51 protein-coding genes and 2 pseudogenes (2 of these 53 cut by a window edge) are annotated in these 56426 nt (G+C 71.7%); 24 read left to right on the plus strand and 29 right to left on the minus strand.

The annotated features are described in order from the left end of the window. On the minus strand, positions 1-2500 hold the 5' portion of the coding sequence (locus tag AB0M59_RS26905) for a hypothetical protein (protein WP_364620020.1). Its footprint begins 107 nt before the window's first position; only the first 2500 of its 2607 coding nucleotides appear in the window; its start codon is at positions 2498-2500; its stop codon lies off the left edge, out of view. A gap of 245 nt (positions 2501-2745) precedes the next feature. Here AB0M59_RS26905 and AB0M59_RS26910 point away from each other — a divergent pair, with 245 nt between their 5' ends. Further along, positions 2746-4365, plus strand: coding sequence for an FAD-dependent monooxygenase (locus tag AB0M59_RS26910; protein WP_364620022.1), 1620 nt, complete (start codon positions 2746-2748; stop codon positions 4363-4365). 42 nt (positions 4366-4407) lie between these two features. On the opposite strand, the gene AB0M59_RS26915 is transcribed toward AB0M59_RS26910, so the two are convergent. Both AB0M59_RS26915 and AB0M59_RS26920 read right to left on the minus strand, forming a co-directional pair. Continuing rightward, positions 4408-4956 carry a LysR family transcriptional regulator substrate-binding protein gene (locus AB0M59_RS26915; protein ID WP_364620025.1) on the minus strand — a complete coding sequence of 183 codons (549 nt, stop codon included), beginning with the start codon at positions 4954-4956 and terminating at the stop codon, positions 4408-4410. A 197-nt stretch (positions 4957-5153) separates the two neighbouring features. After that, a pseudogene (locus tag AB0M59_RS26920) lies at positions 5154-5285 on the minus strand (LysR family transcriptional regulator); the annotation flags it as partial. A gap of 71 nt (positions 5286-5356) precedes the next feature. On the opposite strand from AB0M59_RS26920, the gene AB0M59_RS26925 reads away from it, so the two are divergent. Next, positions 5357-6157 carry an LLM class flavin-dependent oxidoreductase gene (locus AB0M59_RS26925; protein ID WP_364620028.1) on the plus strand — a complete coding sequence of 267 codons (801 nt, stop codon included), beginning with the start codon at positions 5357-5359 and terminating at the stop codon, positions 6155-6157. 41 nt (positions 6158-6198) lie between these two features. Here the strand turns inward: AB0M59_RS26925 and AB0M59_RS26930 are convergent, their stop codons facing one another. Next, complete coding sequence (locus AB0M59_RS26930) at positions 6199-7065, minus strand: alpha/beta hydrolase (RefSeq protein WP_364620031.1); 867 nt, start codon at positions 7063-7065, stop codon at positions 6199-6201. A 133-nt stretch (positions 7066-7198) separates the two neighbouring features. Here AB0M59_RS26930 and AB0M59_RS26935 point away from each other — a divergent pair, with 133 nt between their 5' ends. From AB0M59_RS26935 to AB0M59_RS26945, 3 genes are all read left to right on the plus strand, one after another. Next, positions 7199-8107, plus strand: coding sequence for a sigma-70 family RNA polymerase sigma factor (locus tag AB0M59_RS26935; protein WP_364620033.1), 909 nt, complete (start codon positions 7199-7201; stop codon positions 8105-8107). Then, positions 8107-8856, plus strand: a complete 750-nt coding sequence (locus tag AB0M59_RS26940; protein WP_364620036.1) for a helix-turn-helix transcriptional regulator — start codon at positions 8107-8109, stop codon at positions 8854-8856. The genes AB0M59_RS26935 and AB0M59_RS26940 overlap by 1 nt, the downstream gene beginning before the upstream one ends. Positions 8857-8964: 108 nt before the next feature. Further along, positions 8965-10116, plus strand: a complete 1152-nt coding sequence (locus tag AB0M59_RS26945) for a 4-hydroxybenzoate 3-monooxygenase (protein WP_364620039.1) — start codon at positions 8965-8967, stop codon at positions 10114-10116. A gap of 252 nt (positions 10117-10368) precedes the next feature. Here AB0M59_RS26945 and AB0M59_RS26950 read toward each other — a convergent pair whose 3' ends face one another. Genes AB0M59_RS26950 through AB0M59_RS26965 form a run of 4 tightly spaced genes read right to left on the minus strand, consistent with a single transcriptional unit; the run spans position 10369 to position 13528 of the window. Next, complete coding sequence (locus tag AB0M59_RS26950; RefSeq protein WP_364620042.1) at positions 10369-11232, minus strand: LysR family transcriptional regulator; 864 nt, start codon at positions 11230-11232, stop codon at positions 10369-10371. 20 nt (positions 11233-11252) lie between these two features. Next, on the minus strand, positions 11253-12086 hold the full coding sequence (locus AB0M59_RS26955; RefSeq protein WP_364620045.1) for a fumarylacetoacetate hydrolase family protein: 834 nt from the start codon (positions 12084-12086) through the stop codon (positions 11253-11255). A gap of 3 nt (positions 12087-12089) precedes the next feature. Then, a complete protein-coding gene (locus AB0M59_RS26960) occupies positions 12090-12962 on the minus strand; it encodes a fumarylacetoacetate hydrolase family protein (protein WP_364620048.1) in 873 nt (290 codons plus the stop codon). Beyond that, positions 12959-13528 (minus strand): carboxymuconolactone decarboxylase family protein, encoded by a 570-nt coding sequence (locus tag AB0M59_RS26965; protein WP_364620051.1) that lies wholly within the window; start codon positions 13526-13528, stop codon positions 12959-12961. Before AB0M59_RS26965 ends, AB0M59_RS26960 begins: the two co-directional genes overlap by 4 nt. Positions 13529-13648: 120 nt before the next feature. Here AB0M59_RS26965 and AB0M59_RS26970 point away from each other — a divergent pair, with 120 nt between their 5' ends. From AB0M59_RS26970 to AB0M59_RS26985, 4 genes are read left to right on the plus strand one after another with little or no spacing between them, the layout of a single operon-like run. Beyond that, a complete protein-coding gene (locus tag AB0M59_RS26970) occupies positions 13649-14386 on the plus strand; it encodes an SDR family oxidoreductase (protein ID WP_364620054.1) in 738 nt (245 codons plus the stop codon). Positions 14387-14398: 12 nt separating this feature from the next. Further along, entirely contained in the window at positions 14399-15163 is a 765-nt protein-coding gene (locus tag AB0M59_RS26975; RefSeq protein ID WP_364620057.1) for an SDR family oxidoreductase, read from the plus strand. A 21-nt stretch (positions 15164-15184) separates the two neighbouring features. Continuing rightward, positions 15185-16444: an amidohydrolase family protein gene (locus AB0M59_RS26980; protein ID WP_364620060.1), complete on the plus strand. Its 1260-nt coding sequence runs from the start codon at positions 15185-15187 to the stop codon at positions 16442-16444. Next, positions 16441-17139: an alpha/beta hydrolase gene (locus tag AB0M59_RS26985; RefSeq protein ID WP_364620062.1), complete on the plus strand. Its 699-nt coding sequence runs from the start codon at positions 16441-16443 to the stop codon at positions 17137-17139. Before AB0M59_RS26980 ends, AB0M59_RS26985 begins: the two co-directional genes overlap by 4 nt. An 88-nt stretch (positions 17140-17227) precedes the next feature. Here AB0M59_RS26985 and AB0M59_RS26990 read toward each other — a convergent pair whose 3' ends face one another. Together AB0M59_RS26990 and AB0M59_RS26995 are read right to left on the minus strand one after the other, a co-directional pair. Further along, a complete protein-coding gene (locus AB0M59_RS26990) occupies positions 17228-19024 on the minus strand; it encodes a glycoside hydrolase family 3 N-terminal domain-containing protein (protein ID WP_364620065.1) in 1797 nt (598 codons plus the stop codon). A gap of 59 nt (positions 19025-19083) precedes the next feature. Then, a complete protein-coding gene (locus AB0M59_RS26995) occupies positions 19084-19869 on the minus strand; it encodes an IclR family transcriptional regulator (RefSeq protein ID WP_364620067.1) in 786 nt (261 codons plus the stop codon). 66 nt (positions 19870-19935) lie between these two features. Between AB0M59_RS26995 and AB0M59_RS27000 the strand changes: the two genes are divergently transcribed. After that, positions 19936-21201, plus strand: coding sequence for an MFS transporter (locus AB0M59_RS27000; RefSeq protein WP_364620069.1), 1266 nt, complete (start codon positions 19936-19938; stop codon positions 21199-21201). Positions 21202-21259: 58 nt separating this feature from the next. Here AB0M59_RS27000 and AB0M59_RS27005 read toward each other — a convergent pair whose 3' ends face one another. From AB0M59_RS27005 to AB0M59_RS27030, 6 genes are all read right to left on the minus strand, one after another. Further along, on the minus strand, positions 21260-23134 hold the full coding sequence (locus tag AB0M59_RS27005) for a Calx-beta domain-containing protein (protein ID WP_364620071.1): 1875 nt from the start codon (positions 23132-23134) through the stop codon (positions 21260-21262). Positions 23135-23473: 339 nt separating this feature from the next. Further along, a complete protein-coding gene (locus AB0M59_RS27010; protein ID WP_364620073.1) occupies positions 23474-26377 on the minus strand; it encodes a CBM35 domain-containing protein in 2904 nt (967 codons plus the stop codon). Between the two features lie 56 nt (positions 26378-26433). After that, positions 26434-27312, minus strand: coding sequence for a carbohydrate ABC transporter permease (locus AB0M59_RS27015; RefSeq protein WP_364620076.1), 879 nt, complete (start codon positions 27310-27312; stop codon positions 26434-26436). Beyond that, the gene (locus tag AB0M59_RS27020) at positions 27309-28274 is read right to left on the minus strand and encodes a sugar ABC transporter permease (protein ID WP_364620078.1); all 966 of its coding nucleotides are present in this window, start codon (positions 28272-28274) and stop codon (positions 27309-27311) included. Before AB0M59_RS27020 ends, AB0M59_RS27015 begins: the two co-directional genes overlap by 4 nt. Further along, positions 28271-29632, minus strand: a complete 1362-nt coding sequence (locus tag AB0M59_RS27025; RefSeq protein ID WP_364620081.1) for an extracellular solute-binding protein — start codon at positions 29630-29632, stop codon at positions 28271-28273. The genes AB0M59_RS27020 and AB0M59_RS27025 overlap by 4 nt, the downstream gene beginning before the upstream one ends. After that, a complete protein-coding gene (locus tag AB0M59_RS27030) occupies positions 29632-31296 on the minus strand; it encodes a glycoside hydrolase family 13 protein (protein WP_364620083.1) in 1665 nt (554 codons plus the stop codon). Before AB0M59_RS27030 ends, AB0M59_RS27025 begins: the two co-directional genes overlap by 1 nt. A gap of 96 nt (positions 31297-31392) precedes the next feature. On the opposite strand from AB0M59_RS27030, the gene AB0M59_RS27035 reads away from it, so the two are divergent. Then, positions 31393-32424, plus strand: coding sequence for a LacI family DNA-binding transcriptional regulator (locus tag AB0M59_RS27035; RefSeq protein ID WP_364620086.1), 1032 nt, complete (start codon positions 31393-31395; stop codon positions 32422-32424). A gap of 27 nt (positions 32425-32451) precedes the next feature. Here AB0M59_RS27035 and AB0M59_RS27040 read toward each other — a convergent pair whose 3' ends face one another. Both AB0M59_RS27040 and AB0M59_RS27045 read right to left on the minus strand, forming a co-directional pair. After that, entirely contained in the window at positions 32452-32799 is a 348-nt protein-coding gene (locus AB0M59_RS27040) for a TraR/DksA C4-type zinc finger protein (protein WP_364620089.1), read from the minus strand. Positions 32800-32894: 95 nt separating this feature from the next. Beyond that, positions 32895-33467 (minus strand): TetR/AcrR family transcriptional regulator, encoded by a 573-nt coding sequence (locus AB0M59_RS27045; protein WP_364620092.1) that lies wholly within the window; start codon positions 33465-33467, stop codon positions 32895-32897. Positions 33468-33551: 84 nt separating this feature from the next. On the opposite strand from AB0M59_RS27045, the gene AB0M59_RS27050 reads away from it, so the two are divergent. The 3 genes and pseudogenes from AB0M59_RS27050 to AB0M59_RS27060 all read left to right on the plus strand — a co-directional run bounded on the left by AB0M59_RS27050 (position 33552) and on the right by AB0M59_RS27060 (position 36869). After that, positions 33552-34448 carry an alpha/beta fold hydrolase gene (locus AB0M59_RS27050; protein WP_364620095.1) on the plus strand — a complete coding sequence of 299 codons (897 nt, stop codon included), beginning with the start codon at positions 33552-33554 and terminating at the stop codon, positions 34446-34448. A 650-nt stretch (positions 34449-35098) separates the two neighbouring features. Beyond that, positions 35099-35938 (plus strand): annotated as a pseudogene (locus tag AB0M59_RS27055) (FMN-binding glutamate synthase family protein); the annotation flags it as partial. A 343-nt stretch (positions 35939-36281) separates the two neighbouring features. After that, entirely contained in the window at positions 36282-36869 is a 588-nt protein-coding gene (locus AB0M59_RS27060; protein WP_364620097.1) for a PhoU domain-containing protein, read from the plus strand. A 35-nt stretch (positions 36870-36904) separates the two neighbouring features. On the opposite strand, the gene AB0M59_RS27065 is transcribed toward AB0M59_RS27060, so the two are convergent. After that, a complete protein-coding gene (locus tag AB0M59_RS27065) occupies positions 36905-37843 on the minus strand; it encodes a LysR family transcriptional regulator (protein ID WP_364620100.1) in 939 nt (312 codons plus the stop codon). A 66-nt stretch (positions 37844-37909) separates the two neighbouring features. Between AB0M59_RS27065 and AB0M59_RS27070 the strand changes: the two genes are divergently transcribed. Genes AB0M59_RS27070 through AB0M59_RS27095 form a run of 6 tightly spaced genes read left to right on the plus strand, consistent with a single transcriptional unit; the run spans position 37910 to position 43754 of the window. Further along, the gene (locus AB0M59_RS27070; protein WP_364620102.1) at positions 37910-38869 is read left to right on the plus strand and encodes a cyclase family protein; all 960 of its coding nucleotides are present in this window, start codon (positions 37910-37912) and stop codon (positions 38867-38869) included. 9 nt (positions 38870-38878) lie between these two features. Continuing rightward, entirely contained in the window at positions 38879-40000 is a 1122-nt protein-coding gene (locus tag AB0M59_RS27075; protein WP_364620105.1) for an FAD-dependent monooxygenase, read from the plus strand. A 9-nt stretch (positions 40001-40009) separates the two neighbouring features. Then, positions 40010-40936: a VOC family protein gene (locus AB0M59_RS27080; RefSeq protein WP_364620107.1), complete on the plus strand. Its 927-nt coding sequence runs from the start codon at positions 40010-40012 to the stop codon at positions 40934-40936. 3 nt (positions 40937-40939) lie between these two features. Continuing rightward, positions 40940-41878: a fumarylacetoacetate hydrolase family protein gene (locus AB0M59_RS27085; RefSeq protein WP_364620110.1), complete on the plus strand. Its 939-nt coding sequence runs from the start codon at positions 40940-40942 to the stop codon at positions 41876-41878. Next, positions 41875-42612, plus strand: coding sequence for an SDR family NAD(P)-dependent oxidoreductase (locus AB0M59_RS27090; protein ID WP_364620112.1), 738 nt, complete (start codon positions 41875-41877; stop codon positions 42610-42612). The genes AB0M59_RS27085 and AB0M59_RS27090 overlap by 4 nt, the downstream gene beginning before the upstream one ends. An 11-nt stretch (positions 42613-42623) precedes the next feature. After that, the gene (locus tag AB0M59_RS27095; protein ID WP_364620115.1) at positions 42624-43754 is read left to right on the plus strand and encodes an alpha/beta fold hydrolase; all 1131 of its coding nucleotides are present in this window, start codon (positions 42624-42626) and stop codon (positions 43752-43754) included. Positions 43755-43992: 238 nt separating this feature from the next. On the opposite strand, the gene AB0M59_RS27100 is transcribed toward AB0M59_RS27095, so the two are convergent. The 3 genes from AB0M59_RS27100 to AB0M59_RS27110 all read right to left on the minus strand — a co-directional run bounded on the left by AB0M59_RS27100 (position 43993) and on the right by AB0M59_RS27110 (position 46348). Further along, entirely contained in the window at positions 43993-45228 is a 1236-nt protein-coding gene (locus AB0M59_RS27100; RefSeq protein ID WP_364620118.1) for a DUF6596 domain-containing protein, read from the minus strand. Then, positions 45225-45548: a YciI family protein gene (locus AB0M59_RS27105; RefSeq protein WP_364620121.1), complete on the minus strand. Its 324-nt coding sequence runs from the start codon at positions 45546-45548 to the stop codon at positions 45225-45227. The genes AB0M59_RS27100 and AB0M59_RS27105 overlap by 4 nt, the downstream gene beginning before the upstream one ends. A gap of 152 nt (positions 45549-45700) precedes the next feature. Beyond that, positions 45701-46348 (minus strand): class I SAM-dependent methyltransferase, encoded by a 648-nt coding sequence (locus AB0M59_RS27110; protein WP_364620124.1) that lies wholly within the window; start codon positions 46346-46348, stop codon positions 45701-45703. A gap of 133 nt (positions 46349-46481) precedes the next feature. On the opposite strand from AB0M59_RS27110, the gene AB0M59_RS27115 reads away from it, so the two are divergent. After that, positions 46482-47516 (plus strand): alpha/beta fold hydrolase, encoded by a 1035-nt coding sequence (locus AB0M59_RS27115; RefSeq protein ID WP_364620126.1) that lies wholly within the window; start codon positions 46482-46484, stop codon positions 47514-47516. A 36-nt stretch (positions 47517-47552) separates the two neighbouring features. On the opposite strand, the gene AB0M59_RS27120 is transcribed toward AB0M59_RS27115, so the two are convergent. From AB0M59_RS27120 to AB0M59_RS27135, 4 genes are read right to left on the minus strand one after another with little or no spacing between them, the layout of a single operon-like run. Further along, a complete protein-coding gene (locus tag AB0M59_RS27120; RefSeq protein WP_364620129.1) occupies positions 47553-48719 on the minus strand; it encodes an FAD-binding oxidoreductase in 1167 nt (388 codons plus the stop codon). A gap of 1 nt (position 48720) precedes the next feature. Continuing rightward, positions 48721-49497 carry an amino acid ABC transporter ATP-binding protein gene (locus tag AB0M59_RS27125; protein WP_364620132.1) on the minus strand — a complete coding sequence of 259 codons (777 nt, stop codon included), beginning with the start codon at positions 49495-49497 and terminating at the stop codon, positions 48721-48723. Then, entirely contained in the window at positions 49494-50411 is a 918-nt protein-coding gene (locus AB0M59_RS27130; protein ID WP_364620135.1) for an amino acid ABC transporter permease, read from the minus strand. The genes AB0M59_RS27125 and AB0M59_RS27130 overlap by 4 nt, the downstream gene beginning before the upstream one ends. A 1-nt stretch (position 50412) precedes the next feature. Beyond that, positions 50413-51309, minus strand: a complete 897-nt coding sequence (locus tag AB0M59_RS27135) for a transporter substrate-binding domain-containing protein (protein WP_364620138.1) — start codon at positions 51307-51309, stop codon at positions 50413-50415. A gap of 88 nt (positions 51310-51397) precedes the next feature. Here AB0M59_RS27135 and AB0M59_RS27140 point away from each other — a divergent pair, with 88 nt between their 5' ends. Next, a complete protein-coding gene (locus AB0M59_RS27140; RefSeq protein ID WP_364620141.1) occupies positions 51398-52336 on the plus strand; it encodes a MurR/RpiR family transcriptional regulator in 939 nt (312 codons plus the stop codon). Between the two features lie 18 nt (positions 52337-52354). Here AB0M59_RS27140 and AB0M59_RS27145 read toward each other — a convergent pair whose 3' ends face one another. Next, a complete protein-coding gene (locus tag AB0M59_RS27145) occupies positions 52355-53518 on the minus strand; it encodes a TetR/AcrR family transcriptional regulator (RefSeq protein ID WP_364620269.1) in 1164 nt (387 codons plus the stop codon). Positions 53519-53752: 234 nt separating this feature from the next. Between AB0M59_RS27145 and AB0M59_RS27150 the strand changes: the two genes are divergently transcribed. Further along, positions 53753-54946: an oxygenase MpaB family protein gene (locus tag AB0M59_RS27150; protein WP_364620144.1), complete on the plus strand. Its 1194-nt coding sequence runs from the start codon at positions 53753-53755 to the stop codon at positions 54944-54946. 33 nt (positions 54947-54979) lie between these two features. Here the strand turns inward: AB0M59_RS27150 and AB0M59_RS27155 are convergent, their stop codons facing one another. Continuing rightward, entirely contained in the window at positions 54980-55678 is a 699-nt protein-coding gene (locus tag AB0M59_RS27155; RefSeq protein WP_364620147.1) for a hypothetical protein, read from the minus strand. Between the two features lie 46 nt (positions 55679-55724). Between AB0M59_RS27155 and AB0M59_RS27160 the strand changes: the two genes are divergently transcribed. Beyond that, positions 55725-56225: an HPF/RaiA family ribosome-associated protein gene (locus tag AB0M59_RS27160; protein ID WP_364620149.1), complete on the plus strand. Its 501-nt coding sequence runs from the start codon at positions 55725-55727 to the stop codon at positions 56223-56225. Here the strand turns inward: AB0M59_RS27160 and AB0M59_RS27165 are convergent, their stop codons facing one another. Next, on the minus strand, positions 56226-56426 hold the end of the coding sequence (locus tag AB0M59_RS27165) for an isochorismatase family cysteine hydrolase (RefSeq protein WP_364620152.1). It continues 372 nt past the right edge of the window; only the last 201 of its 573 coding nucleotides appear in the window; its start codon lies off the right edge, out of view — the gene reads right to left on this strand; it ends in the stop codon at positions 56226-56228. It lies immediately after the preceding gene.

Below are 56426 nucleotides of genomic sequence, written 5' to 3' on the forward strand. Positions count from 1 at the left end.
GGGCTTGCCGTTGGGCGGTGTTCGCGCTGACGGTTCCCTTCGAAACCCCGTCGAGCGTGACGCCGATGTCACCTTCGTCGGAATTCGTTTCGGTGAGGAAACTGATACCGGTCCCGGTGAAGGTGACCGACGCCGAATCGCCGTCCTGCTGGCTGTAGTGCACCCCGTTCTCCAGGTCGCCGTAAGTGCGCGAACCGCTGGAGCGCCAGCTGCCGAAGTAGGAGATCCGGAGGTCGTCGTCGTCGAGCACCTTGCCCGGCGGCGTGCCCGGCCCGGCGGCGTCGATGATCGCCTGCGCCGCCGCGGGCCAGCGACCGTCGGAGACCACTGTGGACTGTTCGACGGTGACGTCGGTGCCGTTGTTCTCGTACTGGGGGGTGTCGGTGAAGTTGCCGTGGATGTAGTCGTCGTGGATGGTCGGTGTCCACAGGTGCAGCCACGACGAGCCGTTGCTGAACTTCACCACGTTGTCGTGGGTGTCCCACAGCGAGCTGCCCTCGTCGTGGTAGATCATGTTGCAGCCGTCGATGCACTCCCCGAGCACGTTGCCGACGAACTCCGACGGCGCCGCCTGGCCGCCGAGGGTGTAGATCGGGCCGCCGTCGAACAACACGCCCATCACGCTGTGCACGTGGTTGCCGACGACGTGGTTGCCGCCGGTGTAGGTCGTGCCGTGCAGGCACGGGTCGGGCAGGCCCTGCTTGGCCTGCAGCGCGCAGCTCGACGCCCAGCCCCAGCCCCAGCCGATCGACACGCCCGAGTACGGCGTGTAGCCGATGTCGTTGTGGGACAACGTGGTCCCGCGGCTGTGGCCCACCCAGACGCCGACGGCGTCCTGGTACTCCTGGCCGGGCCGCTGCACGATGTTGCCGGCCACGGTGTTGCCGCTGGTCATCAGCGACGGCTGGGTCTGGTAGTAGTCGTCGACCTCCCCCACCGCGACGCCGCTGCCGCCGACGTCGGTGATCGAGCCGCCGGACACCGTCGAGTCCTGGGTCTGGTCGGCGAGGTCGATGCCGCTGGTCCCGGTGTGCTGCACGGTCACGCCGGTGAAGGTGATCCGCGCGCCGCGGTGCACCTGCACGGCCGCGGGGATCCGGGTCGGCGTCCGGGTGGCCGGGTCCCAGAGGATCCCGGCCTGGTTGTCGATGTAGCCCGCGGTGTTCGGGGCGGTCCAGGTCGTGTAGGCGAACGTGATCCCCTCGAAGGCGACGTCGTGCACCGGCGCGACGACGTCGGGGATCACGGTGAAAGCGTCGATGAGCAGGTAGTCGCCACCGGCCTTGACCACGCGGACCGTGTGCTTGCCCTTGGCCAGCCCGGTGACCGAGACGACGGCCTGCTGCGCGAGCCGTTCGGCACTCTTGGCCGACACCGTCTGCTTCTTGACGCCGTCGACGTAGACGTCGATGTCGCCTTCGTCCGAGTTCGTCTCGGTCAGGACCTGGAGGCCGGTGCCGGTGAACGTGTAGCTGAAGGCGTCGCCGTTGTTCTGGGTGTAGTGCACGTCGGCGCCGAGGTCGCCGAGGTGGCGGCCGTTCGAGTAGTTCCAGCTGCCGGTGTAGGTGGCGCGCCAGTCGGTGTCGTCGAGCGGCGCCAGGTGCCCGGGAGTCCCGGCCAGGTCGAGCAGTTCCGGCGCGACGGGCAGTTCGACGTCGGCCTTCGCGAGGTCCTCACCGGGACGCGGCACGTAGTAGAGGTAGCCGGCATCGGGATCGAGGTAGAACTGGCCGGGTGTGCCGAGCAGCTGGTACGCGTTTTCGAGCCAGGTGACGCGGTCGAGGCTCGGCAATCCCGCGCCATTGAAGGGGAAGCTCGGGTTGGGGACGGAGTTGTGGTTGTTGTTCCAGCAGCCGGGGTCGACGGTCAGCGCCGAGCCGCCCGAGGCGCCGGGCGTGATCGAGGCCAGCGGGCAGCGCAGCTGCTTCCAGCCGTTGTTCGCGACCACCTCGACCCGGGCGGCGTTCGTCCACGCCGTGTAGGACGCGTCGGCGGTGGTGAATCCGGTGGAGGACACGGAGAAGCCGCCCGGATCCTGGGCGGTGCGGGCCCGCTGCGCGCGGACGCCGTCCACGAACAGCTCCCGGCTCGCCACCCCCTTCGGCACCGGGGCGCGGTAGATGTTCTTGGCGGCGTCGGTCTTCCGGAAACCGCCGATCTTCATCGCGCCGCTGAACACCGGGGTCTGCCCGGCGGCCGCGCGGTAGACGACGCGGTGCCCCGGCCGGCCGGAGTCCTGCACGCCCAGCCGCAACGGCGTGGTCAGCGAGTAGGTGCCGCCGCGCAGTTCGACCACGACGTCCCCGGCGGCCCGCGGGACGAGCGCGCGAACGCGGTCCCGCGCTGTGGCGAGGTCGCACGGAGCGGGGGAAGTGCAGACGGAGCCGTGGCCGGACGGGGCGGCGTAGAGGACGTCCGGGGGTCTTCCGGGAGTGGCACCGACAGCCGCGACAACGGCTGCGGCGGTGACCAGGTGCGCGACGACGGTGGCGATTCGCATCGGGGTTCTCCGGCGGGTCAGTGGACAGACATCAGATGAATATAGCCTGAGCTGAGACGTAGTGGGACACCCGAATTCACGGCGAAAGGCCCACCTGATCCGCACAAACACCTCTCAAGGAGACAACGCGAGACAAGATCCCGCACCGGTCTTGACAGCGCAGAGTTCCTACCTTTGGACCGCGAAGCCCTGTCCGCCGTACTCTGCGCCGAGACGATCACACCGACTGGCTGGGGAGCCTCGCCATGACGAGCAGCACCGATCACCCGGAGACCACCGAGGTCGTCATCGCCGGAGGCGGCCCGGTCGGCCTGACCCTGGCCCACGAGCTCGGCGCCCGGGGCATCGGCTGCGTCCTGCTCGAACCGCGGCCGGAACCGAGCCTCGCCTCCCCGCGGTGCAAGCAGATGAACCCCCGCTCGATGGAGATCTTCCGGCGTCTCGGCATCGCCGGCGCCGTGCGCGACAACGCGCGCCTGCCCTTCGGGTGGTCCGATTCGGCCGTCTTCTGCACCTCGCTCACCGGGCACCGGCTGGAGCGCTTCGACGGTGTCTTCGCGCTCAGCGACATCCAGCGATCGGAGCTGGCCGAACCCGCGCTCTGGTGCGCGCAGAACCACGTCGAAGAGGCGCTGCGCGAGACCCTCGCCCGCCGGAACACGGTCAGCGCGCGATGGGGCTGGACCCTGATCGGCGTGGAGCAGGACGCCGACGGCGTCACCACGACCGCGACGGACGAAGCGGGGCAGGAACGCGTGGTGCGGGGCCGCTACCTGGTCGGCGCCGACGGCGCCCGCAGCACCGTCCGGCGGGCGTCCGGCATCCCGCTCACCGGCCGCAGTCACGAAATCCGCAACGTCCAGGTGATCTTCGACGCGCCGGGGCTGTCGGCCCGCCACCGCATGGGCCGGGCCGTGCAGTACTGGGTGGTCAACCCCGAAGTCAACGGCCTGATGGGCACCCTGGACACCGAGGACCTGTGGTGGGCCATCATCATCAACGCCCCGGAAGACGCCGACGCCACGTGGTACGAACGAGCGGTCCACCGCATGATCGGCGCCGAAGAACTCATCACCGTCACCGCGACCGATCCCTGGACCGCCCGGATGCTGGTGGCCGACCGCTACCGGGACGGCCGCTGTTTCCTCGCCGGGGACGCCGCCCACCAGAACCCGCCGTGGGGCGGCTTCGGCGCCAACACGGGCATCGGGGACGCCGCCGACCTCGGCTGGAAGCTCGCGGCCGCACTGCACGGGTGGGCAGGCGACGGCCTGCTCGACTCCTACGAGACCGAACGCCGTCCCATCGCCCGGCGCGCCATCGCCGAAGCCGAACGGAACATGCGGGTGCTGACCGGCGAACTCGCCGCGGCGGGGCTGGACGACGACGGACCCGACGGCCGGGCCCTGCGCGCCAAGACGGCCGAGCTGATCCGCCAGGCCAAGACCGCCGAGATGTACACCCTCGGCTTCGTGCTCGGCACCGCGTCCCCGGACTCACCCCTGGTCGTCCCCGACGACGGCCCCGCACCGGTGTCCACCGGTTCGGAGTACCGGCCCTCCGGTGCCCCGGGCAACCGGCTGCCGCACCAGTGGCTCGACCGGAATCGGTCGGTGCAGGACGAATTCGGCCCCGGCTTCACGCTCCTCGAGATCGCCGCGCAGCCCGCGCCCGAATGGGAAGCCGCCGCGGCGGCGACCGGTGTGCCGCTGAAGCGGTACCGGCTCAACCGGCCGGACCTGCACGGTCTCTACGCGGCCCGGTACGTCCTGGTCCGGCCCGACGGGTACATCGCGTGGCGCGGCGAAACCTCCCCCGATGACGCGCGGGCGGTGCTGGACCACGCCCGGGGACAGCAGGATTGACCCTGCTACTCCGGGATGGCCGGTGCGAGCAGCGGCTCAGGCCTACGCCTCTCCGTCCACGGCCAGGCCGAGCGCCAGCTCACGGGCGCGCTCGGCCAGCGGGGACAGCGTCCGGTTCGCGGGCCACGCCAGCCAGATCTCGCGCGGCGTGAGCACGGGGTCGAGCGGGTGGGCGGTGAGAACGTCGTCGTCCGGCCGGATGTCCAGGGCCAGCCGGGGCAGCACGGCGATCCCGAGCCCGGCGCGCACCATCGAGAGCACCCCGCGGTTGTCCGCGGTGCGGAACACGATCCGCGGCGCGACGCCGGCTCCGGCGTACACCCGCTCGACCCGCGCCTGGTCGCAGATCGGCGGCTGGGCGACCATCGCGACGCCGTCCAGGGCGGCGAGCGGCACCGGTCCCGGCGGGAAGACTCCGCGGCGCGCGACCACCGCGTACGGGTCGATCAGGATCCGGGTCTGCTCGACCTCGCCGCCGACGCGACCGTCGAAGAACAGCAGATCGAGCTCGCCGATCCGCGGCTCGGCGGACTCCTCCTCGAAGAGCCGGACGTCGGCGGCGGGGTGCTCGTCCCGCAGTCTGCGCACCACGGTGGGCAGCAGCGCGTTGGTGACGCTCTGGAACGTCCCGATGTCGATCCGGCCCGCGCCGGCGCGGGCCGCTCGACCGCGTCTTCGGCGGCCGCGGCGCGGGCGAGCAGCTCACGCCCGTGCTCCAGCACCAGGGTTCCGAGCGGCGTCAGGCGCGCCGGTTTCGGGCCGCCCGGCCGGTCGAACACCGCGCCGCCGAGGGACTTCTCCAGCGCGGCGATCTGCTGGCTGACGGCGGACTGGGTGTAGCCGAGGCGCTCCGCGGCCCGGCCGAACGTGCTTTCGGCCGCGACGGCGTCGAGGGTGACGAGGTGACGCAGATCCAGCATCAGCACAGCTTATCAAATCGGCCAGATTTCATCGCTTTTCCCGATGGCTTCGCCTTCGTAGCGTTCCGGGTATGACCTCACAGCACGCGCTCTGGCTCCCGCTCTTCGACGATCTGGCCGACCCGGCGCTCGTCGCCCGCCTCGCCGCCGAGGCCGAAGAAGCGGGCTGGCACGGCTTCTTCGTCTGGGACCACCTCCGCTGGCGCGAACCGGTGGCCGCCGCGGCCGACCCGTGGATCACCCTGGCCGCGATCGCCACCGCCACGTCGAGGCTGCGCTTCGGGCCGATGGTCAGCGCGATCAGCCGCCGTCGCCCCGCCAAGCTCGCCCGCGAGACCGCCACCCTCGACCGCCTCGGCGGCGGCCGGCTCACCCTCGGCGTCGGCCTCGGCGGCGACCGGTTCGGCGAGGAGTTCTCCCGCACCGGCGAGGAGTGCGACGACCGGGTCCGCGCCCGCATGCTCGACGAAGCGTTGGCCATCCTCGCCGCCGCCTGGTCCGGCGACGTCGTGCACCACCGCGGCGAGCACTACACGGTGGACGGCATCCGGTTCCTGCCGACGCCGGCGCGGCGGATCCCGATCTGGGCGGCGGGCTTCCCCGGCAAGCTCAACCCGATGCGCCGGGCCGCCCGCCTCGACGGCTACTTCCCGGTGAACCTCGGCTCGGCCGACCGCTTCGCCGAAGCCGTGGCCCAGGTCGAGGCGCTGCGCACCGGGACCGGGCCGTTCGACTACGTCGCGGAGGTCGAACCCGGGGAGGACAGCGCGACGTACACGCGGGCCGGCGCGACCTGGCTACTGACCTGCTTCGCACCCGAGTCGCTTTCCGTCGACCACGTGCGCGGCGTGCTGCGCGACGGTCCCCACTGAACCGGCGGATCCGCGCCGCACCCCCGGGTGCGACCTGAGGCTCAGCCGCCGGTGACGAAGTCCACCACCGCCTCGCCGAACAGTTCGGGCTCTTCGAGGTGACCGAAGTGACCGCTGCGCTCCAGCACCACGAGGCGGGAGCCGGGGATCAGGTCGTGCAGCTCGTGCGCCCAGCGGGGACCGCAGATCACGTCGTACCGGCCGACGATCACCAGCGCCGGCACCGCCAGCGAACCGAGCGTCGCCCGGTCGTCGATCGTGTCCGGCACCAGCTGCGCGTCCAGTCCGGAGATGTGGGTGCCGAGCACCGTCTTCCTCAGCGGCGCGAACTCCGCCTCCCGGCCCCAGTAATCGGCGAAGTACGCCGGCATCAGGCCCCGCAAGGCGCCGGTCATCTCCTCGTCGTCCGAAATCGACCCGGTCGCCTGCAGCGCGGCCAGCACCTCGGGCAGGTCGGGGCGGTCGGCGTTGCGGTGCGCGAACTCCGCGACGTTGCGCTGGGCCTCGGCGCCGTGCTCCGGTCCGGTGACCGGCGCGCTGTCGTACAGCACCACCCCGGCGACGCGGTCCGGGTGGTGCACCGCGAAGTACTGCACGACGAACCCGCCGTGGGAATGACCGAGGAGGCAGGCCGTGTCCAGGCCGAGGTGGTCGAGCAGCGCGAGCAGGGCGCGGGCGTAGCGTTCGCGGGTGTAGCCGTGGGGGTGCGATGCCAGCCGACCGGAGCCGCCGGTGCCGATCGGCTCGACGTAGACCATGGTCAGGTGCGGTTCGAGCGCCGGCATCCGCAGGTACGCCCAGTCCACGCCGGGACCGCCGGGGTGCACGACGCACACCGGTCCGCGGCCGTGCACGTGGTAGCGCTGCCGGACGCCGTCGAGCTCGATGGTGTGGGTGCCGATGTCCATGGGAATCTCCGATCGCGTGGGGCTGGGACACCGGCAAGATGGGGCCGACGGCGGGAAGTTCGATCCGGCGGGCATGGCGTGCGTCACACCGTCGTGTGAGTCACCGCGGACTCGGGCCGGGAAGAATGGACACGTGACCGACCTCGAGATCGAGCTGGCGCGCAGCGCACAGGCGGGCAGCGTCAGCGCTCTCGGGATGGTGCTCGCCCGGCACCAGGCCGGCATGCGCGCGGTGGCACTGAGCATCCTGGGCCACGGGCCGGACGCCGAAGACGCCCTGCAGGACGCCGCGCTGCTCGCGTTGCGCCGGATCGGAACCCTGCGCGACCCGGCCGCGGCCGGCCCGTGGCTGCACGCGATCGTCCGCAACGCCTGCCGCATACGCCTGCGCGCCGCGCGCCGGCTCGTGCCGGTCGCGGAGCCGCGACCGCCAGCCGATCCCGCGACTCCCGAACGCATCCTCGACGACCACGTGTCCCGTGACTGGATCTGGCACGCGATCGACCGGTTGTCCCCCGCGCTGCGGGAGGTGGTGTTGTTGCGCCACTTCAGCGACGTCACGTCGTACGAGCAGATCGCCGCCGCCTGCGAGCTTCCGGTCGGCACGGTGCGCAGCCGGCTGAACCAGGCGCGGGCGAAGTTGTCCGAGGCACTGCTGGCCACCGCCGACCTGGCGTACGACGACGCCGCCGCGCGCAACGCCGCCAGCGCGCGGGAGGCGGCCGACACGCTGGCCGCCGCCGGGCGCGGCGAGTTCGCCGGCGTCGTCGCCGACCGCTGGTCGCCCGGCATGCGCATGATCAGCGGTCAGGGCTACCGGGGCGGCGCGGACATGGCCGTGGCGGGCATGGAGATGGACCTGGCGTACGGCGTGCGGCAGCACCTCGTCCAGGCCGTCACCAGCCGCGACTTCACCGTGTGGGAGATGGAGATGGTCAGCCCGGCCCACGATCCCGAGCACTGCCCGCCGGCCGTGGTCTGGCTGATGGCGCACCCCGAAGGCCGGGTGGACCGCCTGCGGTTGTTCTTCCCGGCGAACTGATGCGGGAAGCCGGCCGACTTTCCACGACACCGGGGGGCGCCGGCCGGATTCCGCACGGCTACCACCTCGACGCCCATTCCCACCCCGACGGCCAGCTCGTGTACGCGGCCGCGGGCGTCCTGGCCACCACGACCGAGCAGGGCACCTGGGTGGCCCCGGCCAACCGCGTCACCTGGACACCGCCGGGTTTCGACCACGCCCACCGCTTCTACGGCGACACCGACGCCCGCCTGCTCGCCATCCCCGCCGACGAGTGCCGTGACCTCGTGCTGCGGCCCAGCGTGTTCGCGGTGAGCCCGCTGGTGCGCGAGGCGCTCCTCGCCCTCACGAGCGACAGCGGACGAAGTCCGGACGCCGAACGGCGGCTGCGCGCCGTCCTGATCGACGAGCTCGTCGAAGCCCCCGAACAGTCCTTGCACCTGCCCGAACCGCGCGACGACCGGCTGCTGGCCGTGACCGGGCTGCTGCACGCCGATCCCGGCCGCGGCGCCACCCTCGCCGAGCTCGGCCGGGCCGCCGGGGCGAGCGAGCGCACGCTGAGCCGCCTGTTCCACACCGAGCTCGGGATGAGCTTCCAGCGGTGGCGCACGATCCTGCGCATCCACCACGCCGTGCTCCACCTGACCGAGGGCCGATCGGTCACCGGCACCGCGATCGCCTGCGGCTGGGCCAATCCGTCCACGTTCATCGAAGCGTTCACCGCCGTCGTCGGCCAGACACCGGGGCGGTACCAGGCCGAACTGGGCTAGCCTCCGACGTGGCGGGTTTCCCTTATCTTGTGGCTGTCTATCGGTGGTCGGCAATCAGCTCGGAGATCACAGTGGTGATCGACAGCGATCTTCGAGCGAAGGACCAAGATGGCACAGGGGAACGAGACCACGGCCGTGGTCATCGTGGGCGGCGGAATCGCCGGCCTCGCACTCGGCACTTTCCTGCTGCGCAGCGGGATTCACTGCACGATCCTGGAAAAGCACAGCCGCGAACACGTCGAAAACCGGCAGCGCGCCGGAGCCTTGGACGCCCGCGGTGTGCGTCTGCTCCGGCGGTGGGGCGTCGAGGAGGTCGTCGAAGCGATCACCGGCGGCCCCGATGCCCCGGAGATGCCGCTGCTCATCGACGGCGAAGAGCGGCTCTGGAAGACCGACGATGGTGAAGACGACGCCGATGCGGCCTTCTGCCCGCAGCAGGTCCTCGTCCGCAACCTCATCAAGGTGTTCCTGCGCGACGGCGGCGATCTCCGGTTCGAGGCCGCGGATGTGTCCATAGTGGACATCGACACCGAGCACCCCTCGGTCCGCTACCGGAATCCCGCCGGTGCGGTGATGGTGATCGAGTGCGCCGTCGTCGCCGGCAGCGACGGCTACCACGGGGTCAGCAGGCCGACGATCCCGGAAGACGTGCTCGACTGCCACACCCACGAGTTCGGCTACGCGTGGCTGACGATCCTCGCGGAAGTCCCCGCGGACCCCCTGGCGGTGATGGCCGTGCACGCCCGCGGCTTCGCGGCGCAGATCACCCGCGGGCCCGGCGCGAGCCGCATCTACCTGCAGTGCCCGGTCACCGACACCGTCGACCGGTGGCCGGACGAGCGCGTCTGGGCCGAACTGGAAGCACGGTTCGGCCGTCCGTCCGCCCGCACGGGACCGATCGTGAGCAAGCAGATCGTGCCCCTGCGCGGCGTGGTGTTCAGCCCCATGAGCCACGGCCGGCTCCACCTCGTCGGGGACGCCGCCCGCCTCATCTCCCCGATGAGCGCCGAGGGGATGAGCCTGGCCCTGCACGACGCCGACGTGCTCGCCCGCGCGGTCGTCGAGTACGTCGGCAAGGGTGACGCCGGCCTGCTGGAGAAGTACTCCGACACCTGCCTGGACCACGTCTGGCGGCGCCAGGCCTCGGCGGTGTGGATGACCGAGACGATGCACGACTCCGGTGACGCCTCCTACGCGGGGGAATTCCGCAAGCGGATCGCCCGGGCGAACCTGGAGACCCTGGTGCGGCCCCCGGCCTGAGCATCCGGCACTCAGCGATTCCGGAGCTGAATCCGAGCACAACCATGCGTTGGACTCGTTACCTCCCCCGGGCCGATACTCGAGGCATGGCGGACACCGAAACCACCGATCTCATCCGGTTGCTGCGCCTGTTCGGGGTCCGCGCGCTCGCGCTGACGGCCGTCGCCGCGCTGGTCGGGTTCACCACCGTGGCACTGGCTTTGGGGCTCCTCGGATGCGCGCTGCTGTTCGCACCCGTCGGGCGCCGGGGGATTACGTCAGCAGATGCGTCAGCAACGCCCGAGCCGCCGGATTGGCCGGCTCCGGACCGCGGCCCACGAGGTGGATCGCGCGGCTGATGGCGGGCCGTTCGAAGCGCGCGAACGGCAGGCCGGACCGCTCCGCCACGGGCTGCGGCACGACCGACACCCCCAGCCCGGCCGCCACCAGCTCGACCAGCAGCGGCAGGTGCGTGGCCTCGCAGACCCGGTTCTGGCGCACTCCCGCGTCGGCGAAGCGGCTCGCCACCATCGCCTGGATGCCGCTGCCGCCGAACTCGACGAACGGCTCGTCGTCGAGTTCGGCGAGCCGCACGCGCCGCCGGCGTTCCCAGTGATGGCCCGGGTGGCTCAGCAGCACCAGCTGCTGGCTCCACTCCCGGAACCCGAACAGGTCACCGGCCAACGGCTGGTCGCCGGCGAGGAACGCCAGATCGAGCTCACCACTCGCGACGGCGGCCGCGAGACCGGGGACCGTGCCGTCGCGGACGTGCAGGCGGATACCCGGGTAGCGCTTCCGGAACTCGCCGAGCTTCGCCGGCAGGTCGAGCACGCTCAGCGCCTGGATCGTCCCGATCGACACCCGTCCGCTCGCCAGCCCGGCCAGCGCCGCGACCTCACCCCGCGCGGCGACGACGTCCGCGACGATCCGGTGCGCCAGGGGCACCAGCGCCCGCCCCGCCTCGCTCAGCGCCACCCGGCGCGTGGTGCGCTCGAAGAGCGGCAGTCCCAGCTCGGCCTCGAGCTTGCGGATCGACGCGCTCAACGCCGACTGCACCACGTGCACCTCCTGCGCCGCCGCGGTGAAACTCCCGCACCGCACCACCGCGAGGAAGTGCTCGACCTGCCTCAGCTCCATTCAGCAACGATAGTGCTCAATCAGCTTGGAGTAAGCACGCCGGCGCGGAACCGGGTGCGCAGTTCACCGAGGCCGTCGATGCGGCTGGTCAGCACGTCGTCCGGGGTCAGGTAGCGCGGTGGGGTCCGGCGGTTGCCCACGCCGGCCGGGGTGCCGGTGAAGATCAGGTCGCCGGGGAGCAGGGGGCACACCGCCGACAACCGGGCCACCAGGTCCGGGACGCCGAAGATCATGTCGCCGAGGGACGCCTTCTGCACCACTTCGTCGTTGAGCAGGCAGGTGATCGCGGCATCGGGGGCGAGCTCGGTGACCAGGTGCGGACCGGTCGGACCGAAACCGGGGAACGACTTGGCCAGCGAGAACTGCGGCGGCTTCCCGAGCGACTGGATCCGTCGCTCCGACAGGTCCTGGCCGATCATGAACCCGGCGACGTGCTCGAGTGCGCACTCCTCGGTGATCCGGTGGCCGCCCTTGCCGATCACCGCCACCAGTTCGACTTCCCAGTCGACGCGGTCGCCCGGCAACGAAACCGTCTCTTGTGGACCGGCGATGCAGGTCGGGAACTTGGTGAACACCAACGGATCCGCCGGGGGCCCGAACCCCGCCTCGGCCGCGTGCGGCGGATAGTTGAGCGCCACCGCGAACACCTGCCGGGGTCGCGGGACCGGCGGCCCGAGCCGAGCCGGGTCGACCAAGGAAGAGCCGGGCGGCGAGGTCCGGACCCACTCGGTGAACGCGGCCCAGTTCTCCAGGACGTCCATCGGGTCCGGGCCGAAGCCGCCGGCGTCGAAGACGTCGAGGGCTCGATCACCCGTGATCAGCGCGGCCCGGCCGCCGAGGTTCGCCAAGCGCATCCGTCACCGCCACTGGTCGGCGGCGGGCGGCGGGGTGCCGTGGGCGTCTTCCCACGAGACGACCCGGTTGCGGAGCACGCCGAGCTTCTCGATCTCGGCCTCGACCACGTCACCGGGCTTCAGGTAGTTCGAGAACGGGTCGTCGGTGCTCGCGGCGACGCCGGCGACCGTGCCGGTCGTGACGAGGTCGCCCGCGCTGTAGACCTGCGGCGAGTGGTACGCGACGAGCTGCGGGATCGAGACGGACATCCGGGCGGTGTTCGACTTCTGCCGCACCTGGCCGTTCACCCGCAGCTCCATGTCGAGGTCGTGCGGGTCGCCGACCTCGTCGGCGGTGACGATGTACGGGCCGATCGGGCAGAACGTGTCGATCGCCTTCGAGAACGAGAACACCCCCGACTCCATCTCGCGCCGCTGGATGTCGCGCGCGGTGATGTCGTTGAACACCAGGTACCCGGCGATGTGCTCGGCCGCCTGCTCGGCGGTGAAGAACTTCCCGGGCTTCCCGATCACGACGGCCATTTCGAGCTCGTAGTCCAGCTCGTTCGTCAAGTGCGACGGGTACACGATCGGGTCGCCGGGGCCGATGATCGCGTCGACGTTCTGGAAGAACACGATGCCCTTGTTGACCGGGTGCGACCAGCTGACGCGGGCGAGGTCGTCGTGGTGCTCGCGGAAGTTCCCCGCCGTGTGGAAGAACTTCTTCGGCACGATCGGCGCGCGCAGCCGGACTTCGGCGAGCCGGAAGCGCCGCCCGGTCTCGGGCACGCTCCCGCCGCGTTCGAAGAACTCGCGCGCCGAGGCGGTATCGAGTTCCAGGACCAGGTCGTCGGCGATGCGGCCGACCAGGCCGTCGTCGAAGGTCACGAGCTTCACGGGCGCTCCACGGGGACGGTGACTCGGAAGACGCGCAGCTGGAGAGCGAGCGTCGCGTAGTAGCCCACCAGCGTCGTCAGCTCCACGGCCACGCGGTTGCCAATGGTTGGCAAGACGTCGGTGTACGTCACGTCGTCGACGTCCTCGTCCCGCAGCAGCGCGAGCACGAACCGCAGGACCGCCGCTTCGACGGTGGAGAGGCCGTCCGGCAGCGTCAGCGCGCCGACCGCGGTGAGCTGGGCCTCCGTCGCCCCGGCCGCACGGGCGGCCGGTTCGTGCGCGTACCGCTCGAACGCGCAGTCCCACCGCGCCGTCACCGCCAGGATCGCCAGCTCCCGCGCCCGGTCACCGAGCGCGGTTTCGTACCGCACGGCCGCACCCAGCCCCTGCAGAGCCTGCCCGGTCGAGGGGGCGAACAGCATCGCGTTGAACGGCCCGGTCAGCACGCCCGCGGCGTCGGTGAGCGGGAACGGGCCGCCCGCGCGGGGACCACCGGCGATGGCGTCGTAGAGCGCGCGCTGGTCGTCGTCCAGGCCGGCCGGGGACAGGCGGGGCAGTCTCGTCATGCCCCGATCCCAGCAGCACGCCCGGCGCGGACGGGAGACCCTGCCATTGAATGACACATCCGTTCCGTGACGGCGAGCCGCGCCCTAGCGTCGCCGCCAGGTCGAGAGCAGGGAGCGGAAGTGGACTGGCTGGGTCTGCGGGGCAAGGGCGCGCTGGTCGCCGGCGCGGGCGGGATCGGCGGCGCGGCCGCGCTCGCGCTCGCCGAGGCCGGTGCGGACGTGGTCGTCGCCGACGTCGACGACCAGCGTCTCGACGAACTGGCGCAGAAGGGACTTCGCACGCTGCGCGCCGACCTCACCGACGCCGGCGGCGGGCGCGAATGCGTCACCCGCGCCGATGGATTGCTCGGCCGGCTGGACGTGTTCGTCCACGCCGTCGGCGTCAACGACCGGCGACCGGTCCTCGACACTCCGGACGACGTCTGGCGCCGGATCACCTCGGTCAACCTGGACAGCGCGTTCTGGACCGGCAAGGCGGCGGGCGCGCTGATGGTCGCCCGCGGGTACGGCCGGATCGTCTACCTGTCGTCGGTCTCCGGCCTGCTCGCCCACCCGCACCACGCGCCCTACGCCGCGAGCAAGGGCGCCGTCAACCAGCTGTGCCGGGTGATGGCCCGCGAGTGGGCGGCCTCGGGCGTCACGGTCAACGCCGTCGCGCCCGGCTACACCGAAACCGGCCTCACCCACGACCACCTCGGAAAGCCCGGCGTCCGCGACGGCCTCACCGCGCTCGTCCCGGCCGGGCGGCTCGGCACCCCGGCCGACCTGACCGGGCCGATCCTGTTCCTCTGCTCCGACCAAGCCGCCTTCGTCACGGGACACGTCCTGTACGCCGACGGCGGCCGCACCCTCGTCTGAAGGAGAACTTCCGTGCGCTTCACCGGCAAGACCGTCCTCGTCACCGGCGCCGGCACCGGGTTCGGCGCCGAGATCGCCGTCCGGGCCGCGACCGAGGGCGCCGACGTCGCCGTGCACTACCGCGGCTCGCGCGCCGGCGCCGAGCGCACCGCGGCCCGCGTCGAGGAGCTGGGCCGCAAGGCGTTCCTCGTCCAAGCCGACATCTCCGAGCACGCGCAGATCCGCCGGATGGCCGACGAGGTCTGGAGCCACTTCGGCCGGGTCGACGTCGCGGTCAACAACGTCGGCGACGTCGCCCGCGACCAGATGTCCTGGCGGGACCTCACCGAGGAGTCGGTCGACCACGTCCTCGCCGTCGACATCAAGGGCACGCTGCTGTGCACCCACGAGTTCGGCGACCGGATGCTCGCCCAGGGCGGCGGCGCGATCGTGAACATCGGCTCGACCGTCGTCGCGCGCGGCAGCGCCCGCGCCCCCCAGTACGCGGCGGCCAAGGCCGGGATCATCGGCCTGACCAAGTCCTACGCCCACGCCTTCGCCCCCACCGTGCGGGTGAACGTGTTCGCGCCCGGCTTCATCGAAACCGAAGCCACGCTCGGCCGTGAGGACTGGCGCACCGGCCGCGCCGAGAAGCTGCGGGACGCCACCCCGATGGGCCGGATCCCGCGGCCTGAGGAGCTCGCCGGGGCGGCGCTGTTCCTCGCCACCGAAGACGCCGGGCACATCACCGGCGGCTTCCTGGTCGCCGACGGCGGCTACACCATGCTCGGCGCATGATCTTCGGCCAGGAGGACGGACATGGCACCCAGAGTCGTTTTCACCGGCGGACGCGTCTTCGACGGCACCGGCTCCCCCGCGGTCCCGGGAGACGTCGTGGTCCGCGGCGACCGGATCGAGAGCGTCCGGCCCGGCGGCGGCACGGAAACCGGGCCGGACGACCGGGTGGTCGACTGCCGCGGCGCCACGGTCATGCCCGGCCTGGTCGAGTCGCACTGCCACCTGACGTTCCCGTCCGCGGTCGGCCACGTCGACCCGTCGTTCAACCCGCCGGTCGACGTCAGCTTCTTCCGGCACATGCCCAGCCCGGACGAACACCTGGCGATCGCCGAGCGCAACGCCCGGATCCTGCTCGACCACGGGTTCACCAGCGCCTACTCCGCCGGCTCGCTCACCCCGGTGCCCACCGAGGTGCGGGTGCGCGACCGGATCGCCGCCGGCCTGGCCGCCGGGCCGCGGATGCGGGCCGCGTCCTTCGAACGGGACAACAACCCGGTCCGGATGGGCCCCGGCGGGCCCGCCCCGCAGGAGACCGGCCCGGCCGCCGTGCGCGCGTTCATCCGCGAACAGGCGGACCTCGGCTTCGACAGCGTCAAGCTGCTGATGAGCAACGACGACGTCTTCTTCGAGGGCGGCTCGATGGTCACCCAGTACAGCGCCGAGGAGGCGAACGCCGCCGGCGAGCAAGCCCGCGAGTCCGGCGTGTGGCTCAACTGCCACGCCCAGTCCCCCGAGTCGATCAAGCTGGCCGTGCGGGCCGGGTTCCGCTCCATCTACCACTGCTCCTACGCCGACCAAGAGGCCATCGACCTCCTGGAAGCGCACAAAGACACGATCTTCCTCTCCCCCGCCGTCGGCATCATGTGGGCCAACGTGCACGAGGGCGCCGAGTTCGGCATCGACACCGCGATGGCCGAGAAGATGGGCTCGGTGAAGTCCCTCGAAGCGATGGAACGGCTCTACCCCGAGCTGCGCAAGCGCGGGCTGCGGGTGCTGCCCGGCGGCGACTACGGGTTCCCGAACAACCCCATCGGCCGCAACGCACGTGACCTCGAGCTGTTCGTCCGGCTCTTCGGCTACTCCCCCGCCGAAGCCTTGCGCGCGACCACTTTCCACGGTGGCGAGGTGATGGATCTGCCGGTCGGGCTGCTCACCGAGGGCTACTTCGCCGACGTCCTCGTCGTGCGCGGCGACCCCACCGAGGACGTCACGCTGCTGCAGGACCCCGCCAACCTGGCGGTGATCATGCAGGGCGGCCGGTTCCACAAGGCGAGCGCGTGATCTACCGCGAGGTGCCGGGCTTCCGGCCCCTGGAACTGGACCTGACCGAGCCGGACGACCCGGTCGCGACCATCGTGTACCTGCACGGCGGCGGCTGGCGGCGCGGCTCCCGGCACGCTTCCCTCCCCGGCTTCGAGTCGTTGACCGAAGACCTGGTGGCCCAGGGTTTCCGGGTCGCCGCGACCGACTACCGGCTCAGCGGGGAGGCGATCTTCCCGGCACCCCTGGACGACGTGCGGGCCGCGATCGACTTCGTGCGCGATGGCAAGCCGCTGTTCGTCTGGGGCGAGTCGGCCGGCGCGCACCTCGGTCTGCTGGCCGCACTGACCGGGTCCGAAGTGGACGGTGTGGTCGCGTGGTTCCCGCCGACCGACCTGCTCGGCCTGACCGGCGACGTCTCCCGCGAAACGCTCCTGCTGGGGGCATCGCCGCGGTCGGCACCGGAACTCGCACGGGAGGCGAGCCCGCTGACGCACGCCCACGCCGCCGCGCCGCCGATCCTGCTGATGCACGGCGAGGACGACGACCTGGTGCCCGCCGCGCAGAGCGTCCGGCTCGCCGAGGCACTGCGGGACGTGGGCGCGCCGGTGGAGCTGCACCTGGTCCCCAGCGCCCGGCACCGCTGGACGGGCGCCGATCCCGCGGCCGTGGTGGCCACCTCCGTCAAGTTCCTACGGGCCGCACTGCCCCGGTGACGAGGCCGACGGCCCACCGCACCGGCGGGATCGCGGGCGCGGTGACGTCCTGAATGACTCATTCAGGTCTCCGGAGGTCCTGAATGACTCATTCAAGACCTTTGCCGGGGCCCTGGGGCAGACGGGCGTCAGGGCTTTCGGGAGCGCGGGCGGTGTGCCCGAGCGGGAACAACGGGTCCGCGGTGCCGCCCGGCCGGTCCTCCGGGTGGGCTTCGACGGCGGCCATGGACGACGGCAGCTCGATCGGCAGCCGCCCCTCGGCGGTGGCGTGGCCGAAGACGACGTCGAGGACGGCGTCGTCGGCCGCGCCGAAGTCGGCCAGCAGGGTGGCCGCGTGCTCGGCGAGTTCCGGGAGGACGGCGGCCCGGTCGAGGAAGACGTCGACGATCGTCGGCACGGTCGCCGCGAGCGCCGGCAGGTGCTCACGGCGATCCTCCGGTAAGTCCAGCCGACCCTGGTGGAAAAAGGCGTCGGGAAGACGATGTCTCGGTTCGTACGGCGTCCCGATCCGCACCAGCGCCGCGTCCGCCTCGGTCGGTGAATCCACAATGGACGCATAGCGACCGGCGACCTCGGGATCGATTCCCTCGACGTAGAGCCGGATCCCGGGTTCCAGCGGAAGAGAGCCGCTGAGCAGCACCATCGACCGGCGTTGCGCGTCGGCTCCGGCGGCGGTGAAGTCGGCCCGGCCGACCGTGGCGACCGCGTGTGCTTCGTCGACGTACGGGTTCTCGAACAGCCCGAGCCGGACCATCAGCGCCAGCACGCGACCGGCCGACTCGTCGATCCGTGCTTCGGGCACCCGGCCCGACTCCACCAAGCCGACGACGACGTCCGGGCACCACTCGCCGCCGAACTGGTCGACGCCCGCGTCGAGCAGCCGCAGCACGCGCCCGGCGACGTCGAGGTGCTCGGCACCCCACGCCCGGGCGGGCCAGACCGAGCCGTCCGGCAGCGTCACGTCGGTGAGCAGCCCGAAGTCGGTGCACACGAGGCCGTCGAAGCTTTCGTCGCGCCGCAGCTGCCCGGCGATCACCTCGCGGTCGAAGGCGAAGCCGACTCCGGCGAGCCCCGGGACACCGACCGGACGGCCGTAGTAGGGCATCACCGCGGCCGCCCCGGCCCGCAGTGCCGGGCGGAAGACCTCGCGGTGCTGCGCGTAGCGACCGTCCGGGTAGACCTGGTCCTTGCCGCCCGGGAAGTGCGCGTCCTCGCCGCCGGCCTGCGGACCGGCGCCCGGCCAGTGCTTGACCATCGCCGCGACCGACTCCGGTCCCAACTCCCTGCCCTGCAACCCTTCGACGTACGCGGCGGCCAGCCGGGCGACGACGTCGGGATCGGCCCCGAACGTCCCGGCCGTCCGGCACCACCGCGGTTCGCTGGCCAGGTCGGCCATCGGGTGCAGCGCCAGCCGGATGCCGACGGCCGTGTACTCGGCGCGCACCACTTCGGCGAAGGACCGCACGGTGTCGTCGTCGGCCAGCGCTCCGAAGCCGAGCGGCTCGGGCCAGCGGGAACAGCCGCCGGAGGGCACCGACGTCAGCGGGTTCTCATTGGCCGAGTGCCGCGGGTCCGACGAAACCAGCACCGGGATGCCGAGCCGGCTGCCCGCCGCGAGCCGCTGGATCTCGTTGTGCCACCGGGCGAGCGGCCCCGCCGGGACCGGCGCCATCAGCGACAGGCAGCGGACGTGCCGGTCCCGCAGCACTTCCGTCGTCGGGGCGGTGGGCAGCGGCCCGGCCTGCTCTTCGACGAAACCACCGTCGGGAGTGACGGCCACCGGCGCGTGGAACAGCAGCCCGGCCTTCTCCGGCAGGGTCATCCGGGCGAGCAGGTCGCGGACGCGGTCGTCGGCGGGCCGCGCCGGATCCTGGTACGGGAACATGCGGCCGAGCATGACCGCGGGCCCGGGCCGAACCCATCGGTGTGCCATTCAATGGCAGATCAGCGTGCTCCCAGCTCACGGGAGATGCCCCGCGCGGCCGTCTGGACGGCGAGGCCGAGGTGGCGCGGCCGGGCCACCCGCTTGGGCACGAGCACCCCGAGGACGCCGGCGAGGACGTCATCGCGCCCGAAGATCGGCGCGGCCACCGAGACGATCGCCTCGGTCTCGTCCTGGCGGCGGAAGATCGCCAGCCGTTCCCGCCGGACCTCGGCCAGCGTGCGGCGCAGCTTGTCGGCGGGGATCAGTTGGTTGTCCGGCTCGCTGTAGACCGGCTTCGCCAGCAGCTCTTCCTGGACCTCGCGCGGCGCGAACGCCAGCAGGGCCAGGCCGACGCCGGTGGAGTGCAGCGGCAGCCGGCCGCCGGTGCGGTAGTCGACCGGCGCGGCCTGGTGGCCGGAGAGCCGTTCCACGAGCAGCGCCTGCATGCCGTCGCGGACGGCGAGCTGGACGTGCTGGTGGGTGACCTCGGCCAGGTCGTTCATGAACGGCAGCGCCACCTGCCGCAGCCCGTGTCCCCGCGGGGCGAGGGTGGCGACCTCCAGCAGCCGCAGCCCGACGCAGAACCGCCCGGCGTCGTCGCGCTCGAGGGCACCCCACTCCCGCAACCGGTTCGCCAGCCGCAGCGCCGAGCTGGGCGGCATCTCGCAGCGGCGGCTCAGCTCGGCCAGCGACAGCACGCGGTGCTCGGCGTCGAACGCGTCCAGCAGCGACAGCGCCCGGTCGACGACGGGCTCGCCCTGCGCCGGACGGCGGCCCCGCCGCCTCGGCGTTCCATTGGTCGGCACGCTTGCTGACGGTACCCGGGGTCGCTGGTCATCCTTCCCGGCAACCGTGGCGAAAGGTGCCCGACGATGAGTGCTTCCCTCGAGACCACCCCGGCCGGACCCGGCTCCGCCGTCCCCCGCCGGGGGTTCCTGTTCTTCCTCGGCCTCGCGGCCGTCGGCGCCGCGATGGCGAACCTGGTCCCCGCCGTGCTGACCCTGTCCCTGAAGGCCACCGAGCTCGACGCCGCCCGCGCGACGACCACGGTTTCCGTGGTGACCGGGGTCGGCGCGCTGGCGTCGCTGGTGGCGTTCCCGCTGCTGGGCCGGCTCAGCGACCGCACGACCGGCCGGCTCGGCCGGCGTCGGCCGTTCCTCCTGCTGGGTGCGGCGCTGTTCGCCGTCGGAGCCGTGGTCATGCTCGTCGCCGGCAGCACGCCGCTGCTGACCCTGGCCGCGGTCGCGACGTTCACCGGGTTCAGCTCGGTGACCGTCGCCTGCACCGCGGTGCTGGCCGACCAGCTGCCGCCGCACCGGCGCGGGCCCGCGTCCGCCGTGCTCGGGCTGAGCCTGCCGCTCGGCGCCGTCATCGGCCTGTTCGTGGCCCAGCTGGTCGCGCCGGACCTCGCCTTGATGATCCTCCTGCCCGCGGCGGCGGCGATCGCGGGAACGCTGCTGCTGTTCGGTTTCCTCACCGACACACCGATTTCGGACCGGCCGCCGTTCGACGCGCGTGAGCTGCTGCGGACGTTCTGGGTGAGCCCGCGCCGCCGCCCCGACTTCGCGTGGGCGTGGGCGAGCCGGTTGCTGGTGTTCCTCGGCGTCGCGGCGATCCAGGCGTACCAGACCTTCTACCTCATCCTCGTGCTGCACTTCCGGCCCGACGAGGTCGCCGGCGCGGTGTTCCTGTCCACATTGGTCTTGACGGCGGCCGCCGTCGTATTCGCTCCGATCGCGGGCAAGCTGTCCGACCGCGTCCGCCGGCGCAAGCCGTTCGTCATCGCCTCGGCGCTGATCTTCGCGGTGGGCCTGCTGCTGGCCGCGTTCGCCGGCTCGTTCCCGGCGTTCCTGGTCGCCGTCGGCGTCGTCGGCCTCGGGCAGGGCGTCTACCTGAGCGTGGACATCGCGCTCGTCACCCAGCTCGTCCCCGACCCGGCCAACCCGGCGAAGGACCTCGGCCTGATGAACATCGCGAACACGCTGCCCAGCTCACTGGTGCCCGCCGTCGCCCCGGCCGTCCTGGCGATCGGCGCGACGCCGGACGCACCTCGGAACTTCGCCGCGTTGTTCGTCTTCGGCGCTGTCGCGGGGCTTCTCGGCGCGGCGCTGGTCCTGCCGATCCGCAAGGTGGCGTGACGCCGGTCCGAAAGCCCGGGGCGGGCGGGGGTCCGCCCGCCCCGGGTGGTTCACCGGATCAGCGCCGGCAGGGGTTGCCCGCCGGGTGCGCGGCGCTGCCGTGCACGTCGGCCTGGGACTCCGCCAGCACGATCTTCGCCAGCGCGGTGTCCAGCGCGACCGCCTGCTGCTTCACGACGCCGTTGACCACGGTCTGGCCGTTCAGCTTCAGCGAGCCGATCACCAGCGGGATGGTCAGCGGTGCCGAGCCGACCGTGACCGCGAGGCCGTTGATCTTCAGCGAGGCGATGTTCGAGCTGCCGGTCAGCACCGGGGCGAGCCCGCCCGTGGCCGGCTGGCACGTCGCCGCCGCCTGGGACTGGATCACGCCCAGCTCGATCGTCAGCCCGATCGTGCTGATCACCGTCTTGTCGATCTTCGCCGAGGCCTGCGCGTGGTCACCGGCCGCCGGGGCCGCGGACTGGTTGTCCGGGGTCAGGTCGGTCGAAGAGGTCAGCGCGTGGGTCTGCACCTTGATCAGGCCGGCGTTGAGCGTCGCGTCGAGGACGGTCTTGTTGTCGTCGGCGCAGGGCAGGTTCTGCGGGTTCGCCACGGCGGCGGTGATACCGAGGACGTTCGCCGCGGTGCCGGTGCAGGAGAAGGCGCCGTCACGGTCGTCGTCGACGATCGTGCCGATGCCCGTCGGGTCGACCAGCCCGGCGCCGGCCGGGGCCGAGAGGTTCACGGTGAACGTCTCGTTCGGCTCGTCGACGGTGTCCGGGTTGACCAGGACCGTCACCGGCTTGGCCGTCTCACCCGGCGCGAAGGTGACGTTCCCACTGGCGGCGGCGTAGTCGGCCGGCGCGGTGGCGGTGCCGTTCGCGGTGGCGTAGTGCACGGTCACCGGGTTCGGGCTGGTTCCACCGAGCAGCGACACGGTGAAGGTGGCCGGCACCGGCGCGCCGCCGGAGCCTTCGTCCACCGTGACGTCGTTGATGCTCAGGCCGAGCACGCGCACGGTGGTCGTCTCGACGAAGCCGCGGGACACGCCGTCGACCAGGTAGTCGACCGAGCAGTGGTAGGTGCCGGGTGCCGCGCTCGCCGCGGCGGCGATCGTCTCGGTGAACGTCGCGACGTCACCGCTGGTCACCTTGGCGCTCGCCGGCGCGTTGGTGAGCGTCAGCTGCGGGTCGCAGGTGGTGACGTGCGGGGTCACCGTCACCTCGATGGACTTGATGCCGTCCAGGATGGCCTGGGACACCTGGTTCGAGGGGACGTTGTTGAGCAGCACGCCACCGGTGGCTTCGGTGATCGCCGTGGCCTGGCCGTCGAAGTCGAGGGCGCCGACGTTGACCGCGACCACGCGGATGTTCGCCGCCTTGAGCGCGGCGATCGTGTCGGCCAGGGAGTGCCCGCCGCTGGGGTCGTGCGACGGCGCGTCGCCGAACCAGGCGACGATGCGGGTGCCGTCGGGACGGAAGGTGACCGCGCCGGTGGCCAGTTCGTAGAGCGCGTTGAGGTCCGCTTCGGGGGTGTCGCCGCCGCCGGAGGCCACCCACTGGTTCGTGCCCGCCTGGATCGCGCCGGTGTCCGCGGTGATCCCCTGGTTGACCTTGAACGGCACGGAGTCGGTGAAGTCCTTGTACTCCGCGACGCCGAACTGGGCGGTCGGCTGCGCGGCGAGCACGTCCCCGGTGATGGCGTTGGCGTTGGTGCGGACGTTGGTGATGGCGCCGCCCATGCTGCCGGTGGTGTCGGCGAGCAGGACGAGGTCGGGGTTCGGCGGGACGGCGGAGGTGGTGACGTGCTTGGTGACGGTGGTGCTCTGCCCGGCGGCGAGCGTGAGGTCGACGGTGGCGGGGTCGACCCCCGGCGGCGCTGCGGCCGCCACCGCCGTCGGGGCCAGCAGCGCTCCGACGGCGGTGAGGGCGACGAACACTGATCTTCGCGACATGGTCTTCCCTTCGAGCACCGGCGGACGGCCGGATTCGGTGTGGGGTGCCTGGGGAAGACGAAACGCGCGAGGATTTGTTAGCCGGGCCGGCGAACGTCACCGGAGTGCCCTGTGTCAAGGGGCTCAACGAGCTACCGGCGTGCGCGCCGGCCCACGCAGACCATGTCGGAATGCTCCGAAAGATCGGACACCGCCGGGAGTGCGTCACACTTCGGAGCGACGGGAATGGCGCGTTCCGGCACCATGCGTATCGCCTGGTCGGCGGATTTGCCGCGATTTTTGCTCTTCGTCGCGCGAATTACCACCGAATGTCGTAACGCGGCCCGGTGCTCCCCCGGGTCAGAACCCCGAGTTCCCCGGCCCCCGGACGAGGGTGAAGCCGCCCGGGTTGGTCAGCCCGCCGGAGGCCGCGCCCGTGACCGACGTGTTCGACACCGAGCCCGATCCCGCCGAGCCGAGGTCGATCCCGTAGGTCCCGGCCCCGGTGATGGTCACCTTGTCCAGGCTGAGCTGGGTGACCTTCCGGCCGACGGTGCCGGCGCCCGGGTCGAGGCGCTCGTCGGTGACCTGGATCGCCTGCCGGATGGTGTCGGTGATCGTCAGGTCCGTCACCACGACCGGCGCGCTGATGTCCTTCGTCAACGCGAAGATCTGCAGCGCTCCGAACGGCTTCTTCCAGTTGGGCTCGTCCCCGCCGGTGCGGGTCAAGGTGTTGCGCCTGATCGCCGTGGTCCCGCTGAACGCCACCGGGTCGAAGCGGGTGCTCACCGCGATGCCCGACGACGCCGCGACGGTGTCGCTGATCAGGTTGTCCTCCGCGCGGTTGCTCGTGCCGCCGTAGATGCCGATGCCGTTCGCCAGCATGGGCGACTGCACGGTATTCGCGGTGAACGCGCCGTTCGTGACGGCGTTGCCTTCGGAGTACATCGCCAGCGCGTCGTCCCCGGTGTTGCGCAGCACCGACTGGTCCACGCGGACGTTGTTCGTGACGCCGTTCTTGGCGTGGATGTTCACGCCGTCCGCGTAGGTGTCCCGGATGCGCAGACCCGCGGCGTACAGGCCGTCCGTCCCGGAGTCGGGCCAGAGCCCGACCTTCGTGTGCTCGATCCAGATGTTCTGCAGCAGCGACCCCGTGCCGAAGTCGCCTTCGAGGGCGGCGTTGCCGTTCGTGTCGTCCCGGGTGCGGTTGTCGCCGAAGATCGCCAGGTCGGCGATCGTCACGTGGGAACCCGTGGCGAAGAAGCCGCCTTTGAGGCCGGTGCCCTGGAGCACCGAAGACCACGGTCCCGCGCCGAAGATCTTCACGTTCGCGACACTGATCGGCGCGCTGATCCGGAACGTCCCCGCCGGGACGAAGAGCGGCTTGTTCTGCGACTGGGCCGCCGCGATGGCGGAGGTGATCGCGGAAGTGGCGTCGGAGCCGTTGTTCGGCACGGCGCCGTACGAGGTGATCGACAGCGAGCCGGCCGGCGCGGGCGCGGCGGCGGGAGCCTGTTCGGCGTCGACGAGGTCGACGTCGATGGTCGACGTCGCGCTCGAGTCCTTCTGGAGCTTCAGCACGGTGCCGGCCGGGAAGTCGCCGATCGTGGTGCGGACCTCGTCGAAGAACCGGTGCGCCAGGCCCTGCGACGGTGTGTTGCTGAACGGGTAGTCACCGTAGACCCAGCTGTACTGCGAGGTGAGCGTGAGGTCCTTGACCTTCGCGCCGTTCGCGTAGAGCGCCAGCGGGGCGGTGCTGCCGGTTCCGTCGGCCGAGTCGGGGATCGAAAAACGCACCACGAGCGCGTTCGCCGGTTTCGTGAGGGTGACGGCGACCGACTGGCCGGTGCCGCTCAGCCGCACCGCGCGGCGGCCACTGGCTTCCGAGGACACCGTGCGGTAGGTGCGGTCGGCGGCCGGTGTGGTCGCGCCGCCGGAGAGGGTTCCGGCTTCGGCCTCGTACTCGGTGTACGACGTGGTCGCGCCGCGGGTGGCGGCCGCGGTCTCGCCGCCGACGGTGACGCTGTCGACGAGCACGTCACCGCCGGTCGCGGAGGTGCTCGCGAGACCGAGCGTGTTCAGGCCCGCGCGCAGGGGCACCGACACGGTCGTGGTGCGCCAGCCGGTGCCCGAGCTCAGGGACACACTGCCGGCGTCCTGCCCGTTGGCCGAGACCGCGAGCACCCGGTTGGCGCCGCTGCTGTTGGCGAACCGCACGGTGGCCGTCGCGGTGCCCGCCGACGGCATCACGACGGTCCGGATGACCCGCGCACCGACGTGGTCGAAGCCGGAGACGTAACCCGGGCCGTTGTACCCGGGAGTCGCGATGGCGGCGATCGCGCCGGAGGACAGGAACCCGCCTTCCGCTTCGCCGGGACCGGCGGGAGTGTTCGTGCTCGCCGAGACGGTCAGGCTGTCGAGGTTGAGGTTCCCGCTGTCGGTGGTGTCGTAGAGGTAGGCGACGGTGTGAGCACCGGTGGACAGCGTCACCGTCTCGGTCGCGGTGGCCCAGGTGTCCCAATCGGGCGTCGTGGGGAACGAGACCTGCCGCACCTTCACGCCGTCGATCAGCAGGGAAAGCGTTTGCGTAGCGCCGCTCCCATTGGCGTAGCGCACGGCGAGGTTCGTGGCGCCCGTGGCCGTCACCGAAAAGGTCGTCTTGGCGTTACCGCGGTTACCGTCGGTGTACCCGCCGACGAACCCGCTGCCGGTGTAGCCCGCGTGGTCGGTCGCCACGGCCGCGCCGCCCGCCAGAACGGCGGACTCCGCTTCCAGGGCACCCGATTCGCCGGTCGACCCGGCGGTCACGTCGAGGTAGTCGAGGTTGACGTTGCCGTTGTCGGCTGTACCGAAGGAGTAGGCGACGTGGTGAGTGCCGGACGACAGCGTGGCGGTGGTGGTCGCCTGGCCCCAGGTGTCCCAGTTCGCCGTTGCGGGCAGGGAAATCTGACGGGTGGCGCCGTCGATCGACAGCGACAGCGTCCGGGTGGCACCGGTGCCGTTGGCGTAGCCGAGGACGAGCGTGGTCGAACCGCCGGTCGAGGTGACTGCGAAATCGGTCTTGGCGGCGCCGCGGTTGCCGTCGACGTACCCGCCGACGAACCGGCCGCCACTCGCGCCGGGGTGATCGCTCTGGGCCACCGCACCGCCGGACAGCGCGGCCGATTCGGCTTCCAGCCGGGTGGTTGCCGCACCGGCCGGTGGGGCGAGGGCGAACGTCGCGACGACCGCGACCGCGGCGAGGAGTGAGAACGGTTTTCTCATGGGTCGCTCCCGAGGTGGGCTGCCGGACCACGTCGTCGTGGCCGGGTGGAACGGGGTCAGCCTTTGACCGCGCCGCTGAGCGCGTCGCCGCGCAGCACCAGGCGCTGGAACACGAGGAACAGGGCCACCGGGATGACCGTGGCGATGGCCAGTGCGGCCAGGAAGACGTCGAGCTCGACGAAGGTCTGCAACGCCGGCAGCCGCACCGACAGCGGCTGCACCGCCGGGTCGGGCAGCACGAGCATGGGCCAGAGGAAGTCCTTCCAGGACGCGATCACGGCGAACACCGAGACCACGCCGAGGATCGGCTTCGACATCGGCAGCACGACCGAGACGAAGATGCGCACCGGCCCGGCACCGTCCACCCGGGCCGCTTCGAAGACCTCGCGCGGCAGGTTCGCGAAGAACCGTTGCACGAGGATGACGTTGAACGCGTTGGCCCCCGCGGGCAGCCACACCGCCCAGAACGTGTTGATCAGCGACGTGTGCAGCAGCGGGGTGTCGACCATGCTCAGGTACAGGGGCACCAGCAGCACCACCGACGGCACGAACAGCGTCGCCATGACGATCGCGGTGACGACCTTGTGGTAACGCGGTTTCAGGACGGCGAGGGCGTAGCCGGTGGTCGTGGCGACGAGCAGCTGGACCAGCCAGGCGCCGAGCGCCACCCAGACCGTGTTGAGGAAGTACTTGCCGACCTCGACGCGGGTCCACGCCGTGACCAGGTTGGCGAAGTCGATGCCGTGCGGCCACAGCGCCAGCGGGTCGCGCAGGGTGTCCTGGGTCGGCGTGACCGCGGCCTTGGCCAGCCACAGCAGCGGGCCGAGACCCGCCGCGAACAACGCGGCCAGCAGCGCGCCTTGCAGGCCCCGGGTGAGCCGTCGCACCCCCGGCCGGCGCCATTCCGTGGGAGCGATGAGTCCGCGGTCGCTCATGAACTGCTCCAGGACCGGGTGAGCCGCAGGAACACGGCGGAGAAGACGGCCAGGGTCCCGGCGAGCAGGACGCTGAGCGCGGTGGCCGCGCCGTAGTCGCCGCCGAGGCTGTCGGCGAAGGCGTAGTTGTAAATGAGCAGCAGGATGGTCGTGGTCGCGTGTGCCGGGCCGCCGCCGGTGAACAGGAACGGCTCGAGGAACACCTGCGTGGTGCCGATGATCTGCAGGATGAACGTCGTCAGCAGCACCCCCCGCAGGTGCGGCAGCGTCACGTGCCAGACCTTGCCGCGGATGCCCGCGCCGTCGAGTTCGGCGGCTTCGTAGAGCTCCGGCGGGACGCTGGTGAGCGCGGCGAGGTAGATGATCACCGTGCTGCCGGCCGCGGCCCAGGTGGCCTCGATGACCAGCGAACCCATCGCCGTCGACGCGGACTGCAGCCACGGCACCGGCCCGATCCCCACCAGGCCGAGGATCTTGTTGAACAGGCCGTCCGGGCCGGCGTCGTAGAACACCTTCCACAGCAGCACGGCCACGACCGGCGGGATCACCACCGGCAGGTAGGCCAGCGCGCTGAACAGGCCGCGGCCCTTGCGGACCTCGCTCATCAGGACGGCCAGCGCGAGCGGGACGGGGTAGCCGATCAGCAGCGCCAGCAGGGCGAACAGGCCGGTGTTGCCGACGGCCGTCCAGAACATCGGGTCGGTGAGCACGGTCCGGTAGTTGTCCAGGCCCACGAACTCCGGCGCGGTGACGAGGTTGGTCCGCTGGAAGCTCATCAGGGCGGACTTGCCGATGGGCAGCCAGGCGAAGAGCCCGAAGACGAACAGCGCCGGGAGGAGGAACAGGACCGGGGCGAGGCCGCCGCGGCGCGCCCACCGCAGCGGCGTCCGCCGGGGACGGCAGGCGCGCTCCCGGGCCGGCGCGGGCGGGTCGGCGAGCCGGGGTGGCGCCGCGGTGGTCACGGCCGGTCCAGCAGGGCCTGCACCTGGGCCTGGGCGTCCGCGAGCAGCGCGTTGACGTCGGCGTCCCGGTCGGTGAGGACCTTCTGCACGACGGTGTCCAGCACGCCGTAGACCTTCTGGGTCGCGCGGGTGGGCTCGGGCAGCAGCGGCCGGCCGAACATCCGGCTGGTGTACGGGGTCATCTGCGACAGCGGCACGTTGACGTACTGGCCGATCCACCGCAGCCGCTCGTCGTAGGTGGCCTTGTCGAACACCGGCAGCTCGGGCGAGCCGACCGCCTGCTTGGCGTCCGCGTTCGTCTTCGCGTCGGCCTGGGCCGCGGCCTGGTCGGTCAGCTTGCGCAGGTAGTAGAAGTCGATCCACTTCACCGCCGCGGCTTGGGTCTTCTTCGACGCCTTGACGTTGACGACCGCGAGGGTGCCGCCGCCGAGGGCGCCGGCGTCCGGTCCGGTGAGCGGCACCGCGGTCACGCCGTAGTCGGCGGGCTTGATCGCGTTCTGGGCGAGCAGGTCCTTGTAGTTGCCGCCGCCGGAGACGTACATGCCGATCCGGCCGGCGGCGAAGTCCTGGTTGATGCCGTTCCAGTCGTAGAGGAAGTTCGCGCCCATGCTGTTGTCGTCCCACCGCATCGCGCGCAGGTTCTGCAGCACCTGCCGCAGCTGCGGCGTGTCGACGGTGGCGGTGGCCTTGTCCCCGTCGAGCTTCTCGGTGCGGCCGCCGAACGCGTAGTCCTGCGTGACGAGGATCCAGCCGCCGGTGTTGTCCTTGGTCATCTGGGCGTAGCCGGCGGCGCCGGTGCGCTCCGCGATCTGCTTCGCGGCGGCACGCACTTCGTCCCAGGTGGACGGTGGCTTGTCCGGGTCGAGACCGGCCTGCTTGAACAGCGTGCGGTTGTAGTGCAGGGCCTGGGTGTAGGCCGCGATCGGGATCGCTTCCTGCTTCCCCTGGGCGTCTTGGCCCGTCTTCGCGACCTCCGGGTTGAACTTCCCGGCGTAGGGCAGCTGGGCGACGTCGGCGCTGATGTCGGCGATCTGGTGGCGCTCGATCAGGCCGCGCCCGTCGGTGAACGGGACGGTCAGCACGTCCGGCAGCGTGCCGCCGGCCAGCTGCGCGGTGAACTTCGTGGGATCCCACTTGAACTCCTGGACCGCCAGGTCGATTCCGGGGTTCGCCTGCTCGAACTGGGTGACGCGGGCGGTGAACGCGTCGACCGCGCTCTTGTCCTGGCCTGGTTCGAGGGAGACCTTGACGACGGTCTTCCCGTCGACGGCGGTGTCGCCGCTGTCGGTGCCGCAGGCCGCGAGCACGGTGAGCCCGAGCGCGGCGGCGAGGACGGTGGCGAAGGTTTTCGAGGACATCAGTGTCCCTCCTTTTCCTGAAGGCGCAACCAGACGGCCGTGTCGGCGGGCAGCAGCCCACCGGAAAGCTCACCGCTGCTCAGCAGGACCTCCGCCCGCGGCAGCGGCTGGGGCTCGGCGGAGAAGTTGATCAGGCACGCGAAATCTTCACCGCGGCGGAAGCCGAGCACGCCCTTTTGCGTTTCCAGCCAGGCGAAGTCCTCGCCGATCAGCGCCGGGGTGGTGCGGCGCAGCTCCAGGGCGACACGGTAGAGCGTCAGCATCGACGTGGGCGTGTTCTCTTGGCGCCGCACCGAAAGCCCGGCCCACTCCGGCGGCTGGGGCAGCCACGCCGTCGCCTCCGGGTCGACGCTGAAGCCGTGGCTGGCCCCGCTTTCGCTCCACGGCAACGGGACCCGGCAGCCGTCCCGGCCGGGGTCGGCGCCCCCGGTGCGCAGGAAGACCGGGTCTTGGCGGGCTTCGGCCGGCAGGTCGTCCACTTCGGGCAGACCGAGCTCGTCACCCTGGTAGATGTAGAGGGAACCGGGCAGGGCCGCCGACAGCAGCGCCGCGGCGCGCGCCCGGCGCCGGCCGAGGCCGAGGTCCGTCGGGACGCCGAAGGTGCGGGCGTGCAGGAACGAGCTGTCCTCGCGCCCGTAGCGGGTGACCGGCCGGGTGACGTCGTGGTTGGACAGCACCCACGTCGGCGCGGCCAGCACCGGCCGGTGGCTGGCGAGGGTCTCCGCGATCGACTCCCGCAGCTGCTCCGCGTCCCACGGGCGGCGCATGAAGTCGAAGTTGAACGCGCTGTGCATCTCGTCCGGGCGCAGGTAGCGCGCGAACCGGGCCGGGTCGTCCAGCCACACTTCGCCGATCAGCACGCGCTTTTCCGGGTAGGAATCGGCGACGGCCCGCCAGGAACAGTAGATCTGGTGCACCTCGTCCCGGTCGACGAACGGGTGCGTACTCCCTTCATCCAGCTCCGGCAGCGCAGGATCTTTGACCGGCATGGTCGCGGAGTCGATCCGCACACCGGCCACGCCGCGGTCGAACCAGAAGCGCAGGACGTCCTCGTGCTCGCGCCGCACCTGCGGGTGGCTCCAGTTCAGGTCGGGCTGCTCCGGCGCGAACAGGTGCAGGTACCACTCCCCCGGCCGCCCGTCCGGTTCCGTCACGCGGGTCCAGGCCGGCCCGCCGAACGTCGACGGCCAGTCGGTCGGCGGCAGCTCGCCGTGCGCGCCACGGCCCTCGCGGAACCAGAACCGTTGCCGCTGCAGGGACCCTGGTCCGGCGGCCACCGCCTCCCGGAACCACGCGTGCTGGTCCGAGACGTGGTTCGGGACGACGTCCACAATGGTCCGGATGCCGTGTTCGCGAGCCTCCGCGATGAGCGCTTCGGCCTCGGCGAGCGTGCCGAACGCGGGGTCGATCGCCCGGTAGTCGGCCACGTCGTAGCCGCCGTCGGCCAGGGGCGAGGCGTACCAAGGGGTGAACCACAGGGCGTCGACCCCGAGCGAGGCCAAGTACGGCAGGCGGGACCGGACACCCGCGAGGTCGCCGGTGCCGTCGCCGTCGCCGTCGGCGAAACTGCGCGGGTACACCTGGTACACCACGGCGGTGCGCCACCACCGGTCCGACCCGGTTTCCCGCGGCGCGGCCACGGCCGGTGAGCTGAGCGTCGTCAACGGTCCCCCTCGAAGGGTTTAGCGCTATACCTGATGGCAGGACGGTAATCTGCGCTTGATACGCTGTCAACACTCGAGCCGGGAAGGACGGTGCGCGTGCGGGTCACACTGCGAGAGGTCGCCGAAGAGGCGGGCGTCAGCATGATGACCGTGTCGAACGTGATGAACGGCAAGGCGGCGCGGGTTTCGCCCGCCACGCGGGATCGCGTGCACCGGATCGCCACGGACATGGGGTACGTGCCCAGCGCGTCGGCGCGCAGCCTCGCCAGCAGCTCCTCGAAGCTGATCGGCTTGCTGGTGCCCGCGGCCGACGAAGACAGCCTCATGATCAGCCCGCACCACATGGCGATCGCGGGGCACGTCGAACGGGAGCTGCGGAAGTCCGGCTACCACCTGCTGCTCCGCGGCATCGCGCGCCTCGACGAGGTCACCGAGGCACTGCACTCGTGGAGCCTCGACGGCGCGATCCTGCTCGGGTTCGTCGACGAGCAGATCGACAAGCTGACCAAGGCCACCGCCGGCCCGGTCCCGATGGTCGCGATCGACAGCTACTCCCGCAACCGGCTCACCACGGGGCCGCGGTCCGACGACTTCGTCGGCGCCCGCCTAGCCGCCGAGCACCTGCTCGGGCTGGGCCACCGGGCCGTCGTGTTCGCCGGGCCCGAGTTCGGCCGGGCCGGCGTCGTCCGCGAACGCTTCGACGGGTTCCGCGCGGCGTTCACCGACGCCGGGGTGACGTGGGACCCCGGCTTGGTCGAGGTCGTCAACACCACGCACGACGAGGGGTTCGCGTGCGGCCAGACGCTACTGGAGCGTCACCCGGGCGCGACGGCCGTGTTCGCCACGGCGGACGTCCTGGCGGTCGGGATCATGGAGGGCCTGGCGGCGGCGGGCGCGGCCGTCCCCGGCGACGTGTCCGTCGTCGGCTTCGACGACCTGGAGTTCAGCAAGTACGTCACGCCGAAGCTCACCACCGTCACCCAGGACATCGGCCGCAAGGGAGCGACGGCGGTGGCGATGCTGGTGGCGGCGATCGAGCAGCGCACCCGCTCGCGCCGGCCGATCACCCTGGACGTCACCCTCACCGTCCGCGACTCGACGGCCCCGCCGAAGAAACACCGCCGGTGATCCGGCCGGCCCACCGGTCGGCGGGAGTCACAGCCGGTTCGCGCAGGTGATGCAGATCCGCGTGGCCGGCAGGGCCGTCAGCCGGCCTTCGGCGATCGGGCCGCCGCACCGTTCGCACACCTCGTAGACGCCGGCGAGCACCCGCTCGGCGGCCCGCGCGAGCGCCGTCAGATCGTCCTGGGCCTGCCGCAGCAGCGCCTGGACCTGCGCCCGCTCGAAGGCGATGGTGACGCCTTCCGGGTCGTGTTCGTCGTCACCGCTGGTGAACTCCGACGCCGCCACGATCTCGTCCCGCTGCCGCGCCAGCGCCGCGGCCAATCGCGCGGTCTCGGCCCGGGCCCGCTCGATCAGCTCCGTCGCGACACGCTCGTCCATGGCGGACGCCGACCTCCTCCGACAGCCACTGCGCGGCGCACACAACCGTCGCCGCAGCACCGACGATAGCCGCTGCCGGATGTGGGGGCGGCAGCTCAGCGACCGCCGGGAAGCCGCCGCAGGTGGAGGTCGATCAGCTCGGCGGCCTCGTCCCCGGTCCGGTGGCCGAGGAGGACCGCGTCGGCGAGACCGGCTGTCAGCGCGAGGAGCAAGTCCGCTTCGCGGGCGGCGTCGAGGCCGGCCAGGCCGAGTTCGGCTTCGACGAGCGCGGCAAGCGCCTCGCGCAGCTGCTCGTACCCGGCGCGGAACCACGCCGCGATCTCGTCGTCCTTGAACGCGCGCCAGACGAACGCGTTGGCCACCAACGCTTCCGTCCGGCTTTCGTCGTCGAGGGGCAGCAGTGCCACCAGGACCGTCCGCAGGTCCGGCGGCGCGTCCGCGGCCCCGGCCGCGACCTGACGCTCGACCTGGTCGCGCAGCGTCCGCACCGCGTAGCGCAGCATCGCGTCCTTGTTCGGGAAGTAGTGCTGCACCTGCCCCTTCGAGATGCCCGCGGCCGCCGCGACCTGGCCCAGGCTGACCGCCTCGAGTCCCTCGTCGGCGGCGATGCGGCGCAGCGTCTCCGCGATCCGCCGCCGGCGCTCCTCGTGATCGACGACCTTCGGCACCCGCTCCTCTTTCCCATACGATCGGCTTGCGAACCTACCGCACCCTCTTTACAATCCGATCGTATCGCAAAACAAGGGGGACACGTGAAGCTGGGTGAGTTCGCCTCGGTGCGGGCCGAGCAGGAGTACCGCGCGGTGTACGAGCGCGGACTGGCCGCGTTGCCCGCGCCGACCGGGCAACGCGACATCGAGACGTCTTTCGGGATCGCGCGGGTCTACCGGTTCGGTTCGGGACCGGCGACCCCCGCCGTGCTGCTGCCGGGGCGGGCCGGCACCGCGGTCATGTGGGCACCGAACCTCCCGGCGTGGTCGCGCCGCGGTCCCGTGTACGCGATCGACCTGCTCGGCGAGCCGGGCCGCAGCGTGCAGACCGCGCCGATTCGCGACGGCGCCGACCAGGCCACCTGGCTCACCGAAGTCCTCGACGCGCTGGGACCCGAAGCCGTGCACCTCATCGGGTACTCGTTCGGCGGGTGGCTCGCGGCCAACTACGCCGCCCGCACGGGAAGGCGGCTCGCGTCGCTGACGTTGATCGACCCCGTCCGCACCTTCGGCGAGTTCCCGGTCCCCCTGCTCGTCCGCACCACTCTCGCGCTGGTGCCCGGCCTCCGCCGCTGGGGCCGCCCGGCCTTCCTGCGGTGGATCGCCGGCGGCGCCGAGGTCGCGCCGGAAGATCCGGTCGCCGCGGTGATCGAGGCGGGCATGCGCACCTACCGGATCGGGCTGCCCACGCCGGAGCTCCTGAGCGACGGGCAGCTCCGGTCGATCGCGATTCCGGTCCTCGCGCTGATCGCCGGCAAGAGCGTGATGCACGACGCCGCCAAGGCGGGTGCTCGCGCTCGCACCCTGCTGCCGGACGCCCGCGTGGAGGTCTGGCCCCAAGCGACCCACGCCATCGCGGGCGAATCCGCCGCCGCGGTCAACGAACGGGTGCTGGCCTTCCTCGACGAAGCCGACGGCGGCCGGGGAACGCGGCCGTGAACCGCAACCCCGTGCTCGCGCTCTGGGACGCCGGAGTGCCTCTCGTCGCCTACTGGCACGGCACGGGACGAATACCCCATCGGCGGCGGTAACTACGTGCTCGACCTGCGCTCCACCGACGACGCGGCTAGCTTCGGTTCGTGCTCAGATTCGGTGCGGTGGCGGTGCTGTCGCTGTTCTCGCTCGGCGTCGCCGCGCTCGCCCTGTTCGCCGGCCCGTGGTGGTGGCTGCTCGCCGTGCCGCTGCTCCTCCTCGCCGGCGTCGGATGCCGGGATCTGCTCCAGCGCCGGCACTCGGTCCTGCGGAACTACCCCATCCTCGGGCACCTGCGGTTCCTGCTCGAAGCCCTGCGGCCCGAGCTTCAGCAGTACTTCATCGAACGCAACTTCGACGGCCGCCCCTACGACCGGGACATCCGCAGCATCGTCTACCAGCGCGCCAAAGGCACCGACGCCGAAGAGCCGTTCGGCACCGAACGCGACGTCTACGCCGACGGGTACGAGTCCCTCGTGCACTCGATGGCCCCGGTGGCGCCGCCCGACGACCCGCCCCGGATCCGGATCGGCGGTCCCGACTGCGCGAAACCGTACGACATGGCTCTGCTGAACGTCTCCGCGATGAGCTTCGGTTCCCTGTCCGCGAACGCGATCATGGCCATCAACAAGGGAGCCGCGCTCGGCGGGTTCGCCCATGACACCGGCGAAGGCGGCCTGTCCGAATACCACCTGCGGCACGGCGGCGACCTCGTCTGGGAGATCGGCACCGGCTACTTCGGCTGCCGGACCTCCGACGGCGACTTCGACGAAACGGAATTCGCCGGCAAAGCCGCCCACGACGCCGTGAAATGCGTGTCGCTGAAGCTGTCCCAGGGCGCCAAGCCCGGCATCGGCGGCGTGCTGCCCGGCGGCAAGGTCAACGCGGAGATCGCCCGCGTCCGCGACGTCCCGCAAGGACAGACCGTCATCTCGCCGCCCTACCACCGGGTCTTCTCGACACCACGCGAGCTGATCGGCTTCATCGCCGCGATGCGCGAACTGGCCGGGGGCAAGCCGACCGGGTTCAAGCTCTGCGTGGGCTCGCGACGCCAGTTCCTCGCCGTCTGCAAGGCCATGCTCGCCGAAGGCGTCACGCCGGACTTCATCATCGTCGACGGCGCCGAGGGCGGCACCGGCGCCGCGCCGCTGGAGTTCGCCGACCACATCGGGACACCGCTGACCGAAGGCCTCATCACCGTCCACAACGCACTCGTCGGCACCGGGCTGCGCGACCGGATCAAGATCGGCGCCAGCGGCAAGGTCGCCACCGGCGCCGACATCGTCAAGCGGCTGCTGCAGGGCGCGGACTACACCAACGCGGCGCGGGCGATGATGTTCGCGGTCGGCTGCATCCAGGCGCAGCGCTGCCACACCAACACCTGCCCGGTCGGCGTCACCACCCAGGACCCCCGCCGCGCCCGCGCCCTGGACGTCGCGGACAAGTCGCTGCGCGTCGAGCGGTTCCAGCGCTCCACCGTGACCGGCGCCCAGCAGATCATGGCCTCGATGGGCGTCCGGTTCCCCGCCGAGCTGCGGGCCGCACATGCTGCGCCGCCGCGTCGACCCGCACCAGGTGCGCTCCTACGCCGACCTCTACGACTGGCTCGCCCCGGAGCAGCTGCTGTCCGAACCACCCGAGGAGTGGGCGCGGGACTGGGCCGCGGCCGACCCCGACCACTTCACCGTCTGACCAGCCGGCATGCGACCGTCGATCGTCGTCCCGGCCGCACTAGGCTGACCGACCATGCGCGAAGGTTTCCAAGACGATCTCAACCGGCTCACCGCCCGGCTCGCCGACATGTGCGACGCCGCCGCAGCCGCCGTCCGCGACGCCACCAGCGCTCTGCTCGAGGCCGACCTCGTGCTCGCCCAGCAGGTCATCGCCGCGGACGACGCACTCGACGCGCAGCGCGCCCAGTGCGAGGAGGACGCGTACGCCCTGCTGGCGCTGCAAGCCCCCGTCGCCGGCGACCTGCGCCGGGTCCTCGCCGTCGTCTACTGCGCCGAAAAGATCGAACGCATGGGTGACCTCGCCGCGCACATCGCCGACACCGCCCGCTTCGCCCACCCCTCCCCCGCCGTCCCGGCCGAACTCAACGCGACGTTCGAGCGGATGGGCCGCCTGGACGCCGAAATCGCCGAACGGGTCGCCACGCAGATCCGCACCGGAACCGACGGCTTCCACGAACTCCGCCAAGCCGACGAAGCCGTCGACGCCCTGCACGCCGACCTCCTCGCCGGCATCACCGGCAAGGACTGGGAACACGACCAGCGGCCCGCCGTCACCGCGGCGCTGACCACCCGCTTCTACGAGCGCTTCGCCGACCAAGCCGTCTCGGTCGCCAAGCGGCTGGAGTTCGCCAACACCGGCGACCTGCCGCAGTAGGAGGGCACGGCCTCGCCGCGGGAAGCCCCGCGTGATCAGTGCCTCGGTGGGCGGAGCTCGCGACCGTCGGCTTCTCCCGCCGCGCGGGTGACCAGGTTCCTGAGGTAGCGGTGCTCGGGGTCGTCGTCGTGGATGGGGTGCCACCACATCGCTTCCACCAGCTCGCCCGCGTCGAACGGACACGGCAGGACGCGCACCCCCGACGATGGCGGGATGCGACCGGCCAGCCGACGTTGCAGCAGGGCGATCCGGTCCGAGCCCGCGACGAGGCCGGGGATGGTCAGGAACGTCTCCGTCACCACCTGCACCCGCGGCTCGATCCCCAGGGTGCGCAGCTGACGCGCGGCGGGCGTCGACGCCGTGGGGCCGTGGTAGGTCACGACCCACGGCAGCGTCTCGAGCTGCTCGACGGTCAGCTCGTCGCCGACCTCGGCGTTGCCGGTGGCGACCAGGCAGACCCACTCGTCGCGGTAGAGGTCCTGGTGCGGGAGGTCGGCGATGAGGAACCCGTGCGGGAGGATCAGCAGGTCCGCGTTCACCAGGGCCTGGGGCGCGTCGTCGACCGACTGGGGGTTGTTCGGCACGAACCGCAGCCGCGCACCCGGTGCCTCCTCGGCCAGCAGGCGCGCGATCGTGTCGCCCAGGACCGCGATGGTGTAGTCGCTGATCAGCAGCGTGAACTCCCGGGCCGACGAGCCGGGGTCGAAGTCGGGTGCCGCGGCGAAGACGCGTTCGACGCCAGGCAACGCGGTCTGCACGCGGTCCTTGAGCCGGACCGCCAGGGGCGTCAGCCGGTACTGATTCCCGGCTCTGGCCAGGAGTTCGTCGCCGAAGTGCCGCCGCAGCCGGGCGAGCTGCGCCGACACCGCCGGCTGGCTCAGGCCCATCCGCTCGGCCGCGCGCGAGACGCTCCGCTCGCGAAGCAGCGCGTCCAACGTGACGAGCAGGTTCAGGTCCACCCGATCACTATCCATCAGGCTGATACTCCGTATCAACAATTTCGTCTTCCTGGATACCGCTCAAGGCCCGAAAGTGAAGACGTGGACCGAACCGATCCCGAGGGCGCGATCGCCGAAACAGCCAAGCGGTGCTCCAACCAGGGCCGCTGGGGTGCCGATGACGTCCTCGGCACCCTGAACTTCCTCGACGAGGCCAAACGCCGTGAGGGCGCCACGCTCGTCCGCCGCGGCGCGAGCTTCTCGCTCGCCCAGTCCTTCGACGCCGACGGCCCGCAGCGAGGCTGGCGCCGCCGGACCAACCCGGTGCACACGATGCTCGACACCGGGGTGGACGCCGAACGCGGTACGCAGGGGTTCCCGCACGGGCTCGGCGGCGCCGACGACGTCGTCTTCATGCCGCTGCAGGCCTCGACCCAGTGGGACGGCCTCGGCCACATCTTCGACCACGGGATGGCCTACAACGGCCGTCGCGCCGGCGACGTCGTGACCAGCGAAGGCGACCGCGTCACCGGCATCGAGACCACCGCCGGGCTGATCGCCGGGCGTGGGGTGCTCCTCGACGTCGGCCGCGCGCTCGGCGACGGCGAACTCCCGGACGGCTTCGCGATCACCGCCGAACACCTCGACGCCACCATCGCCGCGCAGGGCGCGACCGCGCGCGTCGGCCGCGGGGATCTGCTGCTGGTGCGCACCGGCCGGCTCGCTCGCGCACGGCGTGAGGGCTGGGGTGACTACGCCGGCGGCGACTCGCCCGGGCTGTCGTTCACCACCGCGGACTGGCTGCACGGCACGGAGATCGCCGGCATCGCCACCGACACGTGGGGGTTCGAGGTGCGGCCCAACGAGTTCGACGTTGCGTTCCAGCCACTGCACCAGGTCGCCATCCCGCACATCGGGCTGTTCCTGGGCGAGATGTGGGACCTCGACGCGCTGGCCGCCGACTGCGCGGCCGACGGCGTCTTCGAGTTCTGGCTCACCGCCGCACCCCTGCCGGTGACCGGCGCCGTCGGGGCGCCGGTCGCGCCGATCGCCGTCAAGTAGGAGCCCGCCATGACCGCTGTGACCACCGTCCTCGTCGTCGGCGCCGGCCTCGCCGGGACCGGTACCGCGATCCAGCTCGCGTCCCGCGGCGTCGCAGTCGACCTCGTCGAGATCGCCGCCGGGACCAGCCCCGAGGGTTCGGGTATCACTTTGCAGGGCAATGCCTTGCGGGTGCTGCGCGAACTCGGCGTCTGGGATGCGGTGCGGGCCGAGGGCCACTGCTTCGACAGTCTCGGCCTGCGCGCCCCGGATCCCGAGGGCACGCTGCTGGCCGAGATCCCCGACGCCCGCACCGGCGGCCCGGGACTGCCCGCGACCCTCGGCATGCCCCGGCCCGCACTGGCGCGCATTCTCGTCGACCGGGCCCGCGAGGTCGGCGCGAAGGTCCACTTCGGACGTTCGGTGACCGAACTGACCGAAGAAGGCGCCGTAACCTTCTCCGACGGCTCGACCGGCCGCTACGACCTGGTCGTCGGTGCCGACGGGATCCGCTCGGCGACCCGCGGGCTGCTCGGGATAGACGCGGGCACCCGCGCGACGGGGATGGGGATCTGGCGCGCGTTCGGCCCGCGTCCGGCGGCGGTCACGCGGACCGACCTCTACTACGGCGGCCCGTCCTACATCGCCGGCTACTGCCCGACCGGCGAAGACTCGCTCTACGCCTACGTGGTCGAAGCGGCGCAGAACCGCGGCTTCCTGACACCCGACGAACGGCTCGCGACGATGCGGAAACTCGCGTCGGCCTACCACGGCCCGTGGGACGAGATCCGCGAGGCGCTGGTCGACCCCGCCCGCGTGAACTACACGTGGTTCGAAACGCACGTGCTCCCGCCGCCGTGGCACCGCGGCCGCGTCGTGCTCATCGGCGACGCCGCGCACGCGTGCCCGCCGACCCTGGCCCAGGGCGGCGCGCAGGCCCTCGAAGACGCGGCGGTGCTGGGCGAACTGCTTCTTGCGGCCGACGCTCTCGACGACGACCTCTGGACCGCGTTCACCGAGCGGCGCTACGCCCGCGCCAAGGCCGTCGTCGACGCCTCGAACCAGCTCGGCCAGTGGCTGCTCGACGGCGAACGCGGCGACGTCCCCGGCCTGATGCGCGAGATCGCCACCCTGGTCACCCCGCCCGCCTGAGAGGAACCCATGATCACCCACCTGCGGCACATCGACCTCGCCGTACCCGACCTGGCCCGGCAGCAGGACTTCTTCACCAACGCCTGGGGCCTGTCCACCGAGCACACCGACACCGGGATCGCCTTCCTCGCCGCCGAAGGCTCGCCGGAGCAGTACGTCGTCCGGCTCCGCGAGGCGGCCGACAAGCGGATCGACCTCATCGCCTTCGGGGTCGCGGCACAGTCCGATGTGGACACTCTCGCCGAACGCCTCGGCGTCGCGGGCGTCACCCTCGTCTCCGAGCCTGCGGAGCTGAAGACGCCCGGCGGTGGCTACGGCTTCCGGTTCTTCGACAACGAAGGACGGACCGTCGAGATCAGCGCCGACGTCGCCGTGCGGCACCACCGCAAGATCGAGGAAGGCGAGCCCGTCCCGGTGCGGCTGTCCCACGTCGTCCTCAACTCCGCGAACCCGGAGGAGACCCGCGCCTTCTACGAGACGCACCTCGGGTTCCGGCTCTCGGACATCCTGATGCACCCGCGGATGGGCGAGATGATGTGGTTCCTGCGGATCAACGCCTGGCACCACAGTCTCGCCATCGCGCGCGGCCCGCACCCGTCGCTGCACCACGCGTCGTTCGAACTGCGCGGGATCGACGAATACATGCGCGGCACCGGGAAGCTGCTGCGCGCGGGCGTCGAGAAGATCTGGGGCCCGGGCCGGCACCTGGCCGGCAACAACACGTTCTCCTACTTCCTCGACCCGCACGGCAACACCGTCGAGTACACGACCGAGCTGGAGCTGGTCGACGAGGACGCCTGGCACCCGCACCTGTACGACTTCAGCGACCCCGCGGTGAGCGACCAGTGGGGCACGGCCAACGCGATGGACGAGTTCGTCGCCCGCAAGTCCTTCAACGACCCCGACCGGGGTCTCTTCCTCGCCCCGCCGGTCTGAGCCATGCGGTTCGCCACCTACCTCCACGACGGAGCCACCCGGGCCGGCGTCGTCACCGACGACGGCCTGCACCCCCTGCCCGACGGCGCGACTGTCCTCGGGCTCATCCGCAAGGGGCTGCCCACCGCGCTGGCATTGGGCACCTACGCGCTGCGCTCGCCCGCGGTGCCGCTGGAGGCCGTCCGGCTGCTGCCGCCGCTGAACCCGCCGACCGTCCGGGATTTCGTGACGTTCGAGGAGCACGTCGAAGGAATCGCGGGCGGCGTGGTTCCGGAGTGGTACGAGGCTCCGACGTTCTACTTCACCAATCCGTACGCGCTCGTCGGCGCCCACGACGACGTTCCGGTCCCGCCGGGCTCGCAGGCGTTCGACTTCGAACTGGAAGTGGCCGCGGTGATCGGCCACGACGGCGCGTCGCTCACCCCGGCCGAGGCGCGTGACGCGATCTTCGGGTACACGATCCTCAACGACTGGTCCGCGCGGGATCTCCAGCGTCGCGAGATGAAGGTCAACCTCGGACCCGCCAAGGGCAAGGACTCGGCGACGACGCTGGGGCCGTGGCTGGTCACCGCCGACGAGCTGGAGTCCTTTCGCGACGGTGACGGGTTTCTGGCGCTGGAGATGCGGGTGTCGGTCAACGGCCGCGAAGTCGGCCGCGACCTGTTGTCCAACATGGGCTGGCCGTTCGAAGACCTCGTCTCCTACGCCTCGCGCGGCACGTGGGTCCGCATCGGCGACGTGCTCGGTTCGGGCACCTGCGGCAACGGCGGCTGCCTCGCCGAGCTGTGGGGACGCGGCCGGGACATTCCGCCGCTCGCTCCCGGAGACGTCGTCGAGATGACCGTCGACGGGCTGGGCACGATCCGCAACACCGTCGTCGCCGGTGTGGAGCTGCCGCCCGTCGCGCCGGCCCGTCCCCGTCCCCGGAAGCGGGCGAGATGACCGGCCGGGTCGCGGGAAAGGTCGTGGTGGTCACCGGCGCCGGCCGAGGCCAGGGTGCCGCGGAAGCTCGTCTGCTGGCGGCCGAGGGCGCGGAGGTCATCGGCGTCGACCTGAGCGAGGAGCCGGCCGAGGAGCTGCCGGGCGTCGAGTACGTCCGGCTCGACGTCACCGATCCCGCCGGCTGGGCGGCGCTGGTGCGGAACCGGGAGCGGATCGACGGGCTCGTCGCCAACGCGGGCATCACCTGGCGGGCCCGGCTGTCCGAGGTGGCGCCGGAAGACCTGGCTCGTGTCCACGACGTCAACGTCGGCGGGACGCTGCGGGCGATCCAAGCCGTGCTGCCGCGTATGCCCGCCGGCGGCTCCATCGTCGTCGTCGGGTCCGTGGCCGCGCTGACCGGCCACTACCCGGCGGCCTACACGGCGAGCAAGTGGGCGCTGCGCGGGCTGGCGAAGACGGCGTGCACCGAGCTGGGGCCGCGCGGCATCCGCGTCAACACCGTGCACCCCGGCTACATCGAGACCCCGATGACCGCCTCCGCCGCCCCCGCGTTCCGCGCCGCGAACATCACCGAAACGCCGCTGGGCCGCACCGGCACCGTGGCCGAGGTCGCCCCGCTGGTGGTGTTCCTGCTCAGCGACGACGCGTCGTTCATCACCGGCGCCGAAATCCCCGTCGACGGAGGACTGACCGCTCACGGCGGCGTCAAATCCCTCGCCGACGCACTCTCCTGAAAGGACAGTCCGTGTTCGAGTACTTCCCCGGCAACTACGTCTGGAACCTGGGCGTCGTCGCGACGCTCAACAGCGGCGGCCTCATCGACGAGGTCGACCGCGCCTGCCGCCCCATCAAGGAGGCCGCCCAGCGCGGCGAAGACGCCGGCACAGAAGACTTCCTGCGCGCCTGGACCGCGCTGACCGACCAGCTCGTCGCCCAGGCCGAGGAGGCGGAGAAAGCCGGGCACACACGGACGGCGAAGCAGCTTTACGGCCGCGCCACCAACTACCTCTGCCAGGCCGAGCGCATGCAGAGCGCGTCCGCCCCCGGCCGGCTCGACACCTACCGCCGCGTCCTCGAGCTGCAGGAGAAGGCCTTCGAGACGGTCGCTCGCGTCGAAGTCCCTTACGAAGGCACTTCTTTGCCCGCCTACTTCAGCAGTGCCGGGAGCCGGGCGCCGGTGATGATCATGTGGAACGGGCTCGACTCGACCAAGGAGCACATGTATTCCTCCCGGCACTGGGCGGAGCTGGCCGCGCGCGGGATCTCGTGCCTGATGGTCGACTGCCCCGGTTCGGGCGAGGCACTGCGCCTGCAGGGCCTCACCGCGCGCATCGACACCGAGGCGTGGGCGACGGCGTGCGTCGACTACCTCGAAACCCGCGACGACGTCGACCCGGCCCGCATCGGCTTGGTCGGCTGGTCGTTGGGGGGCTACTTCGCCCCGCGCGCGGCGGCGTTCGAGAAGCGGCTCGCGCTGGTCGTGGCGTGGGGCGCGAACCACGACTGGGGTGCCGTGCAGCGCCGCCGGCTCCAGCGTGAGGGCGAACGCCCGGTGCCGCACTACTGGGAGCACGTCCGGTGGGTGTGGGGGCACGAGAACCTCGACGAGTTCATCGAGTTCGCTGCCGACGTGAACCTCGACGGCGTCGTCGAGCGGATCACCGTGCCGTTCCTCATCTGCCACGGCGAGAACGACCGGCAGATCCCCCTCGAGTACGCGCACCGCTCGTACGACCAGGCGACGGCGAGCCCGGACCGGCGGCTGCGGATCTTCACCGCGGCCGAAGGCGGGGCCGAGCACATCGGGCTCGACCACCTCTCCCACACCAGCGTCTACATCGCCGACTGGGTCGCCGACGTTCTCCGCACGTCCTGAACACGCCTTGCCGGCCGAACGACAGCACCGGATCGGTGTTGTCGTCAGGCCGCCAGGTCGGTCGCTCACTGGCCGGGTCCCGACCGTGCGGTGCGGGGCATCAGGGCGACGACCGGGAGACTGAGAGCGGTGACGGCCAGGACGACGATGAGCGTGACCTCCATCGCGTGGGCCGGCCCGGAGGCCGCGGCCTGGAAGAAGACCGAGTTTTCGGAACGTCGGGCGCGGCGGGTCCCGGCTACCCCAGCTGGTCGCGGCGGCGGGTCAGGTAGGCGGTCTCGGCGGTGTTGCCCGCCAGCTCGATGGCCTTGTCGTACGCCGCGCGCGAATCCTGGCTGCGGCCCAGCCGGCGCAGCAGGTCGGCGCGGGTCACGTGGTACGCGTGATAGCCGGCCAGCTTGTCCTCGAGCCGGTCGACGGCCGCCAGCGCCACCTCCGGGCCGTCGAGCTCGGCGACCGCGATGGCCCGGTTGAGGGCGACGATCGGCGAGGGGTCGAGGCGGACGAGCTGGTCGTAGAGGGCCACGACCTGCGACCAGTCGGTGTCGCGGATGTCGCGGGCGGAGGTGTGCACGGCGTTGATCGCCGCGAGGATCTGGTAGCGCCCCGGAGCCACCCCGGCGGCGGCCGCGGCGAGGCGCTCGCGCACCAGCCGGTGCCCCTCGGCGATCATCGCCGTGTCCCAGACGCCGCGGTCCTGCTCGGCGAGACCGACCAGTTCGCCGCCGGCCGCGACCCGGGCGGGACCGCGAGCCTCGATGAGGAGCATCAGCGCCAGCAGCCCGGCCGCCTCGCCGTCGTCCGGCAGGAGGGCACGGATCAGGCGCGTGAGCCGGATCGCCTCGGCGGTCAGGTCCTTTCGCACCGGATCGGTGTCGGGGCCGGTGGCCAGGTAGCCCTCGTTGAAGACGAGGAAGAGGACGGCGAGCACACCGGAGACCCGGGTCGGGAGGTCCTCGGCGGACGGCATCCGATAGGGGATGCGGGCCGCCTTGATCTTGGCCTTCGCCCGGGTGATCCGCTGCCCCATGGTGCTCTCGGCCACCAGGAAGGCGCGGGCGATCTCGGGCATGGTCAGCCCGCCGACCATCCGCAGCGTCAGCGCCAAGCGGGCCTCCATCGCCAGCGCCGGGTGGCAGCAGGTGAAGATCAGCCGGAGCCGGTCGTCGTCGATGGCGCCGAGAGGCTCGGGCGGTTCGTCGTCGTAGACCATCCGAGCCTCCTTCTGCTTGTCGTCGCGCTTGTTCTCGCGCCGGATCCGGTCGATGGCCTTGTTGGCGGCGGTGGTGGTCAGCCAGGCGCCGGGGTTGGGCGGTACGCCGGCGGCCCGCCACCGTTCGACGGCGACCGCGAACGCCGCGGCCGCGGCCTCCTCGGCGATGTCGAGGTCACCGAAGCGCCTGGTCAGTGCGGCGACCACCCGCGCCCACTCCTCGTGGTGCACCCGGGTGATCGCCCCCTCGACGTCGGTCACCGGAACGGCCGCACCTCGATCTTCCGATCGCAGACCTTCGACGCCTCGGCGGCGAGCTTGAGCGCCACGTCCAGATCGGGGGCCTCCCACACCCAGACGCCGGCGAGGTACTCCTTCGACTCCACGAACGGACCGTCGGTGAACACCGCCTGCTCGCCCCGGTTGTCGATGACCGTGGCCGCGTCGGTGTCCGCGAGTCCGCCCGCGAAGACCCAGTGGCCCTCGGCGATCAGGCGATCGTTGAACGCGCTGATGGCGGGCTGCCGGTCGGTGCTGCCGGGATTGCTCTTGTCGTCGATCACGGAAACCAGGTATTGCATCGGGACATCATCTCCTGCGGTGTCGAAACGGGGTGTGGCGGCGGTCGGCTCGGCACCCGGCTTGGCCTTCTCGCTGGCGGCCTCACCCCGGCTACGAACACCGCCACCCCGATCCGACAACCCTCCCGGAACTTTCTCGACGCCGCGGTTCCTCACCGGGTGGGCGTCGCCGATCCGATGATCAGCGGGTGGACCACCGAAGGCATCCCGCGCCACCGCGCCGTGGTCATCTCCTCGATGTCGAACCGCTGCTTGACCAGCGCGACGGTGTCGCGGTCGCACCGGCAGCCCTGCGCGAACGCCGCCCACGGCCCCGCCAGCCGCTTCTGCCTGCGCGCCACCTTCGGGTCCTCGGCGCGCACGTGTTCGCAGAACAGCAGCCGCCCGCCGGGCCGCAGCACCCGCACCAGCTCGGCCAGCACGCGGTCGACGTCGGGCACCGTGCAGAGGACCAGCGTCGACACGATCGTGTCGACGCTGGCGTCCGCCATCGGCAGTGCGTCGGCCGGGGCTTGCACCGGCCGCATACCGGCGCGGCTCCCCACGCGCTTCACGAGCCGCCGGTACATCGCCGGGACGGGCTCGGTCAGCACCACCTCCGCCGACTCGGGGTAGTGCCGGACGTTGAGCCCGGTCCCCGCCCCGATTTCGACCACCCGTCCGTGCGCGCGCCGCAGCAGCTCCGCGCGCCGGCCGGCCTGGCCCAGCCGCTCCCCCCGGCGCAGGAACGGCTCGTACAGTGCCGCCCCGAACCGGTCCCCGAACCCGTCCCGTACCCCCACGCTGTCCCCTCCGGCCATCGTTCCTCCTTCGCACCGCCGATGGGACGCAGGACACCAGCCGTCGACCGCCCGCCGCATCACCCGCCCGTGCCATTCCGGATGGTGGCCGGAACCGGCCACGCGGATCCGCGACACGGCCTAGGCTCGGGGAATGCCGGGGCAAGACCAAGTCGTGCGCTTCACCGCCGCGGGCGATCGCACGGTCGCCTGGGCCACCGTCGGCGCGGGGCCGCCCCTCGTCGTCGGCGGCTGGTGGTGCGGGCACCTCGAGCTGGATTGGCAGACCCCGTTGTTCCGCCGGTTCGCCGGGCTGCTCGGCGACCGGTTCACGCTCGTCCGCTACGACCGGCCCGGCGCCGGCATGTCCGACCCCGCCGGTCCCCTGGTCACTTCGCCGGCCGACGAACTGGCCGCGTTGAGCGCCGTCGTCGACGCGGCCGGGGAGAAGGTGAGCCTGTTCGGCGGCTCGTCCGGGGGCTGCGCCGCGATCGCGTACGCGGCGGCCCACCCGGAGCGCGTGGAACGGCTCGTCCTGTACGGCAGCTACGCCCGCGGCGCCGAGATCGCCACGGCGGAAGCGCGCGATTCGCTGCTGGCGATCGTCGGACGTCATTGGGGCGTGGGCTCCCGGGTCCTCGCCGACCTGTTCCTGCCGACCGCGACGGCGGCGGAGCGCGACGAGTTCGTTCGCTTCCAGCGGGCCGGCCTGACCGCGGAGAAGGCGGTGCGCTCGCTCGCGGCGGTGTACGCGTTCGACGTCCGGGACCAGCTGGACAGGATCGAGGTCCCGACCCTCGTCCTGCACCGCCGCGACGACCGCGCGATCCCGTTCGCCCTGGGCCGGGACGTCGCCGCCCGCATACCGGGCGCCACCTTCGTCCCGCTCGACGGAACCGACCACCTGCCCTGGCGCGGGGACGTGGAAGGGCTCGTCCGGCCCGTGCGGGAGTTCCTCGGCGCCGGCCGGCGGGCCCGCCAAGCCGGCTCGGCGCACCAGGACCTCTCCGAACGCGAACTCGACGTGCTGCGCCTGGTCGCGCAAGGGCTCAGCGATCAGGAGATCGCGCGCCGGCTCGGGATCAGCGCCCACACGGCGCACCGCCACGTGTCGAACATCCGCGGCAAGCTCGGGGTGTCGTCGCGAGCGGCGGCCGCCGCGCACGCCGCCACCGCCGGGCTGCTCTGACCCGCGCCGAGGTCGCTACTCACCCACCCGGGTGCGTCACTTCCGGGAACCGGCGCCCAGCCGCTCGAAGGTGAAGGGCCTGAGCGCCGCCGGGCGTTCGCCGTCGAGGGCCCACGTCGCCAGTGCTTCGCCGACGGCCGGGGTCAGGGCGAAGCCGTGGCCGCTCCACCCGGTGCCGACGAACACCGTGGCCAGGCCGGGCACCGTGTCGATCACCGGGATCAGGTCGATCGTGCTGGTATCGGCGCGGCTGGTGTCGACCGCGAGCACCTCCGCGCCGGCCAGGGCCGGGATCGTCGCGGCCGCGTCGGCCAGGCTGGCCCGCAGGACCTCCGGGTCGGGCGTCCCCACGCCGGTCTCCGGATCCCACCCCCCGGGGCGGCCTCCGGACAGCATCACCTGGCCCTCGTCCGTCAGCTTGACCGACAGCGAGCGCCGCGTGTGGCCGATCTGGTGCTCGAGCGAGAACCCCGGCGGCGGCGCCACGAACGTGACCTGGGTGGCCTTCTCCCACAGCGGAAGACGCACGTCGAACGAGTCCGCGAGCAAGCGCGGCGTGGCCCGGTTGGCCGCGATGACGACTCCCCGGGTAGCGCGCAGCTCGTCCCCCTCGGCCAGGCGCAGGACGACCGAACCGTCCGGCCGGGGTTCGAACGCGGTCACCGCCGTGTGTTCGAGGACGCGGGCACCTCGTTCCCCGGCTGCCTTGGCGAAAGCCCGGGTGGTCGCCGGGTGGTCGGCGGTCCCGTCGTCCGGGGTGAAGAGCGCGCACCGGATGTCCCCGGCGAGGCCCGGCTGCATCTCGTCGAGCCGCTCGCGGTCGACGACCGCGCACGGGATTCCGGCCGCCTGCTGCGCTTGCGCCCTGGCCGGCAGGCTCTGCCAGCCGGAAAGCCCGGCGACCTCGACGTCGTAGACGCTGAGCAAGCCGTTGCGGCGGTAGCCGGTCGGCGCGCCGAGTTCCGAGTCCAGCTCCGGCCAGAGTTCGAGCGCGCGTCGCGCCAGCGGCAGTTCCCGGAGGTCGCGGCCACCGGCGCGGACGCCGCGGCGGCCCGGACCACCGGAGGCGCCGGACGCGAGCTCGTCCGCCTCCAGGAGCACGACTTCGGCACCGCGCCGGGCGAGGTTCCAGGCGGTCGCGGCCCCGACGGCACCTCCGCCGACGACGGCGTACTCGACGGACTGCACGGACGATCGCGTCATTTCAGCTGACCCTTTCCAGGAAACGCCGGGTGCGGACCTCGCGCGGGGAGTCCAGGACCTGCTGCGCCGGGCCCCGTTCGACGATCCGGCCTTCGTCCATGAAGACGATCGTGTCCGCGACCTGGCGCGCGAACCCCATTTCGTGCGTGACGATGACCATCGTCATGTCGTCCCGGGCCAGGTCGCGCAGGACGTCGAGTACCTCTCCGACGAGCTCGGGATCCAGCGCGCTCGTCGGCTCGTCGAACAGCATCAGCTTCGGCCGCATGCACAAGGCGCGGGCGATGGCGACGCGCTGCTGCTGCCCACCGGACAGCTGCGCCGGGTAGCTCGCGTGCTTCTCGGCCAGGCCGACTTTCGCGAGCAGCTCTTCGGCGTGCCGCACCGCCTCGCCGCGCGGCACGCCGAGCACGCGGACCGGCGCCTCGATCAGGTTTTGCAGCACGGTGAGGTGGGAGAACAGGTTGAACTGCTGGAAGACCATCCCGATGTTCCGGCGGGCCCGGCGGGACTGCCGCGGCGGGGTCTCCTGCAGATCGCCGCCGGACCACCGGTAGCCGACCAGGCCGCCGTCGACGAGGATCGTTCCCGCCTGGATCTTCTCCAGGTTGTTGATGCAGCGCAGCAGGGTGCTCTTGCCGGAGCCGGACGGGCCGATGAGGCAGCTGACCTCGCCGGGCCGGACGAGGAGATCGACGTCGCGCAGGACGTGAAGAGCGCCGTAAAGCTTGTGCACGCCGCGGATTTCCACCGCGGGCACGCCGGTCGATGTGGTCACAGTCCCGCCTCCAAGGCCGTCCGGGAGAGTTTTCGCGCCGCGGCCGCGGACAGCACCGCTTCGCCGCGGTTGAAGTACCGTTCGACACGGCGCTGGGCGAGGGTGAGCAACGCGGTGAGAACGAGGTACCAGAACGTCACGACCAGCAGCAGCGGAATCGTCTCGTAGGTGCGGGCGTAGATGATCTGGGCGCTGTAGAGCAGTTCGGGCATGGCGATGACGCTGACGATCGACGTCGTCTTCACGACGTTGACGAACTGGTTGGTCAACGGCGGGACGATGGCCCGCATCGCTTGCGGCAGCACGATGCGGCGCAGGGCCAGCAGGCCCGGCATACCCAGTGCCTCGGCCGCTTCGCGTTGACCGCGGCCCACCGAGATCAGCCCGGCGCGGAAGATCTCCGCGCAGTACGCCGCCTCGTGCAGGGTGAGCCCGATGATCGCGGCACCCGCCACCGTGATGACGGTGTTGGTGTCCAGCGCGAACAGGTCCGGGCCGAACGGAACCCCGAGCGAGATCTTCGGGTACAAGGCGGCCAAGTTGTACAGCAGCAGCAACAACACCAGCAGCGGGGTGGCGCGGAAGATCCAGATGTAGGCCCCCGCCGCCGTGGTCAGCACCTTGTTCGCCGATTGGCGCATCATGGCCAGGACCACCCCGATGACGATCGACAGCGCCATCGAGAGCACCGCCAGTTCGACGGTGTGCCCCAGCCCCAGCAGGATCGAGGGGCTGAAGAGGTAGTGCCCGAACGCCGGCCACGCGAAGTTGTCGTTCGTGAAGGCGGAGACGAGAACCAGCACGACGAGCGCGGCGGCGATCACGCCGGCGACCCACGTGCCGTACTTCCGCCGGCCGACGATCCGCGCCGGCAGCTGGATGTCCACTCCGGACTCGATACTCTCGGAAACCATGTCATGACCTGCCTTTCAGGATCTCCGTGCCGTCGAGCTGGTTCTCCTGGAGACCCCACTTGTCCAGGATCGTGCGGTAGGTGCCGTCGGCCATCAGGCGCTTCACGGCTTCGTGGACCGCGCCGGTCAACGGTGAGTCCCGCTTCAGTCCCAACGCCACGATCGCCCGTTTGTACCGGCCGGCCAGCCGGAACAGATCGGGCGACTTGCTCGCGACGTACTGCGTCAGGGAAATCGAGAAGTACAGGACGTCGATGCGGCTGCTGCGCAGGGCGAGCACCGCCGCGCTGCCGTTGGGGAACAGGCTGAGCCGCCACGCGGGCCGGCCGGCGGCCGCGCAGGTGTCCGCCGCCTGGTCCAACTGGGTCTGCTGGACCGAACCGACCACCACCCCGACCGCGCGTCCGCAGAGATCCGCGTAGGAGTTCACCGGGAAGGTCGTGCCGCGACCGGCGAGGAATCCTTGACCGCCGTTGTAGTAGGTGACGAAGTCGGCCTTCTTCCGCCGCTCCGCGGTCGGACCGAGGGAAGCGAGCACGAGGTCGTAGCGCCCGGCGGCGAGTCCGGGGACGACCGCGTCGATGTTCGTCGGGATCGGGGCCGCACCGACGCAGAACACGTCGGCGATGGCCTGGCTCATGTCGCGGTCGAAGCCGACGATCGTCGCGTCGTCCTCGGCGTAGTACGCCATGGGGGGTGTGTCCGGCACCATCGCGACCTGGAACGCGCCGCGCTGGCGGATCGGCGCGGACAGGGCCGCGTTCATGGCCGGGTCGCACCGGCCGTGGGGCCGGGTCACCAGCGCGGGGTCCGCGGTGCCCGCCGAACCGAGCCCGCAGCCGGTCAAGGTCAGTACCAGGGCCGACACTCCAGCGAGCAGCCGTCGTGTCCGGTGCATGTCGCTCCCTCCGCCCGTCAGGGTGTGTCGTGAGGCGATGTGATGTAGTGTGTACTTCATGAAATCCCGAATGTCTAGTGGCTACTAGATGGATCCGACACTCACGAAACGCATCGCCCAGGTCCGGGAGCAGCTCAGCGCGGGCGGGATCCGGGTGGTGGACTTCTTCGCCGGCCACCCGGCGGAAGCGTCGGTCTTCTCCGCCCAGGAAATCGCGCGTCACGCGGAAGTCAGCGACGCCACGGTCATCCGGACCGTCAAGCAGCTGGGCTTCACCGGCTTGGGCGAGCTGCGTCGCGCGGCCGCCGCCATGCTCAACCCCGTCCGCGATCCGGAACAGACCCTCGCCGACCACCTGACCCAGTCCGACGACAGCAGCCAGCTCCTGGCCAAGATCAGCCTGGACGCCGCGGAACTCGCCCGGTCACTCCCCCGGTCCGTCCCCGCCGAGACGTTCGACGCCGCCACCCGCATCCTCGCCGCGGCTTCGCACACCCTCGTCGTCGGCTACGGATCGGCGTACCCGGTGGCCGATTCGCTCGCGCTCGGGCTCCGCCGCGTCGGCCGGCGCGCCGGCGCGACCGGGCTGACGGGCTACAACTTCGCCGACGAGCTCAGCCAGCTGGACGCCGGTGCGGCGCTGGTGCTGGTCGCCCCCTTGCGCCACGTGCGCGAACACGACGTGGCGATCAGCGAAGCCATCCGGACCGGCTGCCCGATCGTGCTGATCACCGAAATGCTGGCCAGTCATTTCGCGGACCGCGTCGACACCGTGCTCGTCACGCCGTCGACGGAGAACGTGCTGCCCAGCAGCCTGGTGACTCAGCTGCTGCTCGTGGACGCGCTCCTCCTGGCGGTTTCGGCGACCGACCCGGACCGTGCCCTGGACGGCTGGAAGACCACCAACCGCCTGCGCACCGAGCTGGTCGAAGGCAGCCTCGACGTCCCGCTGACCCCGTCCATCGCCGCGAAGTTCCCGCTGCCGGGCAGTGGCACCGGCCTGCCTGGGGAATCCGCGGAGGGCTGACGCCCACCTGCGCCCGGATCACCGGTCCAGGGCACTGACGAACAGAGCGGCCACGGCGGCGCGGTGGTCCGGGCTGTCCTGCCACCGCAGCCGGCGGCCGGCCTCGACCACCACGCCGAAACCCGCGTGCACCAGCACCCGCGCCTGGCGCGCGTCGAGATCCGGGCGGGTCTGCCGCAGGTGCTGCTCCCAGACGGCGATGTGCTCGCGCTGCGCGGCCACCAAGGGACGGCGCAGGCCGGGCGGCAAGCCGGCGACTTCGGCGTTGGCCACGCTGTTGAGGGCGCTGTGTTCGAAGCTGTACGCCACGTAGGTCGCCGTCAAGGCGGACAGGGCCGCACGCGGATCGGTCACCCCGCGAAGGTTGTGTTCGACCGCTTGGGCCAGCAGGCCGGCCGCCTGCAGGCACGCCGCCGCCAGGATGTCGGCCTTGCCCGGGAAGTACCGGTAGAGCCCGGACGGCGCCAGCCCCACGGCCTCGGCGATCACGCCGTTGGTGACGGCGGCGAACCCGTCCCGTTCGAACAGCGGGACGGCGGCCGCGAGGATCTCCGAGCGCCGGGTGCGCACCACCGGCGGAGCCGGCAGCTCGACGGGGCGCGCGTCCGCCAGAGCCGCCGCGGTGTCGGTCGCGACCACGCGCAGAGCGGCCGCCCGCAGCAGGGTTTCGACCCGGCGCTGCGCGATCGCGTTGTGGTGCATCGTGATGGACCCGATCGCCCCCAGGGCCGCCACCGCGCGCAGGTGCTCGTCGGGCCACGGGTACTCGCGGCGCACCACGTCCGCCACCCGCCCGACGATGTGCGCGAACTTCCCCCGGAGCACCCGGCGGTCGTCGTGGTCGAGGTACCGGGCCTCCCACCGGTACACCCCGCCCGCTGCCCGGTGGGCGACGGTGACCCGGGTGACGGCGGCGAGCACGTCCGTCAAGGCCGCGTCTTCCGGCACTTCGCCGAGCGCCGCGACGAGCCGGTCGGCCATGACGTTCGCGCACTCGGCGAACAACGCGTACTTGTTCGGGAAGTGCCGGTACAGGGCGGCCGCGGTGATGCCCACGCCGGCCGCGATCTCCTCCATGGACGCCGCGTGGTACCCGCGCTCGCTGAAGACCGGGCCGGCCGCTTCGACGATGAGCTGCCTGCGGTTGCGCGGGCGGACGGCCGCGGCCGGCTCGGCGGTCACCGCGGCCGCCGGGCGCGGGCGCGCGGGAACGGGGCCATACGCGCCAGTCAACCACGAAGTGAACCGGGTGACGGGCGGCGGACCGATTCAGTTCGGGCAGCCCTTGTCGACCGGCGACCCACCTCGCTATGTTAATGAAGAATCTCCCCTTGTTCCGCGCGATCTACGGCGGGTAGTTCCCGCCAGAACCCGGTTTGACCAGCCGGTTGCCTACCAAGGAAGCTGGGTAAGTAAATGAGTAATCTCAGCCGGAGGAACGTCCTTTCGCTCGGCGTGGCGCTGGGCTTGGCGAGCGCGGCGGGCGCCGTCCCAGCCTGGGCGTCGGCGGGCGGTGCCGCCGCGGGCACCGACCCGTGGTGGGTCTGGGACGACGAGGTGGACCGCCTGATGGCGGGCATCCTCGACACGGGCCAGGTCCCCGCGGTCAACACCGCGCTGCGGCCGTGGGTCGACAACAACGACCCGCTGCCGGGCGGCCTGCCCGCCGACCTCGCCGGCTACCTCCAGCGGGCCAACCGGCTGCCCTCCTGGGCCGACGCCGCCAAGCTGCGCCGCGCCGCCGACTTCAACCGGCGCAAGGACACCTACCTGTTCATGCTGTACGGCCTCGGCAGCGGCATCATGAGCACGGTGATCCCGCGGGAGGCCAAGTCGGTCTACTGGTCCGCGGGCGGGGCGAACATGCAGGACCGCGCGGCCAAGACGTTCACCTTCGGCTACGACCTGGCCGACCGGAACGCGTTCGAACCCACGGGCCAGTTCGTCGTCACGGCCAACAAGACGCGCCTGGTGCACGCCGCGGTGCGCCACCTGCTGCCCCAGTCGCCGCACTGGCGCGCGGTTTCCGACGAACAGGTACCGATCAGCAACGGCGACATCCTCGTGACGTTCCACAGCCTCGGCACCTTCGTGCACCGCAAGCTGCGCGAATGGCGCGTCCCGATGTCGGCCGCGGACGAAGAAGCCTTCCTCCACCACTGGCAGGTCGCCATCCACCTGCTCGGCGTCCGGGACGAGTTCATCCCCCAGACGTGGGCCGAGGCCGACGCGCAGTCGACACAGGTGCTCACCCCGCTCCTGGCCCCGACGACCGAGGGCAAGGAGCTGGCCGAGGACCTGCTCGGCCTGACCGCGCAGATCGACCTGGGCGTCACCCGCGGATTCCTCAACGAGTTCGTCCGCTACGTGCTCAGCGACGCGGTGGGCGACTGGCTCGGCTTGCCCCGCGACTACGCGGCGGCCGCCCTGGTGCGCACCGGGTGGCCCGCCTACATCGCGTTCCGGGAAGGGCTGCTGCCGATCGCACCGGCGGGGTTCTACCTGTTCGACCAGTTCGTGCGCGCGATCGCGATGCTGTTCCTGAACAAGGTGACGTCCCCGACGAGCACGCCCATCACGATCCCCACCGGAAACCGGCCGGGGGCCTGACCCGGACCACCGGATTCGATCGCGACCGGATGGCTAGCTTGCCGGCCCATGCCTCTTGAGACCCCACGCGTCCCAGCGCCGGCCGTCGGGGTCGAGATGCTCGTACAGCGTGCCGGCGTGTTCTGCCCGGGTGAGCACCTCGGCCGCGGTCTGCTGCTGCCGATGCAGCGCTTCCACCTCGGTCCGCAGTGCGGTGATGCGGCGGCGCAACCGCAGCCGGGTCCGCCAGGGGTGCCAGAGCATCGCCAGCAGCAGGCCGGTGGCGGCCGCCTGGTACTCCTGCGCCGCGCGGACGAGCCGGCCCGATTCGGCACCGAGCACGCCGCCGAGGCGACGGTCGATCGTCAGCATCAGCGTGCTGTCGAGGAGGCGCTCGTGGGCACCGCCGGCGAAGTCGGCCACCCGGCGGGGCATTCCGGCGACGAGGACCGCGGTCAGCAGGTCGGCGAGCGCCTCACGCAGCGCGTGATGAGCGTCGGTCCCGTCGTCGAGGAGGGCGGCGACACCCAGTTCGTCGGCGATGGATCGCCGCCGGTCGTTGCCGGACGGGTGAGGGGCGGCGCCGATCCCGATGCCGCGGACACCGCCGCTGATCTCCCGCACCTCGGCCAGGGTGCGGTGGACCTCGGCGCGCAACTGGCGCCGCTCCTGGACCTTGGTGAAGTAGTTGGTCAGCGCCGCACCGACGACGCCCCCGCCGGTGGTGTAAGCCAGCTCGACAAGACCGGGCACCCAGACCACCCTCCGCCGACCGAATGGGGCAACGCGTCCGGACATCGTGTCAGAACGCCGCCCGGCCCTCAGCTCGCACTCGCACGCCACCGGGTTTGAGCCGGCCACCGCCGTGGTACTGACGGAGATCATCGTCGTCCCGCTTCGGAGGGTGCTCGTGCAGATCCAGGTCAACACCGACCACAACATCCACGGTGGCGAAAAGCTGGCCACCTACGTGACCACCGACCTGGAGAACAGCCTCTCCCGGTTCGGCGGATGGTTGACCCGGGTGGAGGTGCACCTCAGCGAAGACGGCGGCGGCAAGCCGGACGACATGAAGTGCGTGATCGAGGCGCGGCCCGGTGGCAAGCAACCGGTCGCGGTCACCCACCACGCGACCACCGTGGACGACGCGTACGCCGGGGCGGCGCACAAATTGGGCCGGGTACTGGATTCCCGGTACGCCCGCGCCCACGACCACAAGGGCAGCGACAGCATCCGGCACATGCCCCCGCCGGAGGACCCGGAGCAGGTCGGCGCGCTCGAGGACGAGCCGCAGGGCTGATCAAGACGACTCGGCACCTCCGGGCGCGTGCGAACGCCAGTCGGTGCCGAGCGTGACGTCGAACCCCCGGCTCGGGAAGATCCGTTCCATGAAGAACTCGTGCACGGCGGGATCTTCGTCGGCGCAGCAATCAGCGAGGACGGACACGCGGTAGCCGCGGTCGGCGGCGTCGTAGGCCGTCGCGGCGACCATCGCGCTCGT

The sequence above is a fragment of the Amycolatopsis sp. NPDC051371 genome, assembly GCF_040682155.1.
In the GTDB taxonomy this organism is placed as follows: domain Bacteria; phylum Actinomycetota; class Actinomycetes; order Mycobacteriales; family Pseudonocardiaceae; genus Amycolatopsis.

Coding starts and splice junctions, on each gene's coding strand:
- AB0M59_RS26910 (WP_364620022.1), top strand. CDS start 2,746: ATGACGAGCAGCACCGATCACCCGGAGACCACCGAGGTCGTCATCGCC.
- AB0M59_RS26925 (WP_364620028.1), top strand. CDS start 5,357: ATGACCTCACAGCACGCGCTCTGGCTCCCGCTCTTCGACGATCTGGCC.
- AB0M59_RS26930 (WP_364620031.1), bottom strand. CDS start 7,065: ATGGACATCGGCACCCACACCATCGAGCTCGACGGCGTCCGGCAGCGC.
- AB0M59_RS26940 (WP_364620036.1), top strand. CDS start 8,107: ATGCGGGAAGCCGGCCGACTTTCCACGACACCGGGGGGCGCCGGCCGG.
- AB0M59_RS26945 (WP_364620039.1), top strand. CDS start 8,965: ATGGCACAGGGGAACGAGACCACGGCCGTGGTCATCGTGGGCGGCGGA.
- AB0M59_RS26950 (WP_364620042.1), bottom strand. CDS start 11,232: ATGGAGCTGAGGCAGGTCGAGCACTTCCTCGCGGTGGTGCGGTGCGGG.
- AB0M59_RS26955 (WP_364620045.1), bottom strand. CDS start 12,086: ATGCGCTTGGCGAACCTCGGCGGCCGGGCCGCGCTGATCACGGGTGAT.
- AB0M59_RS26965 (WP_364620051.1), bottom strand. CDS start 13,528: ATGACGAGACTGCCCCGCCTGTCCCCGGCCGGCCTGGACGACGACCAG.
- AB0M59_RS26980 (WP_364620060.1), top strand. CDS start 15,185: ATGGCACCCAGAGTCGTTTTCACCGGCGGACGCGTCTTCGACGGCACC.
- AB0M59_RS26990 (WP_364620065.1), bottom strand. CDS start 19,024: ATGTTCCCGTACCAGGATCCGGCGCGGCCCGCCGACGACCGCGTCCGC.
- AB0M59_RS27000 (WP_364620069.1), top strand. CDS start 19,936: ATGAGTGCTTCCCTCGAGACCACCCCGGCCGGACCCGGCTCCGCCGTC.
- AB0M59_RS27005 (WP_364620071.1), bottom strand. CDS start 23,134: ATGTCGCGAAGATCAGTGTTCGTCGCCCTCACCGCCGTCGGAGCGCTG.
- AB0M59_RS27010 (WP_364620073.1), bottom strand. CDS start 26,377: ATGAGAAAACCGTTCTCACTCCTCGCCGCGGTCGCGGTCGTCGCGACG.
- AB0M59_RS27015 (WP_364620076.1), bottom strand. CDS start 27,312: ATGAGCGACCGCGGACTCATCGCTCCCACGGAATGGCGCCGGCCGGGG.
- AB0M59_RS27025 (WP_364620081.1), bottom strand. CDS start 29,632: ATGTCCTCGAAAACCTTCGCCACCGTCCTCGCCGCCGCGCTCGGGCTC.
- AB0M59_RS27040 (WP_364620089.1), bottom strand. CDS start 32,799: ATGGACGAGCGTGTCGCGACGGAGCTGATCGAGCGGGCCCGGGCCGAG.
- AB0M59_RS27060 (WP_364620097.1), top strand. CDS start 36,282: ATGTGCGACGCCGCCGCAGCCGCCGTCCGCGACGCCACCAGCGCTCTG.
- AB0M59_RS27065 (WP_364620100.1), bottom strand. CDS start 37,843: ATGGATAGTGATCGGGTGGACCTGAACCTGCTCGTCACGTTGGACGCG.
- AB0M59_RS27075 (WP_364620105.1), top strand. CDS start 38,879: ATGACCGCTGTGACCACCGTCCTCGTCGTCGGCGCCGGCCTCGCCGGG.
- AB0M59_RS27080 (WP_364620107.1), top strand. CDS start 40,010: ATGATCACCCACCTGCGGCACATCGACCTCGCCGTACCCGACCTGGCC.
- AB0M59_RS27085 (WP_364620110.1), top strand. CDS start 40,940: ATGCGGTTCGCCACCTACCTCCACGACGGAGCCACCCGGGCCGGCGTC.
- AB0M59_RS27090 (WP_364620112.1), top strand. CDS start 41,875: ATGACCGGCCGGGTCGCGGGAAAGGTCGTGGTGGTCACCGGCGCCGGC.
- AB0M59_RS27105 (WP_364620121.1), bottom strand. CDS start 45,548: ATGCAATACCTGGTTTCCGTGATCGACGACAAGAGCAATCCCGGCAGC.
- AB0M59_RS27110 (WP_364620124.1), bottom strand. CDS start 46,348: ATGGCCGGAGGGGACAGCGTGGGGGTACGGGACGGGTTCGGGGACCGG.
- AB0M59_RS27115 (WP_364620126.1), top strand. CDS start 46,482: ATGCCGGGGCAAGACCAAGTCGTGCGCTTCACCGCCGCGGGCGATCGC.
- AB0M59_RS27120 (WP_364620129.1), bottom strand. CDS start 48,719: ATGACGCGATCGTCCGTGCAGTCCGTCGAGTACGCCGTCGTCGGCGGA.
- AB0M59_RS27130 (WP_364620135.1), bottom strand. CDS start 50,411: ATGGTTTCCGAGAGTATCGAGTCCGGAGTGGACATCCAGCTGCCGGCG.
- AB0M59_RS27135 (WP_364620138.1), bottom strand. CDS start 51,309: ATGCACCGGACACGACGGCTGCTCGCTGGAGTGTCGGCCCTGGTACTG.
- AB0M59_RS27140 (WP_364620141.1), top strand. CDS start 51,398: ATGGATCCGACACTCACGAAACGCATCGCCCAGGTCCGGGAGCAGCTC.
- AB0M59_RS27150 (WP_364620144.1), top strand. CDS start 53,753: ATGAGTAATCTCAGCCGGAGGAACGTCCTTTCGCTCGGCGTGGCGCTG.